51 protein-coding genes, 2 tRNA genes and 2 pseudogenes are annotated in these 49,483 nt (G+C 37.5%); 28 read left to right on the forward strand and 27 right to left on the reverse strand.

Annotated elements, in window-relative coordinates; translation table 11 throughout:
• Nucleotides 1–172: 172 nt before the first annotated feature.
• From F3H00_RS09050 to tig, 5 genes and pseudogenes are all read right to left on the reverse strand, one after another.
• Nucleotides 173–1,045 (reverse strand): annotated as a pseudogene (locus F3H00_RS09050) (magnesium chelatase domain-containing protein); the annotation flags it as partial.
• Nucleotides 1,042–1,560, reverse strand: a complete 519-nt coding sequence (gene def / locus F3H00_RS09055; protein WP_148800289.1) for a peptide deformylase — start codon at nucleotides 1,558–1,560, stop codon at nucleotides 1,042–1,044. The pseudogene F3H00_RS09050 and the gene def, both read right to left, overlap by 4 nt.
• 14 nt (nucleotides 1,561–1,574) lie before the next feature.
• Nucleotides 1,575–2,597 (reverse strand): GGDEF domain-containing protein, encoded by a 1,023-nt coding sequence (locus F3H00_RS09060; protein WP_148800126.1) that lies wholly within the window; start codon nucleotides 2,595–2,597, stop codon nucleotides 1,575–1,577.
• Nucleotides 2,598–2,605: 8 nt separating this feature from the next.
• Nucleotides 2,606–3,196: an ATP-dependent Clp endopeptidase proteolytic subunit ClpP gene (gene clpP, locus F3H00_RS09065; protein ID WP_054196008.1), complete on the reverse strand. Its 591-nt coding sequence runs from the start codon at nucleotides 3,194–3,196 to the stop codon at nucleotides 2,606–2,608.
• The gene (gene tig / locus F3H00_RS09070) at nucleotides 3,196–4,527 is read right to left on the reverse strand and encodes a trigger factor (RefSeq protein ID WP_148800124.1); all 1,332 of its coding nucleotides are present in this window, start codon (nucleotides 4,525–4,527) and stop codon (nucleotides 3,196–3,198) included. The genes clpP and tig overlap by 1 nt, the downstream gene beginning before the upstream one ends.
• Nucleotides 4,528–4,664: 137 nt before the next feature.
• Here tig and folE point away from each other — a divergent pair, with 137 nt between their 5' ends.
• Both folE and fliI read left to right on the forward strand, forming a co-directional pair.
• Nucleotides 4,665–5,237, forward strand: a complete 573-nt coding sequence (gene folE, locus F3H00_RS09075) for a GTP cyclohydrolase I FolE (protein ID WP_021090409.1) — start codon at nucleotides 4,665–4,667, stop codon at nucleotides 5,235–5,237.
• An 11-nt stretch (nucleotides 5,238–5,248) separates the two neighbouring features.
• Nucleotides 5,249–6,541 (forward strand): flagellar protein export ATPase FliI, encoded by a 1,293-nt coding sequence (gene fliI, locus F3H00_RS09080; protein ID WP_410369061.1) that lies wholly within the window; start codon nucleotides 5,249–5,251, stop codon nucleotides 6,539–6,541.
• A gap of 769 nt (nucleotides 6,542–7,310) precedes the next feature.
• Here fliI and F3H00_RS09085 read toward each other — a convergent pair.
• The 5 genes from F3H00_RS09085 to F3H00_RS09105 are packed head-to-tail and all read right to left on the reverse strand — an operon-like array spanning nucleotide 7,311 to nucleotide 13,280.
• Nucleotides 7,311–9,044 (reverse strand): AAA family ATPase, encoded by a 1,734-nt coding sequence (locus tag F3H00_RS09085; RefSeq protein ID WP_148800117.1) that lies wholly within the window; start codon nucleotides 9,042–9,044, stop codon nucleotides 7,311–7,313.
• Nucleotides 9,044–10,720, reverse strand: a complete 1,677-nt coding sequence (locus F3H00_RS09090; protein ID WP_148800115.1) for a fatty acid--CoA ligase — start codon at nucleotides 10,718–10,720, stop codon at nucleotides 9,044–9,046. The genes F3H00_RS09085 and F3H00_RS09090 overlap by 1 nt, the downstream gene beginning before the upstream one ends.
• Before the next feature lie 12 nt (nucleotides 10,721–10,732).
• Nucleotides 10,733–11,965: an OmpP1/FadL family transporter gene (locus F3H00_RS09095; protein ID WP_148800112.1), complete on the reverse strand. Its 1,233-nt coding sequence runs from the start codon at nucleotides 11,963–11,965 to the stop codon at nucleotides 10,733–10,735.
• Nucleotides 11,962–12,813: a deoxyribonuclease IV gene (gene nfo / locus F3H00_RS09100; protein WP_148800109.1), complete on the reverse strand. Its 852-nt coding sequence runs from the start codon at nucleotides 12,811–12,813 to the stop codon at nucleotides 11,962–11,964. Before nfo ends, F3H00_RS09095 begins: the two co-directional genes overlap by 4 nt.
• Nucleotides 12,810–13,280: a hypothetical protein gene (locus F3H00_RS09105; RefSeq protein WP_148800106.1), complete on the reverse strand. Its 471-nt coding sequence runs from the start codon at nucleotides 13,278–13,280 to the stop codon at nucleotides 12,810–12,812. The genes nfo and F3H00_RS09105 overlap by 4 nt, the downstream gene beginning before the upstream one ends.
• A 68-nt stretch (nucleotides 13,281–13,348) precedes the next feature.
• On the opposite strand from F3H00_RS09105, the gene F3H00_RS09110 reads away from it, so the two are divergent.
• Nucleotides 13,349–13,423: transfer RNA gene (locus tag F3H00_RS09110), tRNA-Glu, on the forward strand.
• An 83-nt stretch (nucleotides 13,424–13,506) separates the two neighbouring features.
• Here the strand turns inward: F3H00_RS09110 and F3H00_RS09115 are convergent.
• Nucleotides 13,507–14,067, reverse strand: coding sequence for a manganese efflux pump MntP (locus tag F3H00_RS09115; protein WP_148800103.1), 561 nt, complete (start codon nucleotides 14,065–14,067; stop codon nucleotides 13,507–13,509).
• A 109-nt stretch (nucleotides 14,068–14,176) separates the two neighbouring features.
• On the opposite strand from F3H00_RS09115, the gene F3H00_RS09120 reads away from it, so the two are divergent.
• Both F3H00_RS09120 and F3H00_RS09125 read left to right on the forward strand, forming a co-directional pair.
• A complete protein-coding gene (locus F3H00_RS09120) occupies nucleotides 14,177–14,926 on the forward strand; it encodes a DUF4197 domain-containing protein (RefSeq protein WP_148800101.1) in 750 nt (249 codons plus the stop codon).
• The gene (locus F3H00_RS09125) at nucleotides 14,923–15,801 is read left to right on the forward strand and encodes a DMT family transporter (protein ID WP_103648599.1); all 879 of its coding nucleotides are present in this window, start codon (nucleotides 14,923–14,925) and stop codon (nucleotides 15,799–15,801) included. Before F3H00_RS09120 ends, F3H00_RS09125 begins: the two co-directional genes overlap by 4 nt.
• On the opposite strand, the gene F3H00_RS09130 is transcribed toward F3H00_RS09125, so the two are convergent.
• Nucleotides 15,798–16,523, reverse strand: coding sequence for a class I SAM-dependent methyltransferase (locus tag F3H00_RS09130; protein ID WP_103648598.1), 726 nt, complete (start codon nucleotides 16,521–16,523; stop codon nucleotides 15,798–15,800). The two genes, F3H00_RS09125 and F3H00_RS09130, sit on opposite strands and share 4 nt — an antisense overlap.
• Before the next feature lie 45 nt (nucleotides 16,524–16,568).
• Between F3H00_RS09130 and F3H00_RS09135 the strand changes: the two genes are divergently transcribed.
• Nucleotides 16,569–16,961, forward strand: a complete 393-nt coding sequence (locus F3H00_RS09135) for an acyl-CoA thioesterase (RefSeq protein WP_148800099.1) — start codon at nucleotides 16,569–16,571, stop codon at nucleotides 16,959–16,961.
• On the opposite strand, the gene F3H00_RS09140 is transcribed toward F3H00_RS09135, so the two are convergent.
• Nucleotides 16,952–17,311 carry a Fur family transcriptional regulator gene (locus tag F3H00_RS09140; protein WP_148800096.1) on the reverse strand — a complete coding sequence of 120 codons (360 nt, stop codon included), beginning with the start codon at nucleotides 17,309–17,311 and terminating at the stop codon, nucleotides 16,952–16,954. The two genes, F3H00_RS09135 and F3H00_RS09140, sit on opposite strands and share 10 nt — an antisense overlap.
• Before the next feature lie 147 nt (nucleotides 17,312–17,458).
• On the opposite strand from F3H00_RS09140, the gene F3H00_RS09145 reads away from it, so the two are divergent.
• The 4 genes from F3H00_RS09145 to F3H00_RS09160 are packed head-to-tail and all read left to right on the forward strand — an operon-like array spanning nucleotide 17,459 to nucleotide 21,493.
• The gene (locus tag F3H00_RS09145; protein ID WP_149703818.1) at nucleotides 17,459–18,394 is read left to right on the forward strand and encodes a metal ABC transporter solute-binding protein, Zn/Mn family; all 936 of its coding nucleotides are present in this window, start codon (nucleotides 17,459–17,461) and stop codon (nucleotides 18,392–18,394) included.
• A 3-nt stretch (nucleotides 18,395–18,397) separates the two neighbouring features.
• Nucleotides 18,398–19,903: a nickel/cobalt transporter gene (locus F3H00_RS09150; RefSeq protein ID WP_149703819.1), complete on the forward strand. Its 1,506-nt coding sequence runs from the start codon at nucleotides 18,398–18,400 to the stop codon at nucleotides 19,901–19,903.
• Complete coding sequence (locus F3H00_RS09155; RefSeq protein ID WP_149703820.1) at nucleotides 19,900–20,685, forward strand: metal ABC transporter ATP-binding protein; 786 nt, start codon at nucleotides 19,900–19,902, stop codon at nucleotides 20,683–20,685. Before F3H00_RS09150 ends, F3H00_RS09155 begins: the two co-directional genes overlap by 4 nt.
• A 1-nt stretch (nucleotide 20,686) precedes the next feature.
• Entirely contained in the window at nucleotides 20,687–21,493 is an 807-nt protein-coding gene (locus F3H00_RS09160; RefSeq protein ID WP_087577230.1) for a metal ABC transporter permease, read from the forward strand.
• Here the strand turns inward: F3H00_RS09160 and F3H00_RS09165 are convergent.
• Nucleotides 21,474–22,805: an MATE family efflux transporter gene (locus tag F3H00_RS09165; protein ID WP_149703821.1), complete on the reverse strand. Its 1,332-nt coding sequence runs from the start codon at nucleotides 22,803–22,805 to the stop codon at nucleotides 21,474–21,476. The genes F3H00_RS09160 and F3H00_RS09165 overlap by 20 nt on opposite strands.
• Nucleotides 22,806–23,057: 252 nt before the next feature.
• Nucleotides 23,058–23,507 carry a type II secretion system protein gene (locus F3H00_RS09170; RefSeq protein WP_072594030.1) on the reverse strand — a complete coding sequence of 150 codons (450 nt, stop codon included), beginning with the start codon at nucleotides 23,505–23,507 and terminating at the stop codon, nucleotides 23,058–23,060.
• Between the two features lie 141 nt (nucleotides 23,508–23,648).
• Between F3H00_RS09170 and F3H00_RS09175 the strand changes: the two genes are divergently transcribed.
• A complete protein-coding gene (locus tag F3H00_RS09175) occupies nucleotides 23,649–24,521 on the forward strand; it encodes a cytochrome-c peroxidase (RefSeq protein ID WP_148800084.1) in 873 nt (290 codons plus the stop codon).
• Nucleotides 24,511–26,931, forward strand: a complete 2,421-nt coding sequence (locus tag F3H00_RS09180) for a bifunctional diguanylate cyclase/phosphodiesterase (RefSeq protein WP_148800081.1) — start codon at nucleotides 24,511–24,513, stop codon at nucleotides 26,929–26,931. Before F3H00_RS09175 ends, F3H00_RS09180 begins: the two co-directional genes overlap by 11 nt.
• A gap of 3 nt (nucleotides 26,932–26,934) precedes the next feature.
• Here the strand turns inward: F3H00_RS09180 and F3H00_RS09185 are convergent, their stop codons facing one another.
• Nucleotides 26,935–27,693, reverse strand: coding sequence for an exodeoxyribonuclease III (locus F3H00_RS09185; RefSeq protein WP_148800078.1), 759 nt, complete (start codon nucleotides 27,691–27,693; stop codon nucleotides 26,935–26,937).
• A 53-nt stretch (nucleotides 27,694–27,746) separates the two neighbouring features.
• Here F3H00_RS09185 and F3H00_RS09190 point away from each other — a divergent pair, with 53 nt between their 5' ends.
• Together F3H00_RS09190 and F3H00_RS09195 are read left to right on the forward strand one after the other, a co-directional pair.
• The gene (locus tag F3H00_RS09190; protein WP_148800076.1) at nucleotides 27,747–28,112 is read left to right on the forward strand and encodes a diacylglycerol kinase; all 366 of its coding nucleotides are present in this window, start codon (nucleotides 27,747–27,749) and stop codon (nucleotides 28,110–28,112) included.
• Between the two features lies 1 nt (nucleotide 28,113).
• Nucleotides 28,114–28,341 (forward strand): replication/maintenance protein RepL, encoded by a 228-nt coding sequence (locus F3H00_RS09195; RefSeq protein WP_072594035.1) that lies wholly within the window; start codon nucleotides 28,114–28,116, stop codon nucleotides 28,339–28,341.
• Between the two features lie 27 nt (nucleotides 28,342–28,368).
• On the opposite strand, the pseudogene F3H00_RS10655 reads toward F3H00_RS09195, so the two are convergent.
• The 4 genes and pseudogenes from F3H00_RS10655 to rpsT all read right to left on the reverse strand — a co-directional run.
• Nucleotides 28,369–28,603, reverse strand: a pseudogene (locus F3H00_RS10655) (FAD-binding protein); the annotation flags it as partial.
• A 175-nt stretch (nucleotides 28,604–28,778) separates the two neighbouring features.
• Nucleotides 28,779–29,198, reverse strand: a complete 420-nt coding sequence (locus F3H00_RS09205) for a TOBE domain-containing protein (protein WP_148800073.1) — start codon at nucleotides 29,196–29,198, stop codon at nucleotides 28,779–28,781.
• 343 nt (nucleotides 29,199–29,541) lie between these two features.
• Nucleotides 29,542–30,609 (reverse strand): peptide chain release factor 1, encoded by a 1,068-nt coding sequence (prfA, locus tag F3H00_RS09210; protein WP_148800071.1) that lies wholly within the window; start codon nucleotides 30,607–30,609, stop codon nucleotides 29,542–29,544.
• 13 nt (nucleotides 30,610–30,622) lie between these two features.
• The gene (rpsT, locus tag F3H00_RS09215) at nucleotides 30,623–30,892 is read right to left on the reverse strand and encodes a 30S ribosomal protein S20 (protein ID WP_009295094.1); all 270 of its coding nucleotides are present in this window, start codon (nucleotides 30,890–30,892) and stop codon (nucleotides 30,623–30,625) included.
• Nucleotides 30,893–31,050: 158 nt separating this feature from the next.
• On the opposite strand from rpsT, the gene glmM reads away from it, so the two are divergent.
• The 6 genes from glmM (at nucleotide 31,051) to F3H00_RS09245 (ending at nucleotide 35,743) form a co-directional block, all read left to right on the forward strand.
• Nucleotides 31,051–32,391, forward strand: a complete 1,341-nt coding sequence (gene glmM, locus F3H00_RS09220; protein WP_021086624.1) for a phosphoglucosamine mutase — start codon at nucleotides 31,051–31,053, stop codon at nucleotides 32,389–32,391.
• On the forward strand, nucleotides 32,384–32,836 hold the full coding sequence (lspA, locus tag F3H00_RS09225; RefSeq protein WP_148800067.1) for a signal peptidase II: 453 nt from the start codon (nucleotides 32,384–32,386) through the stop codon (nucleotides 32,834–32,836). Before glmM ends, lspA begins: the two co-directional genes overlap by 8 nt.
• Nucleotides 32,826–33,188, forward strand: coding sequence for an NINE protein (locus F3H00_RS09230; RefSeq protein WP_148800064.1), 363 nt, complete (start codon nucleotides 32,826–32,828; stop codon nucleotides 33,186–33,188). Before lspA ends, F3H00_RS09230 begins: the two co-directional genes overlap by 11 nt.
• Before the next feature lie 9 nt (nucleotides 33,189–33,197).
• Complete coding sequence (locus tag F3H00_RS09235; protein ID WP_054195978.1) at nucleotides 33,198–33,632, forward strand: HemJ family protein; 435 nt, start codon at nucleotides 33,198–33,200, stop codon at nucleotides 33,630–33,632.
• 9 nt (nucleotides 33,633–33,641) lie between these two features.
• On the forward strand, nucleotides 33,642–34,187 hold the full coding sequence (locus F3H00_RS09240; RefSeq protein ID WP_148800061.1) for an HI_0983 family protein: 546 nt from the start codon (nucleotides 33,642–33,644) through the stop codon (nucleotides 34,185–34,187).
• A gap of 116 nt (nucleotides 34,188–34,303) precedes the next feature.
• Complete coding sequence (locus F3H00_RS09245; protein WP_107811486.1) at nucleotides 34,304–35,743, forward strand: acetyl-CoA carboxylase subunit A; 1,440 nt, start codon at nucleotides 34,304–34,306, stop codon at nucleotides 35,741–35,743.
• Between the two features lie 40 nt (nucleotides 35,744–35,783).
• Here the strand turns inward: F3H00_RS09245 and F3H00_RS09250 are convergent, their stop codons facing one another.
• Nucleotides 35,784–36,284: an outer membrane protein assembly factor BamB family protein gene (locus F3H00_RS09250; RefSeq protein ID WP_508610269.1), complete on the reverse strand. Its 501-nt coding sequence runs from the start codon at nucleotides 36,282–36,284 to the stop codon at nucleotides 35,784–35,786.
• A gap of 264 nt (nucleotides 36,285–36,548) precedes the next feature.
• On the opposite strand from F3H00_RS09250, the gene F3H00_RS09255 reads away from it, so the two are divergent.
• Nucleotides 36,549–37,121 carry an SMI1/KNR4 family protein gene (locus tag F3H00_RS09255; RefSeq protein ID WP_148800058.1) on the forward strand — a complete coding sequence of 191 codons (573 nt, stop codon included), beginning with the start codon at nucleotides 36,549–36,551 and terminating at the stop codon, nucleotides 37,119–37,121.
• Nucleotides 37,122–37,251: 130 nt separating this feature from the next.
• Nucleotides 37,252–38,610 (forward strand): NADP-specific glutamate dehydrogenase, encoded by a 1,359-nt coding sequence (gene gdhA, locus F3H00_RS09260; RefSeq protein ID WP_148800056.1) that lies wholly within the window; start codon nucleotides 37,252–37,254, stop codon nucleotides 38,608–38,610.
• A gap of 812 nt (nucleotides 38,611–39,422) precedes the next feature.
• Here the strand turns inward: gdhA and infC are convergent.
• From infC to F3H00_RS09275, 3 genes are all read right to left on the reverse strand, one after another.
• Nucleotides 39,423–39,941 carry a translation initiation factor IF-3 gene (gene infC / locus F3H00_RS09265; protein WP_054195973.1) on the reverse strand — a complete coding sequence of 173 codons (519 nt, stop codon included), beginning with the start codon at nucleotides 39,939–39,941 and terminating at the stop codon, nucleotides 39,423–39,425.
• Nucleotides 39,938–41,758 (reverse strand): threonine--tRNA ligase, encoded by a 1,821-nt coding sequence (thrS, locus tag F3H00_RS09270; protein ID WP_148800053.1) that lies wholly within the window; start codon nucleotides 41,756–41,758, stop codon nucleotides 39,938–39,940. Before thrS ends, infC begins: the two co-directional genes overlap by 4 nt.
• A gap of 351 nt (nucleotides 41,759–42,109) precedes the next feature.
• Complete coding sequence (locus F3H00_RS09275; protein ID WP_148800051.1) at nucleotides 42,110–42,676, reverse strand: YbaK/EbsC family protein; 567 nt, start codon at nucleotides 42,674–42,676, stop codon at nucleotides 42,110–42,112.
• Between the two features lie 64 nt (nucleotides 42,677–42,740).
• Here F3H00_RS09275 and ung point away from each other — a divergent pair, with 64 nt between their 5' ends.
• On the forward strand, nucleotides 42,741–43,433 hold the full coding sequence (gene ung / locus F3H00_RS09280; protein ID WP_148800049.1) for a uracil-DNA glycosylase: 693 nt from the start codon (nucleotides 42,741–42,743) through the stop codon (nucleotides 43,431–43,433).
• A gap of 1 nt (nucleotide 43,434) precedes the next feature.
• Here ung and F3H00_RS09285 read toward each other — a convergent pair whose 3' ends face one another.
• The gene (locus tag F3H00_RS09285; RefSeq protein ID WP_148800046.1) at nucleotides 43,435–43,728 is read right to left on the reverse strand and encodes a hypothetical protein; all 294 of its coding nucleotides are present in this window, start codon (nucleotides 43,726–43,728) and stop codon (nucleotides 43,435–43,437) included.
• Nucleotides 43,729–43,808: 80 nt separating this feature from the next.
• Here F3H00_RS09285 and F3H00_RS09290 point away from each other — a divergent pair, with 80 nt between their 5' ends.
• From F3H00_RS09290 to F3H00_RS09305, 5 genes are all read left to right on the forward strand, one after another.
• Nucleotides 43,809–44,336 (forward strand): pyridoxamine 5'-phosphate oxidase family protein, encoded by a 528-nt coding sequence (locus F3H00_RS09290; protein ID WP_148800043.1) that lies wholly within the window; start codon nucleotides 43,809–43,811, stop codon nucleotides 44,334–44,336.
• A 28-nt stretch (nucleotides 44,337–44,364) separates the two neighbouring features.
• Nucleotides 44,365–45,531, forward strand: coding sequence for a replication-associated recombination protein A (locus tag F3H00_RS09295; RefSeq protein WP_223155278.1), 1,167 nt, complete (start codon nucleotides 44,365–44,367; stop codon nucleotides 45,529–45,531).
• A gap of 52 nt (nucleotides 45,532–45,583) precedes the next feature.
• Nucleotides 45,584–45,727, forward strand: a complete 144-nt coding sequence (locus tag F3H00_RS10395; protein WP_187424114.1) for a hypothetical protein — start codon at nucleotides 45,584–45,586, stop codon at nucleotides 45,725–45,727.
• A gap of 40 nt (nucleotides 45,728–45,767) precedes the next feature.
• Complete coding sequence (locus tag F3H00_RS09300) at nucleotides 45,768–45,980, forward strand: hypothetical protein (RefSeq protein ID WP_148800038.1); 213 nt, start codon at nucleotides 45,768–45,770, stop codon at nucleotides 45,978–45,980.
• Nucleotides 45,981–46,060: 80 nt separating this feature from the next.
• Entirely contained in the window at nucleotides 46,061–47,479 is a 1,419-nt protein-coding gene (locus F3H00_RS09305; protein ID WP_148800036.1) for an alanine/glycine:cation symporter family protein, read from the forward strand.
• A gap of 74 nt (nucleotides 47,480–47,553) precedes the next feature.
• Here the strand turns inward: F3H00_RS09305 and F3H00_RS09310 are convergent.
• Both F3H00_RS09310 and F3H00_RS09320 read right to left on the reverse strand, forming a co-directional pair.
• Nucleotides 47,554–47,629: transfer RNA gene (locus F3H00_RS09310), tRNA-Val, on the reverse strand.
• Nucleotides 47,630–48,205: 576 nt separating this feature from the next.
• Nucleotides 48,206–49,336: a glycosyltransferase family 4 protein gene (locus F3H00_RS09320; RefSeq protein ID WP_148800033.1), complete on the reverse strand. Its 1,131-nt coding sequence runs from the start codon at nucleotides 49,334–49,336 to the stop codon at nucleotides 48,206–48,208.
• Between the last annotated feature and the right edge of the window lie 147 nt (nucleotides 49,337–49,483).

Raw genomic sequence — 49,483 nt, forward strand, 5'->3', positions numbered from 1 at the left:
AAGCCCTCTGAGCACTCCTTAGAATCTATTTTGTTCTATTCTAAGCTTAAAAATTTATATATAAAAGATCATTAAATAATCCTTTTAAAATAAAGTATTTTTATAAATTATAAAAAACAACATATGTTCGCAACTTTTATTGAACTATTCGCAACTTTTATTGAATTTCACAGCCTCCGCCAAAGATCGAGCTTTTTGTTGAGGTGTGGTGCGGTGAGCGAAAGGCTCTAGTGCTTGTAAATTCGCTATCTTGAAGGTTTAAAGAGCGGTAGGCGGCAGACTTTAGCACCTCCTCTAAACTTTGTGGCGCCATGATATAGACTAGGCGTTTTGCACACATGCTCTTGCCACTGCCTGGGCTACCTTCAAATAAAATATTGTGCATGCCAACGGCTGCGATAACGCAGGCTCTTTTGGCTCTTTCTTGACCCAAAACATCCTTAAAATCAAGCTCGTAATTTAAATTTGGGACATATCTTTTGCCAGAAATTTCTATCACGTTTGAAAATAGCTCATGCGTGGCGATAAAACGTATACTTTTTGTAAATTCTGCGTCATTAAAAAATCTAATCGCCTCTTTTAGAGTACTAACCGCATAAATCTCTAAATTTGGGATCATAGAAGCCTTTTGTGCTATCTCTTTTGGTACTAGAATTTTTGTATTTTTTACCTGTGTGCTTAAAAAAAGAAGGATTGAGAATAAATTTACTGTACTTTTTACGCTTCCATCAAGCCCAAGCTCGCCAAAGACAAAAATTTTCTCTAAGCTTTTTGCCTTTTGAAGAGCTATAAGAAGAGCGATAGCCAGGTCAAAATGCGAGCCGCTTTTTGGCAGGTCGGATGGGGATAAATTTATGGTTATCTTTTGTGCTGGAAAAGAAAAATCAAGTGCTAGAAGTGCTGCTTTTACGCGTTCTGTACTCTCTTTGATGCTTGTGCTTGCAAGCCCAACGATGCTAAAACCAGGAAGCCCACGAGAGAAGATAGACTCAACATCAATTATCTTTAGCCCATCGCCATAAGTAGCACATCTTAAAGACTTCATGAAGCTTTTTCTTTTTTTTGCTTTTTGTATTCCTTATCAAATTTTTTACGTTTATTAAAGCCTATTTTTTCTATAAAAAGATGTCCATCTAAATGATCATTTTCATGCTGGATAGCAATAGCCAAAAGCCCATCAGCTCTTAAGCTTTGTTCTTTGCCAAAACGGTCTTGATATTTTATGCCAACAGTCTCACTTCTTTTTACCTCTTCATAAAAGCCAGGCACGCTAAGGCAGCCCTCTTGGTAGATGCACTCACCCTCACGTAGCTCAAATTTTGGATTTATTATCTCAATTAGATTTTCTTTATCTTGCACGCCTTCTTCGTTAACTAAATTTATAATAAAAATTCTTTTTGCGATACCTATCTGAATAGCAGCAAGGCCGATGCCTTCTTTTGCGATCATCGTATCATACATATCATCAAGTAGTTTGTGAAGTTCCTCATCAAAATTTTTAACCTCTTTTGAGACTTCGTAAAGCTTTTTATTTGGATAAGATAAAACCTCTAAGATCAAGCTCAAACTCCTACTTATTCACCCAAAAATATAGGCTGCTTATCATCTTGTGTTAGTATTAGTTGATCTAACGAGTAAGAGATTAATTCTTCAGCACTTCTTGTTTTTGTTATCATGCTTGAAACCACTTGGATATCAAGCTTGCACTCTTCACCATCAATCTTCCAAGGTATAGATGAAAGCATATTTAAAATTCTGCTACCGGCTTGTTTTGTGCCATTTTCATCAGTATATTTCATAACCATAGCAAAACAGCCATCACCGTAATGAGCTACTATATCACTTCTTCTAGAAGTTCTTAAAAGAAGCTGTGATATAGCTTTATACATATTGTTTCGCTCTTTTAAATTTTTAACACGATTTGTAAATCTATCTTTTGCTCTTACTAGTAAAAAAGATGCGTTATAGCCATATCTTTTAACGGCTTCTACTTCACTTTGCACTGTGGCTACTAGAAATTTTTTATTATAGACGTCATATGTCGTATCGTAAATCGACTGCTCTTCAATAGATTTAAGCATCTTGGCTACTTCGTCATAGCTTACTTTAATGACATCAAGATGTTTATCCATAAGGCTGTTTAATTTTATTAGGTCATGATTAAATGCGCTTAAAACATTTTGAAGAGCTAGGATATTTGTATTGTTTTTGAGTGCATCCATACGCTTTTGCACTAGGCCTCTCATGATGCCTAAATTTTTATAGATTAGCACCACGGCTTGAAGCATACTTTTTATCTGGATAAATCCTTGCTTTATCTCTTTTTCAATAGATATATTGCTGCCTGATGGTACTGAGATCTCGGAATTTATAACTATCATATCACCGATCTCTTTTCTAAATTCATCAGGCTGTCCATCAAGCATTTTCTCAAAATAAATAGAGTAATTGTTTGGCGTAGATGGAACATTATCGTCACTTAATTCATGCAAAACATTTTCTGAAAATCTGTAGATATCTACCTTTTCTTTTTCTAGAGTATGTTTTACTTCAACCGCTTTTTTCTTAGGGTCTGGTGCATTATCTATCTTTATCACTTTGGGCCTTATTTAAAACTTTTCTCCAAAATTTTATCAACAAGTCCGTACTCTTTGGCTTCGGCCGAACTCATAAAAAAGTCACGTTCAGTATCTTTTACGATCTTACTTAGCTTCTGACCTGTATTTTTGGCCAAAATTCCGTTTAAAATCTCTTTCATACGCAAAATTTCACGAGCTTGTATCTCGATATCAGTCGCTTGTCCTCTAGCACCGCCAAGTGGTTGGTGTATCATGATGCGAGAATTTGGCAATGCATATCTTTTACCTGGCGCGCCACAGCTTAGCAAAAATGCACCCATACTAGCAGCCTGACCGATACAGATCGTGCAAACATCTGGCTTTATGTAGTTCATCGTGTCATAGATACTAAAGCCACTTGTTATCACGCCGCCTGGTGAGTTTATATAAAGATAGATATCTTTGTCTGGATCCTCAGCCTCTAAAAATAGCAGCTGAGCGACGATAGAAGCGGCCATGCCGTCTTCTATCTCACCACTTAGCATAACGATCCTGTCTTTTAAAAGACGGGAGTATATATCATAGCTTCGCTCACCTCTACTAGTTCTTTCAACTACGACAGGAACGTAATAGCTCATTACTCGGCCTTCTCTTTTTTACTTGCTTTTTTTTCGTCTTTTTCTTTGTTAAAGAGCTCACCAAATAGCTTCTCTTCGATCATTGACATCTTTATAGCTGGAAGCATGCCTTGGTTGCGGTACATATCAAGGTGTGCTTTTGGATCTTGTCCGCTTCTATACGCCTCAAAATAGATCGCTTGAACAACCTCTTGATCGCTTACTTTTACGCCTCTTACACGAGCTAGTTCATCAATGATGAAAGTTAAACGAACGCTATTTTCAGCGTCTTTTCTAAACTCATCACGTTTTTTAGAAAGAGCATCTTTATCCTCTCTAAATTTTTTCATATCATCTGGAGTAAATGAGCTCCATGCGTTTCTAAACTGCATATCAATCTCTTGCTCGACAATATTTTTTGGCACGTCAAATTTAAATTTCTCAACCGCAGCTTCAGCAAATTTTGGCTTAAGCTCATCATTTATAAGTTTATAAATTTTCTCTTGGCGGATTTGCTCTTTTATACGCTCATCAAGTACCTCTTCAGTTGGTTTTTCTTCATTTGGAAGTAAAGTTTTTAGCATCTCTTCATCTAGTTTTTCAGGAATTTTTTTCTCTTGAATTTCATGAAGTTTGACTTTAAAAACAGCATCTTTGCCAGCTAAATGTGCAGCGCCGTAGTTTTCTGGGAATTTAACCTCGATATCTTTTTCGCCACCAGCTTTTATGCCTACCATGCCATCTTCAAAGCCTGGGATGAATTGATTTGAGCCGATCTCAAGCACATAGTTTTCAGCCTTGCCACCATCAAATGCAACGCCATCAACAAAGCCTTCAAAGTCAAATTTAGCAAAGTCGCCAACCTTTAGACCTCTTTTGCCATCAATTTTCTCAAGTGGAGCTATCATTTTTAAAAGTTCAGTTTTTTTCTCATCGATATCTTTTTTCAAAACACGTGGGTTTGAAAACTCAGGTATCAAGCTCTCATAGCCGCTCACATCAACGCTTGGTTTAAATGAAACTGTTAGCTCAACGTCGATCTTATCATCTTTTCTGTCAAATTTTGAAACGATAGGCTCGCCGATAAGATCATCATTTTTCTTGCCTGCTTGTTTTATAGCCTCATCAACAACATCTCTTAAGACATCTTGCTCGGCATCGTTTGTTAGCTCTTTCTCGTAGCGTTTTAGCACAATAGCAACTGGCACATGGCCTTGTCTAAAGCCGTCTACTTTCATAGTTTTTGTTGCTTTTTTTGCTAGTTTCTCTACGCTAGATTTTATAGCATCTGCACTTATAGTCGTGCTTGCTAAGGTATTTACGCTATCTAGAGCTTTTGTTTTGATTTCCATCTAATTCCTTTATGAATACAAATTTTTAGCCCAAAATATAGCAGAATTTTCCTTATTTCATTGTAAATTTGTAAATTTTTATAGATATAAAAGGCGTTTTAACGTAGAATCTAGCAATAAAATTATGGAGAAAATTTATGCAAGAGAGTTTTGAAAATTCGGTTAAAAACATGCTAACGATTATAGGCGAAGATCCAAATAGAGAAGGCCTTATAAAGACGCCTGAGCGTGTCTTTAAAGCATTTAAATTTCTAACTAGCGGATATGATGAAGATCCAAAAGAGGTTCTTGGTGACGCACTTTTTACTAGCTCAAATAACGAAATGGTTCTGATGCGAAACATCGAATTTTACAGTCTTTGCGAGCACCATTTATTGCCTATTATCGGCCGTGTGCATGTGGCGTATATCCCAAATGGCAAGGTCGTTGGGCTTAGTAAAATTCCACGCATGGTAAATATCTACGCAAGACGCTTGCAAATTCAAGAGCAAATGACTGAGCAGATAGCAAAAGCACTTGAGGACGTAATAGCTCCAAAAGGTGTTGGAGTTGTCGTCGAGGCTAGACATATGTGCGTTGAGATGAGGGGTGTGCAAAAGATAAACTCAACCACCACGACCTCAGCGCTTAGAGGTTGCTTTATCAAAAACGCAGACACAAGGCGAGAATTTTTTTCGCTTATAAACTCTCCTAGGGAAACGCATTTTTGAGCTTAGAGCATATAAATTTAAAGCTTAAAGAGGGCATGAAGCTCTCAAACACCTTTGGCATCATAACTAAAATCACAGCTACTACTATCGAGATCACTGGACTTCGTCCAAGCATCGGAGACATCGTGCGAATAGTCGCAAAAGATAAGAGCAAAAATGGTCTTGGCATGGTTACACAGATAAAGACAGATGGCGCTTATATCAGCCCATTTGGCTTTGTTGAGGGATTTAGGATAGGCGACTTCGTCTATGAGAGCGATCAGGGCATGAGCATACCGGTGGGGCCAAATTTGCTAGGCCGCGTGGTCGATCCATTTATGAAGCCCATAGACGGCAAAGGAGTGATTGAAACGACTGAATATATGCCGATCATGAGAGCGCCGATAGATGCGATGAAAAGAGGGCTTATAAACGAGCCATTTAGCGTTGGTATAAAGACGATAGATGGACTGCTTACTTGCGGCAAGGGGCAAAAGCTGGGAATTTTTGCAGGTTCAGGCGTGGGTAAATCAACTCTTATGGGTATGATCGTAAAAAACACACTAGCACCGATAAAAGTAGTCGCACTAATAGGCGAGCGCGGCCGTGAGGTGCCTGAATTTATCGAGAAAAACCTAGGCGGTGACCTAGATGGTACGGTCATCATCGTAGCGACCAGTGATGATAGCTCTCTCATGCGAAAATACGGCGCATTTTGTGCGATGAGCGTGGCTGAGTACTTCAAACAACAAGGAAATGACGTGCTTTTCATCATGGATAGCGTAACACGTTTTGCGATGGCACAGCGCGAGATCGGCCTTGCGCTTGGCGAGCCACCTACATCAAAAGGCTATCCACCAAGCTCACTCACGCTCTTACCACAGCTAATGGAGCGCGCCGGCAAAGAGGAGGGTAAGGGCAGTATCACGGCATTTTTCACCGTGCTAGTTGAAGGCGATGATATGAGCGATCCGATAGCTGACCAAAGCCGCTCTATCCTAGACGGCCACATCGTGCTAAGTCGTGAGCTAACGGACTTTGGCATATATCCACCTATCAATATCCAAAACTCGGCCTCGCGTGTCATGGGCGATGTGATCAGCAAAGAGCACAAGCTAAATGCGATGAAATTTAAGCGTCTTTACTCGCTTTTAAAAGAAAACGAAGTCTTGCTTCGTATCGGTGCTTATCAAAAGGGTAGCGACAAGGAGCTTGATCTTGCGATCTCGAAGAAAGAATTTATGGAGAGCTTCTTAAAACAGAGCTCAGAAGAGGTCTTTGCGCTTGAAGAGGTCGAAGAGCTGCTTGACAAGATCAATCAGTAGATTTCTAAAATTTCAAGCTTTTTTACAAAATTTGGCTGCTAAAAATATAATCAATTTTTTATACTAATTGTTAAAGTGATCACGCATTACTTCTTTGTTTCGGATGTAAAAATTGCACTCAAAGACCTATAAATTTCTATTTTTTCATCTCTTTTTTAATTTCAAAAAGTGCTACTACAAATATCATAGAAGAGAATTTGAAATTTATGGACTTTTTATTTTAAACTTCGTAAGGACGGTATTTTGTGTTACGCAAAATGACAAGGTTTTAGTAAAACTCTTTCTAAGTACCATACGCATTCCAAACAGCGATCACAAAGTGGGCAAATTTCAAAATTTGGGTTTTACAAAAACTTACTCATTTACAAAACTGCGGTAGTAAATTTGAAACAGGCGAGCAAGCTAAATTTATACTAAGTGATTATGCGCTGATATCTGTCTTGCTGTAAATTTTGGTAGCAATCATGGCGTAAATTTAACTATGAAAGCAAAATTTTACGTTTATATCAGTAATCCCTAGCGCTTTAGACTTTGCCAAGTGACGCAAAGCATATGCTACATGAGATAGTAAAATTTGGAAGAGCTTAATAGCCAAAACCTATTTTTTCTCATCAAAGCTTAAGTTTAGCTCACACTTTCCATGACTTTGGCGGCGGCAAACGCATAAATTCTAATTAGGTAAAAGCAAATTTCTCGTCAATGTCAGTGGCTCTTGCTATATTTATATTTATTTAAATTTATACAAACAATAAAATCAAGAGAGAAAGGCTTAAGAGCCAAATCCCATCTTTTTATCCTCACCAAAACTTGAGTTTAGCTCGCGCTCTATCGTCGTTTTGAAGTCCTCAAAGGTAAAAATCCCATCATCTTTTATCGCTACTTTTAAAGCAGTATTTTTTAGCGCAAGGACGATCTGAGCGCCACTTAGGTTAAACTCAGCCAGTCTTTCTACGCTAAAGCCATCTTCAAAGCTCGCATTTTCAGGCAAAATTTTACGCCAAATGGCAAGCCTGCCGTTAAAATCAGGCTTTTTAAACTCGATCTTGTAGTCAAACCTTCTAGAAAACGCAACATCAAGGCTTTGTAAGAAATTTGTCGTAGCGATTAGCACGCCTTCAAAGCGCTCGATCTGCTCTAAAAAGATATTTTGCATTTGATTATGCATCTTTTCAGCCCCGCTCGAGCTCTCCACTCTCGTGCTTAAAAACTGATCGGCCTCGTTTAGCAAAAGTACCGGCTCACTGCCACTTTTTTTGCAAATTTCTTTGTAAGTATCAAAAATTTTCCTTACATTTTGCTCGCTCTCTCCGACATATTTACTTAAAATTTTTGAGCAGTCAAAGCTTAAAATTTGCTTCTTTAGGCTTTTTGCAAGCCCAACGGCACTCATGGTTTTACCAGTGCCAGGCTCGCCGTAAAAGATGATCTTGGCATCTATATTTTTCCTAGTTTTTATGCCCCAGCTGCTAAGTCTGGCGAGCACTTTTTTATCGACTTGTTTTAGTATTGTGCTTAAAAGCTGCTTTGTCTTTTCATTTAGCACGACGTCTTCTAGGCTAGTTACCGGCTCAATGAGTTCAAAAATTTCTTGCTCTTTTACTAGGCTTTCGATCTTGATCTTCTTGCTATTTTTGTCATTTTTTGGGTGCATTATGCTTTGCAAAATATCTTCATTTATAAAAAAGCTCTTGCTTACATTGCCATAAGCGTTTAAAACCTCGTCATAATCGATCAGCGCACCTTCAATGAGCCTTGAGCCGTCCTCTAAAAGCGTGCGATTTTTGATGCGTTCAAACTCGTCTTTGCTTATTAGTCCGACTAGTGTGTTTAGATCACGGCCGTTCTCAAAGTCGCCCGCGTACTCCTCTTTTAAAAGGGCTAAAAATATGATCTGCTCTTTTTCGTCAAGTGAGTTTTCTTTAAAAATTTGCTCTATTTTTAGGCTGATCTTGCTTAGTTTTACGCGCTCGTTGATTCGCTTTGTAAGTTCAGAAATTTGTTCATTTATTCGCTTTTTGGCATCACTTGAGCTGTTTTCAAAAATAGCAGCCTTTGAGTAAAGCTCCACCTTTAAAAACTGATCTTTTAAATACTCCAAATGATCCTCATATGGCGTAAGTTCTGGCAAATTTATATCAGCGTTACCATCTTCAAGAATTTTTAAAAATGTGGCTGATAGAGAAATTTCAGAATGAAGCAACGAAAGAAGCCCTTGAGCTGAAGCCCTTTGTGTGCTCTCAGGTATTTTAAAAAGACCATAATTTTGTACAATCCAACCGCTATCAAGCAAATTTTTTATAAATTTTAGATACAAAAGCTGCTTATCATTTTGCGTGCCAAAGACTGCTCCAAGTAGCTCAAAAACGCTCATATTAGCTGTTCCTTGCACATAAGCTTTACTTAGATATTTTAAAATTTCTCCCTCTTCATCGCCGCACTTTATCAGCTCATAAATTTTGCTTTTTTTGAGGTCCTGGTTTAAAAAATCAAGCAAGTATTTCACTAAAATTTATCCTTCATCTGCTCTATTTGCTCTTTTAATACACGTTTTAGCACCTTACCAGTGGCATTTCTAGGCAACTCTTCGGCAAAATAGATACTCTTTGGTATCTTGAAATTCGCTAAATTTTTCCTTAGATGCTCTCTTACTGTTTTTTCATCAAGATCCATGCCATCTTTTACTTGTATGAAAGCGACAACCTCTTCATCGGCATGTACGTCTTTTACGCCAATTACTGCTGTTGCTTCAACTGCTTCAAGTTTGTAAATAACCTCTTCGATCTCGCGCGGATAGATGTTGATACCCTTTGATATAATGAGGTCTTTTTTACGATCAACAATGTAGATAAAGCCTTCTTCATCAACCTTGCCTAAGTCACCAGTCTTTAGCCAACCATTTATGATAGTTTCGTCGGTGATGCTTGGCATACCGTAGTAGCCTTGCATGACACAGTCGCCCTTAATGATGATCTCACCGATCTCTCCGGTTGGAAGCTCCATCATCTCATCATTTACGATCTTCACCTCATAGCCATCAAGCACAGGTCCTACACTTAAAAGCTTTTGTTTATCATATAAATTTGCAGCTACAATTGGAGAACATTCACTAAGTCCGTATCCCTCAACTAACGTTGCACGTGGAAATTTTACCCTAAAGTCATCAATAGTCTGCTTTGCAAGCGGAGCAGCACCACTTACAAATAGCCTAATACAATTAAACCATCTAAAATACCAAGGAATTTTTGCCTTACCGATAGCTGTATAGATAGCTGGTATTCCTAAAAATACAGTTACACGCTTTAGCAAAGTTTGCTTTAACACATTTGAAAACGGAAATACCGACTTTACAAGAACCATCGAAGCGCTCGCAAATATCGGAAGCAACACCATTGCAGTTAGCGTAAAACTATGAAACATCGGTAAAAAGACTATGAAACGATCGCTTTTTTTCACTATAAAACGATCATGAGCTCCAATTAAATTTGAAAAGATATTTTTATAGCTTATCATCGCACCTTTTGGCTTGCCAGTAGTGCCTGAAGTGTAAATTATATGCATTAAATCATCTATTACCGGATACTTTGTGATACTAAGAGCGTATTTATGATTTAGAGTTTCTGTAAAATTTATGTTTTTAACGAGCCCATTATTTTCATAGCCCTTGCTCATATCCTCTTTTGAAATTTGAGGTGTTGAAGTAAGATACGCGCTCTCGCCATACTCTTCATCAGTGTCTATATATTCATCTTTTGAAGCACTTTGAAGCTTCTTTGGTATTGCACCGATCCAGATTATCTTTCTTAAAGCTTCAAGCTCATTTAATGCGATTAACTCTTTTGCAAGCGAGCTAGACGCAAAAAGCACCTTTGCACCGCAATCATTTATGATATATTCAAACTCGTTTGCTTTTAAAAAAGTATTCATAGGCACTGCAATACCACCTATTGCGGTTATCGCAAGGTATGAGATGATAAATTCTTTCGAGTTTGTAACTGCCATAGCTACTTTATCACCAAATTTTACTCCAGCAAGTTGCAAATAAGCTGCCACTTTATCGACATTTTGCTTTAATTCTCGATATTTTAGCTTCTCTTTTTCTTCAAAAAGAACTACTTGATTTGGATTTTCCTTTGCTACTTTGGTTAAAATTTCATAAAAATTATTATAAGAGTATCGCATTATTGACCCTAACTAAAATGTATATTTAAAAGTCGTACCAAGGATTTGGATCGTACCAGTATCAAATTCCCCTGACATTTTTGTGGCAATACTGTTGGTAATACCTGTAGCACGCTTCTTATCACGGTGTTGATAAACATATCCAAGTGCCATTTCAAGATTTGGTGTAAATTTATAATTTACTCCAAAAGAATATACCTTAGACGTAGTATTTGGAAGCTCTAATCCAGTATGCTTGCTGCTTGTAATGTCTTCATCGTAAGCAAAACCAGCCATTAATCTAAGCTTTTCATTGACATCATAGGCAAGACCTAATCTATACGTATTTGTATCTTTTGCATTTTTAATGACTGGATCATCCATGAATCTTGCAAAAGCTTGATTCGAGTGAGCAGGACCTTTATCTAAATATTCAAAATCATACTCTTTAAATTTAGACCAGTATGTTCGCTCAAAAGCTAGTAAAACAGTTAGATCACTAAATTTATAGCCAGCAGCAAGCACTAACTGAGCAGGAAGCGGTATCTCAACTCTAGTCTTTCCATGATAACTTATAGACGCAAACCGTCCTTTAAAATCAGCATCTGTATGGCCCTTAAGTTCTAAATTTACATTTGAGCGGTAAGTAACAGCAAAGCTTAAATCTTCAATAGGTCTATAAGTAAGCGCGACATTATAGCCATAGCCCATACCATCGCCTTTTATCTCTCTGTAGCCTATTCGTCCAAAGTCACTTGCTATCTTACCTTTTGTGTAAACACCTCTAGCGCCAAGAGCAACGGCAAGTTGATCATTTATGCGGTAAGCCACGGTTGGATTTAGCTCAACAACTTGCAGCTTAAACCTTTTAGCGGTAAATGCGGTAGCTGGATCCTCCCACGATACACCAACAGCAGCAGGAACGGCAAGAGCTAAACCGAATTTCCAGTTTTCATAAATTTCTGGCGTTACAAAACTAAATGTACCAGCTAGTGAGTCAAATTTTTCTGACCTATAGCTTTTGCCACTATCACTTTTAAACTCAAGCTTATTTATATGAAACCAGCCAAGGGTACTTTCTATGTGATGGCGTCCATCTAAAAACATCATATTTGCAGGGTTAAAATATGCCGCATCAGCCCCAAAACTAAAGGCTACGTTACTAGCAGCAAGACCTAAAGAATCAGCACTTTGCTCAGGAACTTTATAACCTCCAGCATTTAGCAAAGTAGATGTTGCAATAATGCTTAATAGCACTTTTTTCATAGTTTTTCCTTTTCGAAATTTCTTAAAATTTTTATCTCGTCTTCCCAAATACTCTCGTCAATCGTCTCTAATATTAAAGGAATTTCGCCTATTTTATCATCATTTATTATATTTTTAAAAGCACTAAATCCAAGCTCACCCTTGCCAAGACTCTCGTGCCTATCTTTTTTCGAGCCAAGCCCAAATTTTGCATCATTTAAATGCATGCCGGATAAAAATTTATAGCCGATGATCGCATCAAATTCCCCCATCGTCTTGGCATAGGCCTCTTTGCTTCTTAGATCGTATCCAGCAGCAAATGCGTGACAGGTATCAAAGCAAACACCAACTCTGCTCTCATCGTCTACTCGTTCTATCAAATAAGCAATCTGCTTAAAACTAAAGCCTAAATTTGAGCCTTGTGCAGCTGTATTTTCGATGACTAGCTTTACACCGCTTGTGCGTTTAAGTGCCACATTCATGCAGTTTGCGATATTATCTAAGCACTCTTTTTCGCTTATTTGTTTTAGATGTGAGCCTGGATGAAAATTTAAAAGCTCTAGTCCAAGTTTGCTGGCGCGATCTATCTCATCCACAAAGGCTTCAAGCGACTTTGCTCTTGCCTCCTCATCTGGATGGCCTAAATTTATCAAGTAGCTACTGTGTGGTAAAACATGCTTTGTGCTTATGCCAGAAATTTTTAGGTTTTCTTTAAACTGCTCTATTTCGCTGATGCTTAGCTCTTTTGCATTCCATTGGCGTTGATTTTTTGTAAAAAGCGCAAAGGCATTTGCTCCTATTTTTGCAGCATTTAACGGAGCGTTAAACACGCCTCCAGCCGCACTTACGTGAGCTCCTATGTATCTCATTTTAACTCTTTTATTATCACTCTTATTTTATTTTTGCTATCTATAAATTTGACGTAGTTGTCGCAAACCTCGTATTTTATAAAATATGAACTTAGATCTTGACTAAAGCCACACTCCGTAGCCGTCAAACCCTTGCCATCATAAATCTTTTGTCTTTGCAAAATTTCTTCAAAAAGGCTCTCATAGTGCGGAGCTAGAAAAAATTTCTCATTAAACTCAGTCTTGTTAAAGCAAGCACTATTTATGCAAATTTTATCTCTTATGTTTATGTTTGCGGTATTTACGCCAGAGCTATAAATTTGCAAATTTAGCTCATTTTTATATTTATGGAAAAATCCAACATCATTTATCTTGACCATCGGAGAAAATAAAGTAACTTGAAAAGCTTGTGAATTTTGCGGTGTTTTGGTAGCTACACAACCTGTAAAAATAAAAACAGATAACAAAGTAAATAAAAAATTTTTCAAAAATTTTTCCTTATTAATCTAAAATTAAGTATAAAAGAAATATAATCCCAACTTCATAACCGACATGTGGCCCATTCGTCTAGCGGTTAGGACATCGCCCTTTCACGGCGGTAACACGAGTTCGAGTCTCGTATGGGTCACCACTTCTAAAAATCAAAATCTTATCCATATAAGCTTTAAAATATAGTTAATCTTAAATATTATTTTTAATTGTTATTTTAAATTTTTATTGAAATGTGCCGCTTTCAATTAAATGCGTTATTAAAATTTTAAAACCTAGAAAAATTAATATCGCTCCTCCCAAAAAGAGCGCCTTTTTTTCTAAAATTTCACCCATAAATTTACCTATATAAAAAGCAATCAAACTTAATGTAAAGCAGACTACACCGATGATGAGCGAGCTTTGAAAGATATTTATCTCTTCAAAGCTAAGTGTGACGCCAACGGCAAGAGCATCCACACTAGTAGCAAATGCCCCATACAAAATGGTCTTAAATCCTATCTTAAGATACTCACACTCCTCTTTGTTACAGGCCTCTTTAAACATTCTAAAACCAAGAAAGCAAAGTATAAAAAATGCAATAAAATGATCAACCGAGCTTATAAATTTTGCAAAACTAACACCTAAAAGATAACCAAGAAGCGGCATAAGAAACTGAAAAAAGCCAAGCATAAAAGCAATAAATAAAATTTTATTAAGAGCTAAATTTTTATACCTTGCACCATTTGCCATATTTAGTGCCGCACTATCCATACTAAGAGCGAAGCTAAGAAGTAAAAGTTGCATAATCTTCCTTTAAAAAAAGGGTAAATTCTAGTGCAAAAAGATTAAATTTATTTTAAGTGTTTATATATTTTTTGTATGATTTTGCTTTAAATTTAAAAAAGGAGAGAAGATGAAAAGATCTCTTGTTATTCTTTATGGCGCGCTTGCTTTAAATTTACAAGCCACAAATATGGACGATATGATAAACAAAGGCGTCAAAATCGCCACTCACGCATCAAGTGGCGACTATAAAAGCCTAGTTAGCGAGGCGCTAAATGCCGCTATTAGCGAGCTTTCAAAAGATGGCTTTATAAACAATGCTACGGCCAAAATTCCACTTCCAAAAAGCCTTGAAATGGCATCAAATTTAGCCAAAAAAGTAGGTGGCGAGAAGTGGGCGCAGGATCTTAGCAAGTCGATAAACAACGCCGCAACCACAGCTGTACCAAAGGCTGCTGAAATTTTTAGCGAAAGCATAAAAAATATGAGCGAAGCAGATGTCAAAAAGCTCTTTAATGGCGGGAGTGATAGTGTTACAAAGTATTTGCAGCAAAGCTCCAGCCAAAAGCTAAAGGCGGCTTTTACTCCGATAATAGAAAAAATGATGAGTGATAATAGCTTTGCGACTGCCTATAATGGGCTAAATTCTTTCATCGTCGGCTCAGCAAAAAATAATGAAACTATAAAATCGGTAAAGAGCCTAGCTAAAAATTTAGGTGCAAGCGAGTATGTGCCAGATGACGGCGAGGATCTAAACGCATACATCACAAGAAAGACGCTAGATGGGCTATTTAACGTGATGAGCGAGAAAGAAAAGGGGCTAAGAAGCGGCTTTAGCCTAGATAGCGGCAAAAAGGTACTTGACTCGATCTTTAAATGAAAAATTTAAGCGCACAAAACAGAGCTGACATCGCTCTTATCGTAGTTGCCATCGTTTGGGGCGCTACGTTTTTACCCATGGCAAACGCGCTAAAGACAAATGGCGTCTTTGTCATGCTTTTTTGTAGATTTTTTATTTCCGCTATCTTTATGGGACTTATAGCATTTAAATTTTCTAAAATTTTTGATAAAAAAAGTGTAGTTTACGGCACCATTCTTGGCGTAGTTCTCTTTGGCTCATTTGTTGCTCAAACTTACGCTCTAAAGCTTACTTTTAGCTCAAGTGTTGCCTTTATTACAGGGCTTGAGTGTGTGATCGTGCCTTTTATGACAGCACTCATTTTTAAAAATAAAATAACCATTTTTGCTATTTTTGGTGCGCTTATTGCTATTTTTGGGCTTTGGCTCTTAAGTGGCGCTACGCTAGCACTTGGGAGCGGCGAGGCACTTGCCCTACTTTGTGCCATATTTTACGCACTGTACACGAGCTTAAATGGCCACTTTGTAAGAAAATGTGAGCTTTATCTACTCGTATTTGTAGTATTTCTCACCGTCTCTTTACTCTCATTTGTCTTTGCATTTATTGAAGGTAGTGTGGCGCCAAATTACGATAGGGAATTTTTTATAGCAATTTTTATCACTGCATTTATTGGCACCATTTTTTGCTACTTTGTACAAACCATCGCTCAAAGATATACAACAGCCAGCAAGGCAGCTTTATTTTTCTGCCTAGAGCCAGTCTCTGCAGGGCTCATTGGCTACTTTTTTGCTGGTGAGATACTTAGCATCTGGCAAATTTTTGGAGCCATGCTCATCATCTTTGGCGTCATTTTTAGCGAATTTGGCAAGCAAATTTGCTCTAAATTTAAGCTCTAAAAGACAAAAAGCTTCATTTGAGAGTCAATTTTCTCGTCTATGAACTCGCCGTCAAATCTCTCTTTTAACATCGCTAAAACCACCTTTTCATCGTAGTTTTTGGCCCCGTTTATCTCAAGGTGCCAGCAGATATTTTCAGCTGCTTCTTGCACGCTTCGTCTAGCAATCCTTGTCTCGTTTAAAATTTCACTCTTATAAGCGATGCCTTGCTCGTTTAGCCACGCTTCAAGCCTATTTACAACGTTTTTTTGTGAGAGTGTGCGGCCAAATTTTTCAAAAAACGGCTCGAGCAGGTCAGAGCTTCTAGGCTTATCCCAGCCAAGATAGAGCTTTTGCTTGGCGCAGTTTTGAAATTTCAAAAAATCTTCATCGCTCGCAATGGCCGGGCTCATCGTGCAAATGGCGATATCAAAGAGCCTTGCTGGCTTAAATTCTCTCCACGAGCAAACCTCGCTACTTAAATTTGTCACGCCAAATCTCTTTGCGTCCTCGTTTAAAATTTCTATCATCTTCTCTGAGCTATCTATGCCAGTTACGCTTTTGGCGGTTTTGGATAAAAATATGCTCCAAACACCGGTACCACAGCCTATATCAAGAATTTCTTTGCCGCTAAAATCAACTCCCCAAGCTAAGGCTTTAGCAAAAATTTGTTGCTGAATAGCACTTACTTTGCCATCAAACCTTTGGTAGTTTGACGCCTTTTTATCCCATAAATTTTGCATTTTAGCTCCTCTTTTTGGTTATAATTTTAGCAAAAAAGGCTAGAAATGAAAGATTTTATCTACAAAGTAATAATCCCACCACAAGCCATTGATATGCACGGACACATGAATAATGTCTATTATTTCACTCTTATGCAAGAGGCTTCATTTGCACATTCTGCCGCAGTTGGAGACACGGTCGAGGCGCAGTATAAAAGAGGCGAGATCTGGCTCATTAGAAAAAATGAAGCCAAATATATAAAAAGCGCAAAATTGATGGATGAGATAGAAATTTACACTTACACACAAACTGAAGGCAAGGCGACTTCGTGTAGATATTTTGAGTTTAAAAAAGATGGTGAACTAATAGCAACTGGCAAAACCGAGTTTGTCTATATTGATCTAAAAACGAATCGTCCAAAAGCCATTCCAGCTGAGATAATCGCTCTTTACTCGTGATCACACTCATCACAAACGCCTTTTATCACGGCACTTTTTATATTTTTAGCGACGTTTAGATGTGGCATATCGATGTTTGTGACTTTATGACAGATATCGCAGATAAAGTACGCTTTTGCCTCATTTGCTAGTTCGTAGTAGCTTTTATGATTATTTTCGGTTTTTATGACAAGGCCCTTTTTTTCAAAAATTTCTATGCTTCTATAAAAAGTAGTTTTATTTGCATTAAGGCTTTCTAAAATTTCATCATAACTTAATGGAGTTTTGGCATTTTGCAAAATTTCAACGAGCTTTATGCGAAAAGTAGTTGCCTTGATACTATGCTCTTCTAAGAAATTTCTTTCATTCATCCTTGCCCTTTTTATTTTTTGTATATTAACGCTAAAAGTTTTAAATTTCATTTAAAAAGCACTATATTTAGGCTTTTGTTCTTTAAGTTGCAACCAAGTTGCAATCTGCTAAACTTCCGCAATATTTTTTCAAACAAAGGAGAGATGGTGAGAAAGATTTTTGTTTTTTTAGCAGTTTGCGCTTTGTCACTTTTTGCAAAGCCAGTTGTTACGACTAGTATATTGCCTACAAAATTTTTTGTTGAGCAGATCGCTGGTGATACACTAAGCGTAAATACAATGGTTGGCAAAGGTGCTGATCCACACACTTATGAGCCAAAGCCAAAACAGATGAAGGAGCTTGAAAAGAGCGAGCTTTACTTTGCTATTGGTATTGAATTTGAAGATACTTGGCTAGAGCGTTTTTCAAAATCTTTTAAAAATTTACGCATTATAAAAACACAAGAAGGTATCGAAAAGATAGCTATGAACGATGAGCATGAGCATCATGAACACCATGAACATCATGAGCACAAGCATGAGGGTGAGCATAAACATGAACATCACGAGCATCATGACCATGACCACGAAGCTGGCGAACATCATCACCATCATCATGATGGCCTTGATCCGCACATTTGGCTTGATCCAGTTTTAGTAAAAACTCAAGCTGATAATATTGCTAAGGCATTAATAGAGAAATTCCCACAAAATGCAAAGCTCTATGAGGAAAATTTAGCTAAATTTAAAGCTAGTCTTGACGAGCTTGATAGCTTTATCAAAAATACTCTAAAAGATGTTAAAACTCGCGAATTTATCGTATATCACCCATCTTGGGGATATTTTGCAAAACGCTATAACTTAGAGCAAATCGCTATCGAGATAGAGGGCAAAGAGCCAAAGCCAGCTGAGCTAAAAGAGCTCATAGAAGAAGCTAAAGAGCACGGCGTAAAGGTCATTTTCGTGGCTCCGCAGTTTCCAACAAAGGCTGCGAATTTAGTAGCAAAAGAGACTGGCTCAAAGGTCATAAGCATTGATCAGCTCCCAGAAAATTGGCTAGATGAGATGAAAAAAACAGCAGAAATTTTTGCTAAGAGTCTATAAAAAATGTTAGCACGCCTGATTGTCATTTGCTTCTTTGCTATAAATGCCTTCGGGTGTGCTCTTTGCTCGCTTTATAGCCCGACCGCTCACGTGAGCGTAAAATTTGACTCAAACGAAAACAATATCACTACAATTGCTTTTTCATGGACATTTTCACAAAATTTCTCAGAGCTTATGAGGCAAAATTTTGACCTAAATCAGGATGAAAAGATAGATGAAAGTGAGATCAAAAAGATCCGCTTAAATTTACTTGATTATCTTGTGCCAAGGCACTATTTAACGAATATTGAGTACTTTTACAAAGATGAAAATGCTACAAAGCTTGAGCTAAATTTAAAAAAGTATAAACTCTATTTTGATGAGGGCAGATTAAAATTTGATGTTAGTTTTAAGACAAATTTGCTTATCAAAGATGGCTTTGTGGTGTCTGTTGAAATGGACGATAAAGAGGGATATTTTAATTTTAAATTTACACAAAATAACGCATTTTTGGTATCAGATCAGTTTTGGACAATACCAAATCCAAATGCAAATTTAATATTTTTTACATTTTCAAGTAAAGCTGCAGCCAAAGCTCATAATGAAAAGCCTGCATTAAAAGAGCTTCTAAAAGAGCCAAACTCAGTAAATTTTGAAGGTGAAAATTTAAGCCAGATCGATAAAATCGATGAAGCTAAGTTTGATCTTGTTTCAAAAACAAGTCTAAGCATGCTTGATAGATTAAAGCAAATTCTAAGAAATTTTGATCAAAAAAGTCCGCTAACTCTGCTATTTTTAGCGCTCATATCATTTGGTTATGGCTTTTTGCATGCTGCATCTGCTGGACATGGCAAGGTGCTTACAAGCTCTTATTTTGCCGCAACTGGTGGAAGCTACGCCAAAGCCTTTTTCTTCTCTTTAAAGATCGGATTTTTACATGTTGTGGGTGCGTTTATTTTTGTGCTTGCTAGTTTTATGATGTTGCGTGAGATCAGTAGCGATCTGACAAAAGATACAGCAAGCGTTACGACAGCATTTTCTGGCGTTATTATCTTTTTTGTAGCGATTTTTATGCTTTATAAAAAGGTAAAAATTTATCTTTCAAGCAAAAAAGAGTTAAATAAATTTTATATTTTTAGCTCAAGTTTAAGCCAAAATTTGAGTAAAAATACAAAATTTACTAGCGACTGTGGCTGTAATATCTGTACTACAAAAAAACCAAAAAACAAAGAAGAATGGCTGGTTGCGGCTGCTGCGGCACTTATTCCTTGTCCTGGCACGATACTTGTCTTTGTGCTAGCAAATGAGCTAGGCAGCTACATTGCAGGCATTATAAGTGGCCTATTTATGGCGCTTGGCATGAGCGCAGTGATATTTTTAGCGGCTGTTTTTGGAGCCAAGATAAATGAGAACACAAACATTAAGTTAAAAAAGTTTAAAATCTATGCCGAATTTATGGCACTTAGCGTTATGCTTTGGCTTGGACTTTTTATTTTTACTACGACATTTACGCAAAAGAGTCTGTTTTGAAAGAAATTATAAAAATTAAAAATTTAAACTTTAGCTACGATAAACAAGTGGTTTTAGAAGATATCAATTTAGATTATAATAGCGATGAGTTTTTAGCTATCATCGGTCCAAATGGTGGTGGCAAAAGTACGCTTTTAAAGCTTATATTAGGGCTGCTTAAGCCTCAAAGTGGTGAGATAAAGCTCTTTGGAAAAGAGCCAAGCGAAGTCAGTAAATTTATAGGTTATGTGCCTCAAAATTTTCTCTCAAATCAAAGCTTTCCAATGATGGTTTTAGAAGTAGTTTTAATGGGGCTAATAGACAAAAAAATTTTTGGTTTTTACTCGCGAGATGAGAAACAAATGGCTCTTGGTGCCCTTGAGAAAGTTGGCATGAAAGAATTTGCAAGCGCTAGAATTGGTGAGCTAAGCGGTGGCCAAAGACAGCGTGTATATATCGCAAGAGCGCTTTGTGCAAATGCAAAAGTCCTCGTTTTAGACGAGCCAACAGCCAGTATCGACACAAAGGGTCAGGCTGAAATTTATGAAATTTTAAAAAATATAAATGCAAGTGGTGTTGGCGTAGTTTTGGTAAGTCACGATCTAAATATCGTACTAAATTATGCTACAAAAATCGCCTATGTGAGTAAAAATTTACATATTCATAAAACTCATGAAGATACCGCAAAAAGAGAATTTATAGAGCATTTAGCAAAATCTCATAGCCATTTTTGTGACGTCGAGATCGCACTTGGCGAATGTGAGTGCAAAATCAAAAGTAATGTTTTTAAGCTAAAGAGATAAAATGAGTGAAATTTTAGAGTTAAATTTTATGCAAAATGCCTTTATTGCTGGTATTTTAGTGAGTATCATTTGTGGGCTCATAGGCTCACTCGTTGTTATAAATAAAATGACTTTTATCGCTGGCGGTATCGCGCACGGAGCATATGGCGGCATAGGACTTGCCTTTTTCTTCTCGCTCGAACCACTTCTTGGAGCTAGCATATTCTCGCTCTTTTTAGCCCTTATAATCGCCACTATCACGTTAAAAGATAAAACCAACATCGACTCAGTCATCGGTGCTATTTGGGCATTTGGCATGGCTATTGGTATCATTTTTATCGATTTAACTCCAGGATACAATGCCGATCTTATGAGCTATCTTTTTGGCTCTATCTTAGCAGTGAGCGGGCAAGATATAACATTTATGAGTATTTTAGATATCTTATTTTTAGCACTCATTGCCCTTTTTTACCGTCAATTTGTAGCTATTAGTTTTGATGCAGAATTTGCAAAGCTACGCGGTGTAAACACAACATTTTTTCACTATTTATTAGTATGTATGATGGCACTTTGTGTGGTGGCTACGATTCGTGTTGTGGGGCTGATTTTAGTCATCGCTCTTCTTACTATACCGCCATATTTAGCACAAATTTTTGCCAAAAGACTGGGACTGATGATGCTAATCTCTACTATCTTTTCAGTCATTTTTTGCTTTAGTGGTCTATTTATTAGCTTTTATTTTAACCTAACAGGCGGAGCTAGCATAATCTTAGTTGCTTCACTTTGCTTTTTTGCTTTTTGTTTTAAATTTAAAAGCTTACGTCAGTAGCCCTTCTTAACTGATAAAGCGTCCAAAAGACGAAGCAAATAGCTGTGAGATAGACACTAAAAAATAGAGCCAGCCATATAAATTTTATCTCAAGACCAAAATAGAAAACTACTGCGTAAAAAAGTGATCCTTGAAGTATAAATTGCCTAAATCCATTTAGCAAAAAGATGGCCACTGGGCGTTTTATAGCCTGAAGAGTACTGCCTGAGACGTTTATCGTGCCATAAGCTACGTAAGCAAGAGAATTTATACCAAGATAAAGCCCTGCTATCTCCAAAACTGCCGGCGTATCATCAAAAATTCTTATCATATCTTCACTAAAAAATCTAATAAAAACGCAAGCAAATGCACAATAAATAAGTAAAAAAAGAAGCGAAATTTTATAGCATTGTTTAGCTCTTTTAAAATTTTTAGCGCCATAGTTTCTTGAAACGATACTTAAAACTGCTGCAGCCATACCAATGGTCGGCAATACCAAAATTTGCTCTATCCTTAAAACTATACCATATCCTGCTACGGCATTTACGCCATAGTAGCTTATAAATTTTAAAAGTACAAGTGAGCCAAGCGACATCGATAGATAGTTCAAGCAAGCTGGTAGAGCTTGTTTTGTAATCTTTGCCCAAATGCTAAAATTTGGCACAAAATAGCTTAAATTTCTTGGCTCGATCATCTTAGCTTTTTTAACTTTTACAAAAAGATAGATCATGCCCAAAAGCTGAACACTAGCTGTTGCTAGAGCAAGTCCTTTTACACCAAGATCCAAAATGAATGCAAAAAAATAGCAAAAAAATGCATTGATAAAAAGGCCATAAAATAGCCAATCGCGGTAACTTTTTGTATCTCCAAGTGCCACAAGCACTCCGTTTAGAGATTTGATAATCAAGAAAAATGGTGCAGCAAGAAAGATAACACCCGCGTAATCAAGCGCCTCTTTTAAATAGTGATGATCAGCCCCTAAAAAAGTGAGTAAATTTGGTGCTAAAAAATAGCCACAAAACCCCATAAAAATAGCAAATGCTAGCACAAAGATAATTCCATTTGCCGCATAAAATTTAGCCATTTTTACTTTTCCTGCTCCAAGACTATTGCCTATTAGCGCAGTTAGCGCTGAGCCAAAACCAAGCCCAATGCCTACAATACTTAGATAAAGCAAAAAGCTCATAGCCATACCAGCTACGGCAAGGGTAGAAATTTTTGCTGCAAAAAATATGCCGGTAACATTATAAAGAGTATTAAACATCATTGCGGTGCCAGCTGGAAGCGAAAGCGAAATGATGAGCTTATTTAACGGGTCTTTTAGTAAATCCATGGCTTGATTTTACGTTTTTTATCTTTAAAATTTGTAAAGGATAAAATCAATTAAATTTAATAAAAGGCCATTACCCATTAGCATAAGTTAGGATTGATGCTTTTTGGCAATGTATTAAATCTTAGAAAGCTTATTTTTATGTATATAAATTATTTGTATAAAAGAAAATTTATATTTCTATCAGTCTTTGTTATATTAAAAATTTAGTAGGACAAAAATCATAAAAAGCAAGGAAAATACCTTGCTAAATTTTTATTTATATTTTATGCCCATGCCACCAAATTTAAGTGTATTAGCTGTCTTGTTGTCGGTAGTACTTTCGATTAAGGCTTTAACATCTACTAAGCCTGGCAAGCCCCAAACTTGTTTGCAAAGACCGCCTGTTTTTATAGTTATTCCTATCTCACCAGTAGTATTATTTCCAGGACGTACTTCTAAACACTCATCATCTTTTGCTTTTACTGGTGTTTTTACATTTGACATTTTTTTGACAGCTTCTTTAATATCCGAATCAGTAGCAAATTCACCTTGCGAAGTATAGTAAGAACCCAAGTCCGAAATAAGTGTTTGTATGTTTGAAGCAGTTTTTGATATCTCTGCATCATCCCTTGTTGCAGCTAATTTTGGTATAGCAACCGCAGCTAATATGCCCAATATAACGATCACGAAGATCAACTCAATCATCGTAAAGCCTTTTTTCATGACTTCTCCTCCCTGAAATATAAATATTTTCTAAATCGAGCGAATTGTATCATAAATTTCAAAAAAGCAATAAAATAATGTACTATATAAAAAATTAAAAATTTGCCGATATAAAAAAGAAAATTAAAATTTAGGGGCGTTATGAAGAGCGTTATACTTTGTCTATTTATCATCACGATTTCATTTTGTAAATATGAATCCTACAAACCTCTTACGGTAGTAAAATATAATGAAGAAAAGGCTCTGCTTGGTAAAAAACTCTTTTTTGACAAAAGACTAAGCCCAAACGAAAACTACTCTTGCCAAACTTGTCATAACTTGTATTGGAATTTAAGCGGAAGCAACCAAGATAGCATGGAAAAAGGTACTTTAAATCCTCCAACCATATTAAATGCTGCAGCGAATTATCTATTTTATAGCGATGCAAAGATTAGCAATTTAAAAGATCAAGTAAAAGAGTCCATAACTTCTAGAATAGAACTAAACTCGGATAACGACAAGATAGTGGATTCTGTAAATAATATCTCTGAGTACAAAATTTTATTTAAAAAAATTTATAATGACGGCATTAATTTTGATAATATTGCAGATGCAATAGCTGAGTTTGAAAAAGCTGTCTTAAGTGTTGATTCACCATTTGATCGTTTTATATCAGGTGATAACAATGCCATAGATGATAGCGCAAAGAAAGGATTTGAGATATTTAATAATATAGGCTGTGCTGCTTGTCACAATGGTAGAAATTTAGGAGGAAATTTGACACAAGATATTGGTCGAGAAAGAATTTCTGCCTTAGATACAAGTAAAAGATTAAGAAGAGTGCCATCACTAAGAAATATTACAAAGACTGCTCCATATTTATCCCATGGAGAGATAAACGATCTAAAAGAGGCTATAAGCTTTATTAGTAACTACCAGCTAGGATACATTCTTAGCAAAGATGAAATTGATGCTTTATACTCATTTTTTCTGACATTAAATGGTAAAAAGCCTAGGATACTAAATGAGTACTAAACGAATAAAAACCATACTTAGCGTCTTAACAGCTATATTTTTCATTAGTGCGTTTTTTATATATAAAGCAAATATAGCTATTGGTGCAGCTCATAAATTTGATGACGGGATTTTAAATCTAAAATTTATAGACAATGAGATAACTTTTTCTTTGAATAATATTTATGATATCTCAAACTACGACAAGCTCAATGCTGACATAAATTCTTTTGATACAAATTTAAGCAACCTTTCAATACTTAGTGATGAGATGTTGTTATTTCATCAAAATGAAATAAAAAAAGACCTACAAAACATAAGAGATGTATTTAGTAAAAAAGTATTTTTTTTACAAAGATCAGCTTATGTAAACTCATCTATAGATTCTTATATCCAAATAAGTCAATATGAAATACAAAATCTCGCACTTTCAAATAAGCTTGAGCCTATATTTTATGCGATAAAAGGTGCTTTGATGCTTAGTCCTGAAGCAATAGATGATATTTCAAAGCAAATAAAAATGTATAAAAACGAGTATAAAGATAACCAAAAAGCTCAAAATGTATTAGACAAGATACTTTATGCAGCTCAAGCTACAAAAACATTACGTACAATCTCAAATAGTGTAAAAGAGCTACATCTTGATAATCTGATAGAAAATTTTAGAAACAAAATCCTAGAATTTCACTCTGATGAGGTGAATAAGGCAAAAATAGCTCAGAGAATTTGCTTGCTTACATTTATAATATTTTGTTCATTTGGTCTCTATCAAATTAAAATGGCCTCAGAGCGTTTAAGACAGATAAAACTCCTAAGAACGACAGTCGAAAACGATCATAGCTCTATTATCTATTGCGATAAATACAATAGAATTTCATACGTAAATAAAACCTTTGAAGAAAAAACTGGCTACAAGCTAAAAGAAGTAATAGGCAAAAACCCTAGAATACTAAAATCATATATGCACCCGCAAAGCTTTTATGAATCCATAAAAGAGGCTGTGCAAAAATCTCTACCTTGGGAGAGCGATGAGCTTATAAGCAGAACAAAAAACGGTAATTTTTTATATGAAAAGGTAAAATTTTCACCATTTTTCTTTAAAAATAAATTTGAGGGCTATATAGCGGTAAAACTTGATAGGACTAAAGAGACGCTGATACTAAACGAGCTGACTCAAAAAAATGAACAAATAAAAATACAATCTTCAATCGATAAGCTAACAGGATTTGGTAACTACTTTGCTTTAACTGAAATTTTAGACGCACAAAAAGATGGAGTGCTAATTTGCTTAAGCATTAAAAATTTTAAAATTTTAAGATTCTTTTATCAAACTAAGATTATCGATGCAATGCTAAAAGCAGTTGCTGATACACTAAAGCTTTGTATAGATACTTCTGAGATAAAAGCAAAGCTATTTAGATTTCAAGATGACGCATTTTATATGTGGTATGAAGGCGATAATATCGTAAGAGATATTGAATACATAAGAGAATATTTTGGCTCAAATAGGATAAATATCGCTATTGATGAAAAATTTGAAAATTTACCAGGCATAAAGATGGTATTTGGTGTTTCATTGCCAAACGATACCCCACAAACTAACCGCCTAATGCAATCAGTCCTTGCAAATCAGCTCGCAATAGAAAATGGTAGCAATATTTACTACTATCTAGAAAATGACGCAATTGAGATGAAATATCACAAAAATCAGCTGGCAGTTCAGCTAATTGAAGATGCGTTAGAAAATGATAGAGTCATAGTAGAAGCACAAGGTATCTTTAACTTAGAAGAAAATGAGACCGAAGCAAAGTATTATGAAGTTTTGGTTCGTATAATCGATCAAAATGGCAAGATACACTATCCGGGCGAATTTTTAGATATTGCTATGAAAACTCAGTTATATCCGCAAATAACCAAAAAAGTTATAGCCCTTGCATTTGATTTAGCCAAAAAATATCCAGACTATACATTCTCAATAAATTTATCTAATACAGACATAGCCGACGCTAGTATGAGAGAGCTTATAGAAAATAAACTGATCGAGTGCAAAGATCCTAATAAAATTTGCTTTGAAATGCTAGAGAGCGAAGAGCTTAGCGACTATGTTGCGGTAAATTCTTTTATAAAACGCGTCAAGGGCTATGGATGTAAAATTTCCATTGATGACTTTGGCTCAGGGTACTCAAACTATTACCGAATTTTGGAGCTTGATATAGACACCATAAAGATAGATGGCTCGATAATCAAAAAGCTTCCATTTGATGAAAATGCTAGAGTTCTAGTAGAAACCATCGTAAGCTTTGCAAAAAAGCAAGGCTACAAAATAGTAGCCGAGTTCGCAAGCTCAGAAGAAATTTTAAACCAAATCAAAAATTTTGGAATACCTTACGCACAAGGTTTCTTACTGGGCAAGCCCCGCAGAATGGAATAGTGGCTAAATTTCTATATCTATCCCAACTGGGCAGTGATCGCTGCCTGTGACCTCTGGCAAGATAAATGCGTCTTTTAGCCTATCTTTTAATCCTTGTGAAATAAAGAAATAATCAATTCTCCAGCCGACATTTTTAGCCCTTGCATTAAAGCGATAGCTCCACCACGAGTAAGCGTCCGCTACGTCGCCATTTATAGCTCTAAAAGTATCTATAAAGCCGCTTTTTAGTACCTCATCGATCCATGCTCGCTCGATAGGTAAAAAGCCAGAAGTTTTGGCATTTGCCTTTGGATTTTTAAGGTCGATCTCACGGTGAGCGGTATTTACATCACCACAAAATATCACCTCTTTGCCGTTTTTTACAAGCTCTTTGCAGTAAGCTAAAAATTTCTCGTAAAAGTCCATTTTATAGGCTAGGCGCTCGTCATCCTTTTGGCCGTTTGGAAAATAGATATTAAAAAGTACAATATCATTAAATCTATGCTCCAAAACACGCCCCTCCGTGTCGTCGAAAAAAGCTGCCTTTTGTGTAGAAATTTCAAAATTTGCTAGGCTCATCACGCCAGAGTATCCGGCTCTCTCGCCTGAGTTTACGCTTATATCTTTAAAACCAAGGTTATAAATTTCCTTTGGCACATCACTTTCTTTGACTTTAATCTCTTGAAGCGCCAAAAAATCAGGCCTTATCTCATCAAGCCAACCAAAGCCATCTTTTGTTACAAGTGCTCTAAGGCCATTTACGTTCCAACTAATAAGTTTCAAATTTCATCCTTTTTTTAATTATAATTATGCCAAAAATCACAAAAAGGAAAATTATGAGAAACCAGCCAGAGTATAAATTTTTAAAAAATTTTGGCTATGCAAGAGAGGGTTTGGCTGAAATTTTTAAAAATGAAAAGAGCTTTCGAATAGAAATTTGCATATTTTTATTAGCAACACTATCGCTATTTTTTTGGAATTTTGGCCTTGTTTTTAATCTATTTTTGATCTTTAGCATGGCATTTGTGATAGTTTGCGAGTGCCTAAACTCTGGCTTAGAGCGAGTAACTGATCTTACAAGCCCAGACTATCACGCCCTAGCAAAGGCGGCAAAAGATGCAGGAAGTGCGGCTGTGATGATCGCAAATTTCTTATGTGGCGCACTTTGGTGCGTGGCAATAGGATATAAAATTTGGGGCTAGTATGAATGAAGAAATTTACAAGGCAATAATTGGCGAGAAAAAGGTAGAAATTATAAATTTGCTAGTTAAAAGCTGTGATGAAAATGGCTTTATTGTAGTAAAAATTTCAGAAATTTGTGAAAAGCTAGATGTGAGCAAACCAACCGTTATAAATACCTTTAAGCTACTTGAAGAGAAGAAAATTTTCGAGCGAGTGAAAAATGGAGTTTATAGATTTAAAAATTTATAGTGGCGAGCAAACGCCTGCCACATCTTTTTAACTGATACTCTCAGTAGTGATCATGCTAAATGTCAAGCGGTCAGTTATCACGACTGGGCCTAGACGAATGGCTCATGAACGCCACCTACATTCTCGCCAGATGCATATAAATTTGGTATAGGCATAGCCGTTTGAGAGCTTATGACTTGGGCTTTTGTGTTGATATTTGGCCGCCTATTGTTTGGTGAACCTTTGGCGTGCCATGCTCTGCTTAAAATGGCGGATAGGCTATAAAAGTAAAAAAATAATATAAATCTTCCTATAAAATTTTTAAGTAAATAGCTTTAAAAATATTCACTACGACTTATTTAAATTTATAACTTAGTTGATAAATTTTAGAGTATTTTAGATTTTAGTTTAAGAATAAAATTTAATTTAGAAGGAACGGAGCAAAACTGCTCCGTAAATTATTCAACACCAACTATGATTTGAGTTGCTTTGATAATTGCAGTTACTTTATCTCCTGCTTTTAAAGCTAGACTACTAACTGACTCTCTTGTGATGATAGCTGAAATTTTACTGCCATTTACATCGATAATAACTTCAGCATTTACAGCTCCGTCTTTTATCTCGCTAACAACACCTTTGATTTGGTTTGTAGCGCTAAGTTTGATGCTGTCATCTTTTGAAACGATAACGCTTGAAGCTTTGAATAAAAATATAGCTTTTTTACCAACTTTTAGATCAAGACTCTTCTCGCTATCAACTGTAACAGTAGCTTTTAAAACTTCGTCACCTGCGAGTTTACCAGCGATCAGCGAATTTACCACACCTGTTCTTACTTCAGAAATTTCAACATTTAATTGATTTCTTGCACTTATTGACATTTTGTCTCCTTTTTTTAATTAATTTATGGTGAAATTGTAAGGTAGAATTATTAAGTAAAACTTAAAAATCATTTATGCAAAATTATAATATCAAAAATAAAGATTTTATACTTTTAAATACCCTAGAAATCGCTATTTGAAAAATAAAATCTAAAAACCTAATTTATATTATTTTGAAAAAAATGAGAAAAAATATTACTAACTACTACTTTTAAATATCTATTTTTGTAAAATTCTTGTAAATTTGGCTTTAAAGCTTGGTAAATTTAAAAGTATTTTAATCTAAAGTAATATTTTTAGGTAAAGAAATAAATTATAAAATTTGAAATAGAAATTTGAAAGTTTAAATGCCAGCTTCTAGCATAGCTTCTGCTTGATAATGCGTAATAAGTGGCTCGATGATCTCGTCAAATAATCCCGCAGCCATAATCGCATCAAGGCGATAAAGTGTTAAATTTATACGGTGATCGCTTATGCGGTTTTGCGGATAGTTGTATGTCCTTATCCTGCCAGAACGATCTCCGGTGCCAACTTGGCTCTTTCGCTCACTAGTCTCTTTTGCAAGCCTCTCTTGCTCTTGAAGCTCATAAAGTCTAGCCTTTAGCACCTTCATCGCAGCTTCTTTATTTTTGTGCTGACTCTTGCCATCTTGGTTTGTGACAACAAGGCCTGTTGGTATATGTGTGATCCTAACGGCGCTATCGGTTGTATTTACTGACTGACCGCCATGGCCCGAGCTTCTCATCACATCGACTCTTATATCATTTGGATTGATCTCGATCTCACTATCCTCGACCTCTGGCATAATAGCCACAGTAACAGCCGAAGTGTGCACCCTGCCCTGGCTCTCGGTCTCTGGCACACGCTGAACTCTATGCGTGCCACCTTCAAATTTTAGCCTCGAGTAAGCACCTTTACCTTTTATAAGCACTATGATCTCTTTAAAGCCGCCAGTGTTACCCTCGCTTTGGCTAACGATCTCAAATTTATATCCTCGAAGCTCCGCATATCTAATGTAAGCATTAAAAAGATCTCCAACAAATAGTGCAGCCTCATCGCCACCAGTACCTGCGCGAATTTCTAAAAATATATTTTTATCATCGTTTGGATCTTTTGGAAGAAGTAAAATTTTGATCTCTTCTTCAAGCTTCTCTCTTGAAATTTCTAAATTTTTAAGCTCATCTTTTGCAAGCTCGCCAAGTTCAGTGTCCTCAAGCAGGGCTTTATTTTCGTCGATGTCTTTTAAAATTTCTAGATATTTTGTTGCGGCTGTTGCGACTGGCTCGATTGATGACTGTTCTTTTGAAAGCTTTGCCATCTTTTCGATATCGTTTGCTATATTTGGATCGCTAAGAAGCGTAGAAATTTCATTATAGCGATCCAAAAATGGATGAAGTTTATCAGCAAACATTAAATTTTATAGATTAAGCAGCTTTTAGAGTATTTACCAATTGTGCAAGACGACTAACGCGGCGAGCAGCAGTTTGTTTCTTCAAAAAGCCCCTGCTTACGAAGCTGTGGATGCTTTTGTTAGCAACTTTTAAAGCCTCATTTGCAGCTTCAATATCTTTAGCTTCTACAGCTACACGCACTGCTTTTGTGATATTTTTAAGTCTAGTGCGGTAAAATCTGTTTCTCTCGGTTCTTTTTATAGTTTGTCTAGCTCTTTTTTCAGCAGATTTATGGTTTGCCATAATATACCTTTATTTGATAATTTTAGTCGATGATTATATGAAAACTATAATAAATTTAACCTTAATTTAAGTCATCCTTAATGAAAGTAAAATTTTAGATTTTAAATTAGGTAAATTCTGATAAAATAGCACAATTTTATAATAAAAAGGATAAATTTATGAAACTATTTGGAACGGATGGAGTTCGTGGAAAAGCTGGTGAGAAGCTTTCAGCTCAAACATCTATGCGTCTTGCAATGGCGGCTGGAATTTATTTTAGAAAGACGTCAGCAACAAATGTGATTTTGGTTGGAAAAGATACTAGAAAAAGCGGTTATATGATAGAAACCGCCATCGTTGCGGGGCTGACTGCAGTTGGCTACAACGTCCTTCAAATAGGCCCTATGCCAACACCTGCGATCGCATTTTTAACAGAAAATATGCGCTGCGACGCTGGCATAATGATAAGCGCCTCACACAACCCATACTACGATAACGGCATCAAATTTTTTGATAGCTTTGGCAACAAGCTTGATGAGACGATAGAGGCTGAGATAGAAAAAATCTTCTACGACGATGAGCTCATCGCAAATGCCCAAAAGACGATGACAGAAATCGGTGCAAACAAGAGGATCGACGATGTTATCGGCAGATATATCGTGCAGATCAAAAATTCATTCCCAAAAGAGCTAAATTTAAAGAATTTACGAGTGGTTTTAGACGTGGCAAACGGAGCTGCTTACAAGGTCGCACCAACTGTATTTAGCGAGCTTGGAGCTGATGTCATCGTCATAAACGACGAGCCAAATGGTAGCAACATTAACCAAAACTGTGGCGCACTTCATCCAGAAGATCTAGCAAGCGAGGTAAAAAGGCTTCGTGCCGACATCGGCTTTGCATTTGATGGCGATGCTGATAGGCTTGTAGTAGTTGACGAAAACGGCGAAGTCGTGCATGGAGATGCGATACTTGGCTCACTAGCTGCATTTTTACACGAGCAAAAGGCGCTAAAAGGCGGAGCTATCGTGGCTACGGTAATGAGTAACGCCGCACTTGATGACTATCTAAAAGCTCACAAGATCAAGCTACTTCGCTCAAACGTAGGCGATAAATACGTGCTTGAAATGATGAAAGAAAATGGCATAAATTTTGGCGGCGAGCAAAGCGGCCACGTGATATTTAATGACTACGCTAAAACTGGCGACGGTCTTGTTACCTCAATGCAAGTCGTTGCAATGATGCTTAAAAAAGGCAAAAAAGCTAGTGAAATTTTTGGCGAGCTAAAGCCATATCCACAAATTTTACTAAATTTAAAGATCACAGAGAAAAAGCCGCTTGATAAGATAGAGGGTCTAAAAGAGCTTGAAGCTAGCCTTGCAAAAGAGGGCATAAGATCGCTCTTTAGATACTCTGGCACTGAAAATTTGATCAGACTTTTGCTCGAGGGCAAAAATCAAACTTTAGTTGAAAAACGCATGGATGAAGTTGAGAAATTTTTTGTAAAAGCCCTAAATGCGTAAAAGCTTAGTTAAATTTTTCATCGCATTTTTTATCATTTTTATCGTTGATCAAGCGATAAAGATGATATTTATAGATGGTTTTTCGTGGGACGGAGAGTTTTTTTCGCTAGTTCTTACATATAATAAGGGTGTTGCATTTTCGATGTTTGCCTTTTTAGATGAGTGGCTGAAATTTATCCAAATTGCCCTTATTTTAGGCGTTTTTGTCTATCTGGTCGTTGAAAAAAAACTACTTTGCTCGCATGCCATTTGGCTTGGAGCTTTGCTAGGAGCTGGTAGCTCAAATATCACAGATAGATTTGTCCATGGTGGTGTCGTGGATTACGTCTTTTGGCACAAGTGGTTTAACTTTGCAGTCTTTAACTTCGCTGATGTAATGATCGATCTTTGCGTCGTGATGATACTTTGGCAAAGTTTTAGAAAAAGGAGAGAGAGTGGGAAATAATATCTACGTCGCATACGCGCTTTGGCTACTTACTGGCTGGCTTGGAGCGCATAGAATTTACCTTGGTAAATTTATCACTGGCTTTTTGATGATGGGACTATTTTTTATCGGTTACTCTTTGCAAATCATCCTCATTGGCTACTTATTTTTGGCTATTTGGGGCATTTGGTGGCTAATCGATGCATTTTTGGTTGGTGCTTATGTCGAGAAAAATTTACAAAAAGTCGAGCTAAAAGAGAGACTAAAACTAAAAGATAAAGAAGAGGACTTAAAAAGGCTTTATGAGCTTTTTGAGAGTGGTGCGATCAGCAAGGCTGAATTTGAAGCTAGAAAAGAGATACTTTTTAGATAAGGAGACGTTATGGCAGAATATTATCTTTACTTAAAATACCTCCACTATTTGTTTTTCATCTCGTGGATGGCAGTGCTGTTTTATCAGCCAAGGCTCTACGTTTATCACGTAGAAAATATGGACAAGCCAGACTTTGTCAAAGTGGTTGAGGTGATGGAGTATAAAATGTATCACTACATCGGCTGGGTCGCACTGATTGGCTCATTTTTCACTGGCATTTTGATACTTATCGCGATGCCTGATCTTATAAAAACTGGTCACATCCATGTCAAAATTTTAGTTGTCATCTTGATGGCTATCTATCACCTAGACCTTGGACGCTACATGAAGCAGCTCAAAGAAAAACGCTGTAACAAAAGTGGCATCTTCTTTAGAGCTTACAACGAAGTGCCAACTATTGCAATGCTTATCATCATCTGGGTAATGATAGTAAATCCATTTTAAGGGAATTTGATGAAGAAATTTTTAGCATTTATCACTTTGCCAGCGCTCTTGCTCGCAGCTACTCAGTATTTTGAGCCGGTGCAGCTAAAATTTGACAACAGACTATATTCACTAGCATATTCAGCCAAGCCTGTGCCAAATTTATTCACGCAGGAGTATTTGCTCCCTGGCGAGAAACTAGATAGTTTTAGCTACATGCTCTCGCTAAACACGCTTAAATTTGACGCTACGCCAGAGCAAGCAGTCGAGCAAAAGATAAATGATTTAAAAGAGCTAAAGGCAAAAGGGCTAAAAGTGGCTTATAAAAAGGGCTCGCTGGCAAATGAAATTTATCTTGATATCACGATATTTTCAAACCTAAATGGCGTGCCAACAGCCGAGCACTCGATATATCGCTACACCAAACAAAGCGGAAATTTAGTCCTTTTTACCATCCAAAGGCGCGCTTATAAAAAAGAGGGCATTCAAAGATTTGCTACAAATTTCACGATCGAGTCGCAAGATTTTAGCAAAAAAGCCCTAGCCACACCTTTTCCACAAATCATCAATAGATAGACAAATTTGAGTGTAATTTTAGCCTTTGCACTCAAATTTTAAAACCAGACTTAATAAATTTATCTAAAAATAAAACGAATAGTTATATGATAAGCAAAACTCAAAAAGGATAGCCTATGATACATAAAATTCTTATCGCAAATCGTGGTGAGATCGCAGTTAGGATAGTCAGAGCTTGTAGGGATTTACACATTCAAAGTGTAGGAATTTATACAGCGCCAGACAGCGAATGCTTGCATGTAAGGATCGCTGATGAGGCCTATCAAGTGGGCGAAGATCCGATCAAGGGCTATCTTGACGCCAAAGCTATCGTAAAGCTTGCTAAAGAGTGCGGGGCTGACGCGATACACCCAGGATACGGCTTTTTAAGCGAAAACTACGAATTTGCAAAGGCGGTCGAGGACGCTGGGCTTATCTTTATCGGTCCAAAGGCTGAAGTGATCAGAAAAATGGGTGATAAAAATATCGCAAGATACCTAATGAAGAGAAACGGCATACCAATCGTTCCAGGCACGGAAAAGCTAAATGATGAGAGCATGGATGCCATAAAAGAGCACGCTAGACGTATCGGCTATCCAGTCATTTTAAAAGCAAGCGGAGGAGGAGGCGGCCGTGGTATCAGGGAGGTCTGGCAAGAAGAAGATATGCAAGATGCCTTTGAGTCGTGCACCAGAGAGGCAAAAGCATACTTTAACAACGACGAAGTTTTTATGGAGAAGCTTGTCGTCAATCCTCGCCACATCGAGTTTCAAATTTTAGGCGACAACTACGGTAACATCATCCACCTTTGCGAGCGTGACTGCTCTATCCAAAGGCGCCACCAAAAGATCATCGAGATCGCACCTTGCCCTTCTATCAGTGAAAATTTAAGAAAGATCATGGGTGTGACTGCGGTGGCTGCTGCAAAGGCTGTGGGCTACTCAAACGTCGGAACGATAGAGTTTTTGCTAGATGACTACAACAACTTTTACTTTATGGAGATGAACACCCGTATCCAAGTGGAGCACGGCATCACTGAAGAGATCACAGGTCATGATCTTGTCGTTAGGCAGATAAGAATAGCAGCTGGTGAAATTTTAGAGATAGAGCAAAGCGATATCAAACCACGCGGCTACGCGATAGAGGCTAGGATCACGGCTGAAAATGTTTGGGAGAATTTCATCCCAGCACCAGGCACGATCGAGGGCTACTACCCAGCTCTTGGCCCATCCGTACGCGTCGATAGCCACGTCTATAAGGACTACACCATACCGCCATTTTACGACTCACTTATCGCAAAACTGATCGTCAAGGCGACTGATTACGATCTTGCTGTAAATAAGCTTGAAAGAGCACTTGAAGAATTTACAATCGAGGGCGTGCGAACGATCATCCCATTTTTGCTAACGATCAGCAAAAGTAAGGAATTTAGAAGGGGATTTTTCGATACTAGCTACGTTGAGAAAAACTTAAAAACTATCCTTGAAAACACCTATGATGATATGAACAAAGAGCCAAATGACGACCTAGAAGAGGTCATCGTAGAGGCGATAAAAAGATATAAAAAGAAGAGATAAATTTATCTCATTATGGCTTTGGCGAAATTTATCGCCAAGGCTAAATTTCTGCGCAAACTGCGTAAATTTTAGCTCCGTCATTTGCCACAGCATAGAGCCTGCCACCGCTTACTAGCATGATCTGATCTGCGCTAAGCCTAAATTTCTCAAACTCTATCTCTTTTAATAGCAAGCCATCTTTGGCGCTTATCAAAACTGGCTTATTTTTGCGGTTTGCGAGCAAAATTTGACTCTCGACCCAAACAAAATGCTCCGTGCCGCTGGTTTTAAACTTAAACACCACCTCGCCACTTTTTGCATCCACAGCGTATAGATCTCGGCCCTTGCCAGCGGTGCCAAAGTAAAGCACCCCATCATTCAGGCAAACTGGCGTGTAGAGATATGCGCCAAGCTTTAGCCGCCAGATGGTCTTGCCTATCCTTGCGCCCTGCTCTTTGGGTGGCAAATTAGTATTTAAATTTTCATCTTCTGCTTCGCTTTTAAACTCTGCACCACACAAAATTTCTTTGCACTCCATCATAAATGGCGAGCTCATTCGCACGCAAAAACCATCAAATTCATACGTTTTAGCGTCGTTATAAATCTCTTTTATGGGCTACGCGGCTTTACCAAGCCAATTTACCTCATCATTAATCCTTTATAACATATCACATTTAGTGATTGCTAGTTTTCTTAGTTATCTCTGCAAGCTTCTTAAATTTATGAAGATCATGGTCTAAATTTGGTAACAAATGAGCCAAAATTAAAAGCTCTCTGAAATAAATTTGATAAAATTTGCCAAAATTTAGCAATTTTAAGGAGCGATATGTTTTTAAAACTAGATGAGATCGCTAAAAAACTAGATCAAATTTTCTTGCCACTAGAGCAAGAAGGCATGACTGGCATGAGACTTTTACCACAAAAGGACGCTTCGGCGCTTATACAAGCGCAAAAGAGCCTTGGCGTAAATTTTCCAGCTAAATTTACAGAGCTTTTAAACAAATTTGACCTTGGCAATTTTGAAATTTGCAATATCAGTTTTGGCTCCAGAGGCGACTATGCAAGCGAGCTAGTGCGGCTAAATAGCGTAGATGAATTTGGTGGCAAATGGTGGCATGGCGAGGCTCGCCCAGCAAATTTGATAGTTTTTGCCGTGGGTGATCCGTGGATATTTTTGCTTGATTGCACGAGTGGTGCAGTCTATGCGTGGCTACTTGGAGATAAAAAGCTTTGCAGCAGGCGCGTTGCGAGCGACTTTGAAAAATTTTTCACAGCGCTTGCCAGCACCTATATAGCAAGGCTAAATGATGAAGCCCTACCATCAGCCCAGCATATCCTAAATTTTGTCCAAGCAGACGACACAGCACTTTCTTTTTGGCAAGAGATGGCGCAAATTTAGTAAATTTTATAAATTTAGTTTCGATATGTAACACTCATTGCCCAAAATAAAAATATTAAAATATCTTTAAATAAAAATTTTTTCTAGCCGAGCTAATATTTAACTACAAAAAAAGGAAAAAGGAGCAAAAATGAGCGAGTACATCGAACAAACGATGGAGTGGATAAAGAAGACCAACCCAGGTCAAGGCGTCTTTGTCCAAGCTGCGACTGAGGTTTTAAACAGCCTAGAGCCGCTTATCAAAAGAGAGAGCAAGTACCAAAAACACGCGATCCTAGAGCGCATCGTCATCCCTGAACGCACGGTGATCTTTCGCGTGACATACACGGGCGATGATGGCAGACCAAAGGTAAATAACGGCTACCGCGTGCAGTTTAACTCAGCTGTTGGCCCATACAAAGGCGGTCTAAGGCTCCACCCAAGCGTCGATCTTGGCGTGCTAAAATTTCTTGGATTTGAGCAAATTTTCAAAAACTCGCTCACTGGCGTAAATATCGGCGGCGCAAAAGGCGGCAGCACCTTTGATCCAAAGGGCAAGAGCGAGGGCGAGATAATGCGCTTTTGCCAAGCATTTATGAGCGAGCTATATCGCCACATCGGCAACACCGTGGATGTGCCAGCAGGCGACATCGGCGTGGGCGCTAGAGAGATCGGCTATATGTTTGGTCAGTATAAAAAGCTAACTGGCAGATTTGATGGCATCCTAACTGGCAAAGGGCTAAACTGGGGCGGCAGCCTAGCGCGCACAGAGGCTACTGGATACGGACTAGTATATTTCACTCAAAACATGCTAAAAAAAGCTGGACTTGATCTAGAGGGCAAAAAATGCAGCGTCAGCGGTAGCGGAAACGTCGCCATCTACACAGTCGAAAAGCTCTATCAAGCAGGCGCACTGCCTATCACCGTTTCTGACTCAAACGGATATGTCTATGACGCTGAGGGCATCGATCTAGCGGTACTTAAAGAGTTAAAAGAGGTCAAGCGCGCTCGCCTTAGCGAATACACCAAATTTAGACCAAACGCAAAATACGTAAGCGTAAGCGAGTACAAAGAGGGCAGAAACGGCGTGTGGGACGTGCCGTGCGACGGAGCGTTTCCGTGTGCGACGCAAAACGAACTGCACCTAGCCGACATAAAGACGCTCTACGCTAACGGCTGCCGCTTTGTGGCCGAGGGCGCGAACATGCCAAGCACGCTTGATGCAATAAATTTCATGCTCGCGCAAAAAGATTTTTACTTCGCTCCAGCAAAGGCTGCAAACGCAGGCGGCGTGGGTACAAGCGGCCTAGAGATGATGCAAAACGCCGGCATGAGCTCGTGGAGCTTTGAAGAGGTTGACCGCAGACTGCACGGCATCATGAATCATATCTTTGAGCTTAGCTACGAAACTAGCAAGGAGTTTGGCGACGAGGGAAATCTGGTGCTCGGCTCAAATATCGCGGGCTTTCGCAAGGTAGCCGATGCGATGATAGATCAGGGGTATGTGTAGGACTGATTTTGCTCTTGGCTCTATAAATTTACGTCCAAGTTAAATTTGGACGTAAATCACTTTGGTTTTTTAGCTAGAAGCGAGTTTTCTTTTGGCAAGGGATAATTAAAAAATTTATAAATTTAAGCTATAAACGAGCGATTTTTTTATCAAATTTAATCTGCTATTAAGCGAAGTCTAACTTAAAACACTAAATACAAGCACCATAAACTTACAAATTCACAAGAAGTTATCAAATTTACTCTTTAAGGCGAGCTCTTACCTAGTCGAATTTCAGCAAAGCGTCCATGTAATGGTTGGTAGAAAAAGGATGGAGCAAATTCTAGTAAGTAAAAATTAAAATTTGCTCCATTTAATCCACGAACAAGAAAATTTATCGTCAAATTTGGTCGCCACATAAAACCAAGAGTAGTCAAAGCTTTTTGTAAAAAAGTATTATTAAAGCGATACCCCATTGCCAAATTTAGCTAGATATTAGGCAAAATTTAGCTTGAAAACACTCACGCAAGCACTAAAAATTTGTAAGCTCGCAAGAAAGTCGATTTACCTAGATTATTTTCAGCACAACACCCATGCAAACGATAACAAAGCGGGTAAATTCAAACAAGTAAATACCAAAATTTACTAAATTTAAACCAGATCCAAATTTTGCCTATCAAATTTAACCATAAGGTATATCAACCCTGCAAACGCCTTTGTGTAAATTTAACACATATAAAAAGATAGGATTTTTGAAAATAGTTATTTATGAGTTTTTTGTATTAAAATTTAATACAAAAAAGAGCAAGCCCTAGCCTGCTCTTTGTAGAAATTTAACCCTTTTTTGGAGTTACAAGCATATTTACATAACGACCTTCTATCATAGGTTCTTTATCGCGATCAGCTTCATTTTTTATCATTTCCCAGACCTTCTCAAGCATAGCTACACCAGCTTCTGGTGTGCTCATCTCGCGACCCTTTAAAAATACACGAAATTTAACGTGTTTGCCATCTTGCAAAAACTCGCTTGCGTGTTTAACCTTGTAGTTTATATCGTTTTGGGCGATCTTGACAGAGAGTTTTATCTCTTTTATCTCGATGGTTTTTTGCTTTTTCTTGGCTTCTTTTTGCTTTTTCTCTTGCTGATAACGGAATTTACCATAGTCCATTATCTTGCAAACTGGCGGCTTCGCGTCAGGCGCTATAAGTACTAGATCAAGCCCAAGCTTATTTGAGATCTCTAAAGCCTCTTCTCTTGAGATGACACCGTATGCTGTGCCATCATCCCCTACACATCTTACCTCTCTCGCCCTTATGTCCTCATTGAGCAATACTTCATTTTCCTTACTCAAAAATGTACCTCACTAAGTTTCTCCTTCGTTAAATTTATAAATTCCGCCAAGCTCATATCGCTCTGCGTCCTAGCCTGTCTGTCGCGTAGCGCAACGCTCTTGTTTGCTACTTCGTTGTCACCTAGCACGACTATCATAGGCACCCTTTGTTTTTCAGCCGTTCTTATTCTTTTATTTAAACTCTCATTTTTACTTGCAATCTCGCTATCGACATTAATCTTTCTTAGCTCGCGTGAAATTTCTTTTGCATAGTCTAAATGCGCGTCGCTAATAGGCACGATGACAACTTGCGTAGGAGCGATGAAAAATGGTAGCTCACCAGCAGTGTGCTCAAGTAAAATTCCTATAAATCTCTCAAAACTGCCAAGTAAAGCTCTATGAAGCATTACAGGGCGCTGGCGTTCGTTATTTGCGTCAATGTAGCCAAGATCGAAACGCTCAGGTAAGTTAAAATCAACCTGGATCGTACCACACTGCCATTTTCTCTTAAGTGCGTCGGTGATTTTGATATCGATTTTTGGACCGTAAAATGCGCCGCCGCCCTCATCGATGCCGTATTTAAAGCCATTTTCATCAAGGGCCTCTTTTAACGCTTTTGTAGCAGTTTCCCAAATTTCATCCCCACCGATCGCTTTTGTCGGCTTGGTTGAAATTTCCATCTCGTAGTGGAAGCCAAAATTTTCCATTATCTTGCCAGCAAATTTTAAAATTTCTAAGATATTTTCTTTGATCTGGCTTGGCATACAAAAGATATGTGAGTCGTCCTGGGCAAATTCGCGCACTCTGAAAAGTCCGTGCAAAACGCCGCTTTTTTCATGTCGGTGTACCACGCCGTATTCGAAAAATTTAAGCGGCAAATCGCGGTACGAACGGATATCGCTTTGATAAACCTTGATGTGACCCACGCAGTTCATCGGCTTTATACCGTATTCTGTCTCGTCGATCGTCGTAAAGTACATATTTTCTTTATAGTTTGCGTAGTGGCCGCTCTTTTTCCACACGTCGGCTTTTAGTAGCTCTGGTCCGCGCACCGGCTCGTAGCCGCGGTCGCGGTGGGCTTTATATAAAATTTGCTCGAGTTTGGAGCGTAAACGTCCGCCGTTTGGTAGCCAGATCGGTAGGCCGCCGCCGACCTCTTCGTCGAAGGTAAACAGCTTCATCTCGACGCCAAGCTTTCTGTGGTCGCGTTTTTTGGCCTCTTCGATGATACGGATGTGCTCTTTTAAGCTCTCTTTGTCAGCATAGGCTGTGCCGTAAATTCTAGTTAGCATCTCACGGCTCTCATCTCCGCCAAGATATGCTCCAGCCACGCGTGTAAGCTTGAAAAATTTTAAAAATTTAGTATTTGGTACGTGTGGTCCGCGGCAAAGATCTTCAAAATCGCCTTGCAAATAGCTGCTCACTTCACCATCTGGGATTCTTTTTAAGACCTCTTGTTTTAGGTCGTCATCTTTAAATTTATCGCTCATATTAGCTTTGGTTGAGCAGGTTTTTACGATGTCAAATTTCTTCTCAGCAAGCTCTTTCATCTTATCTTCGATTGCAGCTAGATCGCTCTCGCCTAGCTTCGTGCCCTCATCATCAACTCTAAAATCATAATAAAATCCATCTTCTACGTTTGGTCCGACAAAGAATTTCGCCTTTGGATAGAGTGACTTGATAGCTTGTGCCATGAGGTGTGCACAGGAGTGTCTGATAACGTGTAGTGCCTCTTTTGAGTTATCAAAATAGATAGGCTCAGCACTACTCTCACGCCCTGCGATACTTTGAGTATCGACTATTTCGCCATTTAGTTTGTATGCGATGATATCGCTCATTGTTTTTCCTTATATCAAATTGTCTTTTTTACGATAAAAGAACGATTAAGGATTTTATCTAAATGGGCTTTAAGCTAAACTTAATATTTACTAAGCAAATTTTTATAAATTCTTTTTAAATCCACAAGCTTTGATCTATAAATTTATTTATGAAATATATATATTTATATTTAAATATGTAAATCCCTAAATTTAAAGCTTTTTATTTATATAATTTATTATATTTTAAGATTATGCCTGATAATATTTGTTCTTGAAATGAATTTAGCAATTTCTCGTCTTTGCATTATTTAAATTCATTTTTCTCCCGACAATATTTAGTGCTAGGAAGTGGTTAGCCTAGCACTTTTTTTATTCTGCAAAATTTATTAGCGTTGGTCGTACTATCTTCGTATAATCTTTTGTATTTAAAATGATCGATCTATCAAGTAGTCCTGCATTAAATGCGATCTCATCATTTCTTTGTAGTAACCTTTCATCAACTACGATGTGTAAATTTTTATGAAAGCTAAACGGTGGTACTGAACCAAAAACACAATCTGTCAATGCCAAAACCTCATCTGGACTAGCTAGGCTTGCTCTTTTGCCGTCAAATTTTTGCGTCAAGCTATCAAGATTTGCTTGCATATCGGCTGGCAAAATAGCCAAAATATAAGCTTTACCAGCCTTCATCGCTGGCTTTTCATCGCTTAACAAATAATCATTTAGCACATTTTCATCTTTAAAAATTTGCTTAAATTTCTCCTCATCTACCCCTTTTATAGAGCAAACTAGAGCCTTTGCGCCTTGGCTCATCTTTGTTCCCCTAAGTTTTGCCACCTCTTCTGAGGTGGTCGCACTCTCATGATTTAGAACTTTAAATTTAGCTTCATTCTTGCTAAGAAGCTCATAGATCTTATTAAAAATTTGCTTTGACACAGCTCTTTCCTTTAGATAAATTTTAGTTAAAATTATACTGCTAAAACTTACAAAAGGCAGGAAAATGCAAATAAATTTAGACGATGTAAAGATCGAGCCAAGCTGGAAAGAGGTGCTAAAAGATGAGTTTTTGAGTGAAAATTTCGCTCGCATCAAAGAAAATTTCTTAAAAGCAAAGAGCGCTGGCGTCGTCTATCCACCAAGTGCGCTTATATTTAACGCATTTAATCTAACGCCATTTCACGATGTCAAGGTCGTCATCCTAGGCCAAGACCCATACCACGGCGCAAATCAAGCCATGGGATTAAGCTTTTCAGTACCTAGTGGCGTGAGAGTCCCGCCAAGTCTTATAAATATCTATAAAGAGATTTACGCTGATCTTGGCATAAAAGAGCCAAATAGCGGCGATCTAACAAAATGGGCAAAGCAAGGCGTGCTGCTACTAAACTCGACTTTAAGCGTTAACGCTGGAGTGGCAAATTCCCACGCAAGCTTTGGCTGGCAGGGCTTTACTGACGCTGTAATAAAAAAAGTTAGCCAAAATTTACAAAACGTAGTTTTCATGCTTTGGGGCAATCCAGCTAGAGCCAAAGCACCGCTCATTGACGCCAGCAAGCACCTCATCTTAGAGGCAGCACATCCAAGCCCACTGGCTCGTGGAGCATTTTTTGGCTGCCGTCACTTCTCAAAAGCAAATATCTACCTAGCAAACCACGGCAAAACGCCAATAGACTGGGATCTAAATGTAAAAATTTGATCTATTTTTTTAGATCATTTAAAAGTTTGTTTGTCTCTTCAAGCTTTCTTTTGCAAAATTTCTCATCTTTGTTTTGCAAAATTATGGCTTCTTGGCCGCTTTGTCTTTGTTTAAACTCATCAAATTTAAGCTCAAAAAGTCTTAACGCCTTTTCGTCATTTGCAAGTCGCTTGCTCTCTTTGGCATAAAGCTCGTCAAGATAGAGCCTACTTTGCTTTATATATTCATTGCAAACATCGTTTGCATGGACTAAGTTTATGCCAAATAAAATGGCAAAAATAGCGATTTTTTTCATGTTTTTCCTTGAAATTTTTGCGTTATACTAGCCTTTAAGCACTTAAATTTTAAAATGCTTTTTCAAAAAAAGGATAAAAAATGAGACGAAAAGATAGAGAGCTAAGCCGTGAAGATGGCCTAGAAATCATAGATGAATGTGAATATGCGGTAATTTCATGCGTGGATGATGAGGGAGAAATTTTTAGCGTACCGATCTCGCCTGTTAGAGTTGGCGAAAGCATTTTTATACACGGAGCTACCGCTGGCTGTAAAGCAAAGCTACTTCAAGATGGACGAAAAGTAGAGTTTGTCTGCGTTAGTTTTAACAAAGTCCCACATCTAAGCGAAAGCGAGCTAGATGCGATAAAAGACGATGGCAAGGCGCTTGGAGGCAAGGTTTTTACGACTGAGTACAAAAGTGCCATCGCAAAAACTAGAGTTTACGAGATCACAGACGAAGCTAAAAAATATGAAATTTTAAAAATTCTCAGCCTAAAATATACAGCTTATGCGATGAACACCTTTGAAACAGCGGCTCAGTATGGGCTAAAGATCACTAAAATTTATGAGTTTAAGATAGAAAGTCTTAGTGCAAAGGCTAAAATTTTGCCAAAACCAGCAAAGTAAAGGAGTAAATTTGAGCTCACTTGCACTGATGTTTAGACCAAAAAGCTTGGATGAAATTTGCGGACAAAAGGCGGTTAAAGCGGCCTTTTTAAAATTTATAGCCACCGGCAAGATACCGCACTCTATATTTTATGGTCCAGCGGGCTGTGGCAAGACGAGCTTTGCAAGGGCTGTGGCAAGTGGTGCAAACTACGACTTTTATGAGTTTGATGGCGGAAATTTAAAGATAGATGACTTTCGCAAAATTTTAAAAAACTATGAAAACGCTCTAAATAAACCGCTCTTTTTTATAGATGAGATCCACCGCCTAAGCAAAACCCAACAAGAAGCACTGTTAATCCCCATGGAAAACTACAAAGCCCTAGTTATCGGCGCTAGTACGGAAAATCCCTTTTTCACGCTAAGCTCAGGTATCAGAAGTCGTTCTATGCTCTTTGAGTTTAGACCGCTTAGCAGTGGCGACTTTGAGGAGCTTCTTGGCAAGATAAGAGAGCAAATTTCATTTAGCATTGACGAAGAAGCAAAAGAGTATCTCTTTAAAAGTAGCGGCGGCGACGCAAGAGCTATGCTAAATTTACTAGAATTTGCCGTCACGCTTGATGAAAATGTGAGCCTAGAAAATTTAAAAACACTTCGCCAAAACGCCCTAAAAGAGGGGGCAAAAGAGGACGACACGCACTACGAGCTAGCAAGCGCTTTTATAAAAAGCCTGCGCGGAAGCGACGAAAACGCCGTCATCTACTATCTCGCAAGGCTAATAGACTCTGGCGAGAGCGCTGACTTCATCGCTAGAAGGATGGCGATATTTGCCAGCGAAGATATCGGCAATGCAAACCCAAATGCGCTAAATTTAGCCGCAAGCACGCTAAGCATCGTAAAAGAGATAGGCTTTCCAGAGGCTAGGATCATACTGGCTCAGTGCGCCGTCTATCTAGCTAGCTCGCCAAAGTCAAACTCCAGCTACAACGCGATAAATGCCGCCCTAAGATACGTGCAAAGCGAAGAAATTTTAAAAATCCCACCATATCTAAAAAACTACACAAAAGAGAGCAAAGACTACCTTTATCCGCATGATTTTGGCGGCTGGGTCGAGCAAAAATACCTAGAAAAACCGCTCGTTTTTTACAAAAGTAAGGGCATAGGCTTTGAAAAAACGCTAAATGAGTGGCTAGAGAAAATAAAATCCAAGAGCTAAATTTAGGCTTTGCTCTGTCAGATTTATGGAGTAAATTTTAAACGAAATGTAGATGAACGAGCAAAATTTAGTGTACATCGCAAATTTAAAGATAGAAGACGTGCCTTGGAGTAGATTAACGACAACTTATGGCAGAGCAAGCGGATTTCCAGAAATTTTAAACAGCTTTGAGCGGCAATCGGTGAGAAAAATTTGACGCAAAGATTGACTACCGGCAAGTCAAACAGCGGACAAATATGGCAGATCCAGCAAATAACAATGAAGCAAAAAATTTAATACCAAAGCCGCTTGTAACGTGCTTGATAAAATTTTTAGCAAAACTAAGAGCCAAATACGTTTTGTTAAGTTATATCCACACAAGAAAGATTGCAAATTTCTCACAAAAGCCATCTAAAACACGCTTGCCACGAGTAAGCCGAAAACTAACGCGAAATTTTAAACCAAGCTAAAAAATTTTTCTTATTTATTTTAATTTTATATTTTTTTAAATATACTCGCTCTCTAAACTACACCAATGAAAGTCAAGAAAATGCCTACAAATTTTGCTGAAATTTTAAATAATTGCGTTGAGAGTATAAATTCATTTCTTTGGGGTCCATACTTCCTTATTACCCTACTTTGCGGCACTGGACTATTTTTTACTATTAGGCTTGGGTTTGTTCAAATTTTTAAGTTTAAAATGGGACTAAGAGAGCTTTTTGGGAATTTCTCACTTCATGGCGAAGCTGCTGGCAAGGCTGGTATGAGCCAGTTTCAAGCGGTCGCAACTGCGATCGCAGCACAAGTTGGCACTGGCAATCTAGTAGGTGCGACAACAGCCCTTATCATGGGTGGTCCTGGAGCGATTTTTTGGATGTGGTGCGCTGCATTTTTAGGTATGGCTACAAATTTTGCTGAAATTTGCTTAGCTCAAATTTACCGCACAAAAGACGATAGCGGGCACACGATAGGCGGTCCAGCATTTTACATAAGCCGCGGTTTAAAAGGTAAATTGGCAAAAATTTTAGCTGGATTTTTTGCTATCGCTATCATCATTGCGCTTGGTTTTATCGGCAATATGGTTCAAGCAAACTCCATATCAGATGGCTTTAGTGGTGCTTTTGGTATACCACAGTGGCTAACTGGAGCCTTTTTGGCGATAGTTTGTGCAGTCATCTTTATAGGTGGCGTAAAAGCGATCGCAAGAGTAGCTGAAAAGATCGTGCCTATCATGGCGCTACTTTACGTAGGTGTGGGACTAACTATCATATTTTTAAATTTTCAGCAAATTCCAGAAGCGGTCTCGCTCATTTTTAGAGCCGCATTTGATCCTTCAGCAGCTTGGGGTGGGGCGACTGGAGCTAGCATCGCAGCTGCTATGAGATACGGCATCGCAAGGGGTCTTTTTAGTAACGAAGCTGGTATGGGCTCAACTCCGCACGCACACGCTGCTGCAAATGTCAAACACCCAGTCGATCAAGCAGTACTTGGCATAATGAGCGTATTTGTAGATACTTTTATCGTTTTAAATATCACCGTTTTTGTAGTGCTTACTGCAAATGTTATTAGCTTTGAAAATGGCAAAGCAGTCTTTACAGGCATAACCTTGGTACAAGAGGCTTTCTCATCGCATATCTTTGGCAAGGTTGGCGGATATAGTTTCGTAGCTGTTTGCCTATTTTTCTTTGCATTTACAACGATTCTTGGATGGTACTATTTTGCTGAGATCAACGTAAGATACCTTCTTGGGGCAAAAGCGGTCAGAGCTTTTCAAATTTTAGTAGTCGTTTTTGTATTTTTGGGAAGCTTGCAAAAGGTTGATTTTGTCTGGAGCCTAGCAGATATGTTTAATGGCTTGATGGTCGTACCAAATTTAATTGCCATCATCATTTTAAGCCCTATCGTGGCAAAGCTTTTAAAAGATCACGATGCTGGCAAAGAGTATGATGTGAAAGATTATTTAAAATAAATCTTTACCACATCTTTAGAAAATTTACTAATAATTAATTTTTAAATCTCTTGTTTGGGATGTTTTGTTAGAAGTGGTGGCCCCGAATGGACTCGAACCATCGACCACTACCATGTCAAGGTAGTGCTCTACCAACTGAGCTACGGGACCAAAGATTTGGGATTATATTTTATTTTCTATTTTATTTAGCTTAATTCCTTGGTAATTAAATTTATTTATAAGCAGTAAATGTAATGAATAAATTTAGAATTAGCTGACGCTTGCTTCGCAGTTATCGGTAAAGATGAAAACTACCTAAGTCAATATCTGCAACTCACAAGTTATCGCCACAAAAACCTCTTGGCACCCCTAAAGAGCTAAAAATGTGTAAGCTGCCACTATGATGCAGGATATATCGCTGGCCTTAGAGATTACCTTGAATACTGGAAGCCAATATATAAAAATTTATGAAAAGAAGATACTAGAGCAAAAGATCTATGCTAAGAAAAAATTCTTCAAAGATGAATGCAAACCTATAAAAAAGGAATAGGAATTTTTTAAAAAAGGCTAATAAGAATAATACAAAAACTGTTGGTGGACTAGTGGGTTAGAAGTCTAGTTTAAAAAACTAACCAGCTTGTCTTGGTTTTATTATTTAAATCATGATAAGCCCGCTAAAGATAAGTCTAAATTTTTAAATTAAAATCTTTAATACTATAAATTAAAAAAGTAAAAAATAGTAATGTGCTATTTTCCAATAATAATCTTTGCAAGTCTTCCATTTTTTTCATTTATATTAAATTTTACTTCAGCTATTTTTCTGCTTTCTATACCCATTTGGACTATCATTTCTGGATTTTGTATAAAATAAATCATCTTTTGTGCCAAAATTTTACTATCGAATGGTGGCACCAAGAATCCATTTACTCCATCTTCAACAGTTTCTCTACATCCTACGCTATTTGTGGTTATTACTACCCTTCCTATTGCCATGGCTTCCTGCGTACTTCTTGGCACACCTTCTCTGTAATACGAAGGCAAGACAAAAATGGAACTATTCACTATCCGTTCTTTTATATCATTTACGAAGCCAGGATATATAACTACGCCACTATCAAGATAAGGTTTTAGTTCTTCTTGTGTTAATCCAAATGGATTGTGCTCATCAAAACTACCAAATATATAAAATTTTACATCTTTATATTTTTCTTTTACGATTTTAGCTGCCTCTAAATACTCAAATATTCCCTTTTCTGCAAGAAGTCTTGCTATAAAAATAAAACTTATAGGATCAGTAGGTGCTTTAGTATATGAGAATTTATCAAGATCAACACCTATACCACCTAATATATTTATGGACTTTACTTTTATATCAAATCTATCAATCAAGTCCTTTTTATCGTCATTATTTAAAAATATAAGCTCGTCAAGAGATGGTAGTGAAATTTTATACAAAAGAACTTGTATGGTTTTGATAATTTTCGCCTTTATTGTTTGTCCATTTTTATGAACTGTAAAAGCCCCGCCAAGCCCTTCTATCATGCCTACTATTCGTGGCACTCTTGCTATTTTTGCGGCTATAGTTGCAAAAATAACTGGTTTAACAAAAAAAGAAAAAATCGCATCTGGCCTATATTGCCTAAAAAGCTTAACCAAATCATATGTAGCAATGATATCTTTAAATGGATTTAGCCCTTTTGCATTTAAAGTGTGGTCAAACGGTGTTGCACCCAATGAGATTATTTTTTTTCTACTTTCTTCATTGTAGTCACTAACTAAACAGTAGACATCATGCCCTTTTGATACAAGTAGTTTTATAAACTCTTCTCTGAAATTTATCATCATAGACGAGACATTACCGATTATAAAAATTTTCATAGCAACTCCAATCATACGAATCTAAAAATTTCTAAGCCTAATAAATACTTTTTTTGCAAAAACAAAAATTTGAGGACATCCTAAAAATACAGAGCTATATAAAATTTTATAAACAAAATTTCTATTTATTTTAAAAACATATTTTAT

Origin of the sequence: Campylobacter concisus (genome assembly GCF_902460845.1) — a bacterium.
Taxonomy (GTDB): Bacteria; Campylobacterota; Campylobacteria; order Campylobacterales; family Campylobacteraceae; genus Campylobacter_A; species Campylobacter_A concisus_X.

What these genes read in the sequence shown, in the direction of transcription:
- F3H00_RS09255 (WP_148800058.1), top strand. Translation starts at nt 36,549, where the DNA reads ATGTTTTTAAAACTAGATGAGATCGCTAAAAAACTAGATCAAATTTTC.
- F3H00_RS09140 (WP_148800096.1), bottom strand. Translation starts at nt 17,311, where the DNA reads ATGAATGAAAGAAATTTCTTAGAAGAGCATAGTATCAAGGCAACTACT.
- gdhA (WP_148800056.1), top strand. Translation starts at nt 37,252, where the DNA reads ATGAGCGAGTACATCGAACAAACGATGGAGTGGATAAAGAAGACCAAC.
- F3H00_RS09205 (WP_148800073.1), bottom strand. Translation starts at nt 29,198, where the DNA reads ATGTCAATAAGTGCAAGAAATCAATTAAATGTTGAAATTTCTGAAGTA.
- F3H00_RS09115 (WP_148800103.1), bottom strand. Translation starts at nt 14,067, where the DNA reads ATGCAACTTTTACTTCTTAGCTTCGCTCTTAGTATGGATAGTGCGGCA.
- F3H00_RS09175 (WP_148800084.1), top strand. Translation starts at nt 23,649, where the DNA reads ATGAAGAGCGTTATACTTTGTCTATTTATCATCACGATTTCATTTTGT.
- tig (WP_148800124.1), bottom strand. Translation starts at nt 4,527, where the DNA reads ATGGAAATCAAAACAAAAGCTCTAGATAGCGTAAATACCTTAGCAAGC.
- F3H00_RS09150 (WP_149703819.1), top strand. Translation starts at nt 18,398, where the DNA reads ATGTTAGCACGCCTGATTGTCATTTGCTTCTTTGCTATAAATGCCTTC.
- F3H00_RS09120 (WP_148800101.1), top strand. Translation starts at nt 14,177, where the DNA reads ATGAAAAGATCTCTTGTTATTCTTTATGGCGCGCTTGCTTTAAATTTA.
- F3H00_RS09295 (WP_223155278.1), top strand. Translation starts at nt 44,365, where the DNA reads ATGTTTAGACCAAAAAGCTTGGATGAAATTTGCGGACAAAAGGCGGTT.
- F3H00_RS09290 (WP_148800043.1), top strand. Translation starts at nt 43,809, where the DNA reads ATGAGACGAAAAGATAGAGAGCTAAGCCGTGAAGATGGCCTAGAAATC.
- F3H00_RS09245 (WP_107811486.1), top strand. Translation starts at nt 34,304, where the DNA reads ATGATACATAAAATTCTTATCGCAAATCGTGGTGAGATCGCAGTTAGG.
- F3H00_RS09095 (WP_148800112.1), bottom strand. Translation starts at nt 11,965, where the DNA reads ATGAAAAAAGTGCTATTAAGCATTATTGCAACATCTACTTTGCTAAAT.
- F3H00_RS09090 (WP_148800115.1), bottom strand. Translation starts at nt 10,720, where the DNA reads ATGCGATACTCTTATAATAATTTTTATGAAATTTTAACCAAAGTAGCA.
- F3H00_RS09235 (WP_054195978.1), top strand. Translation starts at nt 33,198, where the DNA reads ATGGCAGAATATTATCTTTACTTAAAATACCTCCACTATTTGTTTTTC.
- F3H00_RS09135 (WP_148800099.1), top strand. Translation starts at nt 16,569, where the DNA reads ATGAAAGATTTTATCTACAAAGTAATAATCCCACCACAAGCCATTGAT.
- F3H00_RS09305 (WP_148800036.1), top strand. Translation starts at nt 46,061, where the DNA reads ATGCCTACAAATTTTGCTGAAATTTTAAATAATTGCGTTGAGAGTATA.
- thrS (WP_148800053.1), bottom strand. Translation starts at nt 41,758, where the DNA reads ATGAGCGATATCATCGCATACAAACTAAATGGCGAAATAGTCGATACT.
- F3H00_RS09130 (WP_103648598.1), bottom strand. Translation starts at nt 16,523, where the DNA reads ATGCAAAATTTATGGGATAAAAAGGCGTCAAACTACCAAAGGTTTGAT.
- glmM (WP_021086624.1), top strand. Translation starts at nt 31,051, where the DNA reads ATGAAACTATTTGGAACGGATGGAGTTCGTGGAAAAGCTGGTGAGAAG.
- F3H00_RS09300 (WP_148800038.1), top strand. Translation starts at nt 45,768, where the DNA reads ATGGCAGATCCAGCAAATAACAATGAAGCAAAAAATTTAATACCAAAG.
- F3H00_RS09170 (WP_072594030.1), bottom strand. Translation starts at nt 23,507, where the DNA reads ATGAAAAAAGGCTTTACGATGATTGAGTTGATCTTCGTGATCGTTATA.
- rpsT (WP_009295094.1), bottom strand. Translation starts at nt 30,892, where the DNA reads ATGGCAAACCATAAATCTGCTGAAAAAAGAGCTAGACAAACTATAAAA.
- folE (WP_021090409.1), top strand. Translation starts at nt 4,665, where the DNA reads ATGCAAGAGAGTTTTGAAAATTCGGTTAAAAACATGCTAACGATTATA.
- nfo (WP_148800109.1), bottom strand. Translation starts at nt 12,813, where the DNA reads ATGAGATACATAGGAGCTCACGTAAGTGCGGCTGGAGGCGTGTTTAAC.
- clpP (WP_054196008.1), bottom strand. Translation starts at nt 3,196, where the DNA reads ATGAGCTATTACGTTCCTGTCGTAGTTGAAAGAACTAGTAGAGGTGAG.
- F3H00_RS09285 (WP_148800046.1), bottom strand. Translation starts at nt 43,728, where the DNA reads ATGAAAAAAATCGCTATTTTTGCCATTTTATTTGGCATAAACTTAGTC.
- F3H00_RS09190 (WP_148800076.1), top strand. Translation starts at nt 27,747, where the DNA reads ATGAGAAACCAGCCAGAGTATAAATTTTTAAAAAATTTTGGCTATGCA.
- F3H00_RS10395 (WP_187424114.1), top strand. Translation starts at nt 45,584, where the DNA reads ATGAACGAGCAAAATTTAGTGTACATCGCAAATTTAAAGATAGAAGAC.
- F3H00_RS09125 (WP_103648599.1), top strand. Translation starts at nt 14,923, where the DNA reads ATGAAAAATTTAAGCGCACAAAACAGAGCTGACATCGCTCTTATCGTA.
- F3H00_RS09180 (WP_148800081.1), top strand. Translation starts at nt 24,511, where the DNA reads ATGAGTACTAAACGAATAAAAACCATACTTAGCGTCTTAACAGCTATA.
- lspA (WP_148800067.1), top strand. Translation starts at nt 32,384, where the DNA reads ATGCGTAAAAGCTTAGTTAAATTTTTCATCGCATTTTTTATCATTTTT.
- F3H00_RS09160 (WP_087577230.1), top strand. Translation starts at nt 20,687, where the DNA reads ATGAGTGAAATTTTAGAGTTAAATTTTATGCAAAATGCCTTTATTGCT.
- ung (WP_148800049.1), top strand. Translation starts at nt 42,741, where the DNA reads ATGCAAATAAATTTAGACGATGTAAAGATCGAGCCAAGCTGGAAAGAG.
- F3H00_RS09195 (WP_072594035.1), top strand. Translation starts at nt 28,114, where the DNA reads ATGAATGAAGAAATTTACAAGGCAATAATTGGCGAGAAAAAGGTAGAA.
- F3H00_RS09240 (WP_148800061.1), top strand. Translation starts at nt 33,642, where the DNA reads ATGAAGAAATTTTTAGCATTTATCACTTTGCCAGCGCTCTTGCTCGCA.
- F3H00_RS09165 (WP_149703821.1), bottom strand. Translation starts at nt 22,805, where the DNA reads ATGGATTTACTAAAAGACCCGTTAAATAAGCTCATCATTTCGCTTTCG.
- F3H00_RS09320 (WP_148800033.1), bottom strand. Translation starts at nt 49,336, where the DNA reads ATGAAAATTTTTATAATCGGTAATGTCTCGTCTATGATGATAAATTTC.
- prfA (WP_148800071.1), bottom strand. Translation starts at nt 30,609, where the DNA reads ATGTTTGCTGATAAACTTCATCCATTTTTGGATCGCTATAATGAAATT.